At 70.5% G+C, this 57,671-nt stretch carries 47 protein-coding genes, 1 tRNA gene and 1 pseudogene (1 of these 49 running past the window's edge); 35 read left to right on the top strand and 14 right to left on the bottom strand.

Annotated features, from left to right (window positions below):
• The 6 genes and pseudogenes from ACFFIO_RS08395 to ACFFIO_RS08375 all read left to right on the top strand — a co-directional run.
• A protein-coding gene (locus tag ACFFIO_RS08395) for a glycosyltransferase (protein ID WP_378041135.1) crosses the window boundary here: on the top strand, positions 1-848 show its 3' portion. It extends 112 nt beyond the left edge of the window; only the last 848 of its 960 coding nucleotides appear in the window; its start codon lies beyond the left edge, outside the window; its stop codon occupies positions 846-848.
• A gap of 41 nt (positions 849-889) precedes the next feature.
• Positions 890-2,080: pseudogene (locus ACFFIO_RS17360) on the top strand (glycosyltransferase); the annotation flags it as partial.
• A 108-nt stretch (positions 2,081-2,188) separates the two neighbouring features.
• Complete coding sequence (locus ACFFIO_RS17355) at positions 2,189-2,743, top strand: D-sedoheptulose-7-phosphate isomerase (protein WP_446681841.1); 555 nt, start codon at positions 2,189-2,191, stop codon at positions 2,741-2,743.
• Complete coding sequence (locus ACFFIO_RS08385; RefSeq protein WP_378041133.1) at positions 2,740-4,203, top strand: PfkB family carbohydrate kinase; 1,464 nt, start codon at positions 2,740-2,742, stop codon at positions 4,201-4,203. The genes ACFFIO_RS17355 and ACFFIO_RS08385 overlap by 4 nt, the downstream gene beginning before the upstream one ends.
• Positions 4,193-5,317 (top strand): glycosyltransferase family 9 protein, encoded by a 1,125-nt coding sequence (locus ACFFIO_RS08380; RefSeq protein ID WP_378041132.1) that lies wholly within the window; start codon positions 4,193-4,195, stop codon positions 5,315-5,317. Before ACFFIO_RS08385 ends, ACFFIO_RS08380 begins: the two co-directional genes overlap by 11 nt.
• Entirely contained in the window at positions 5,314-6,333 is a 1,020-nt protein-coding gene (locus ACFFIO_RS08375; RefSeq protein ID WP_378041131.1) for a UDP-glucuronic acid decarboxylase family protein, read from the top strand. Before ACFFIO_RS08380 ends, ACFFIO_RS08375 begins: the two co-directional genes overlap by 4 nt.
• Positions 6,334-6,384: 51 nt before the next feature.
• Here ACFFIO_RS08375 and ACFFIO_RS08370 read toward each other — a convergent pair whose 3' ends face one another.
• From ACFFIO_RS08370 to ACFFIO_RS08360, 3 genes are all read right to left on the bottom strand, one after another.
• Entirely contained in the window at positions 6,385-8,199 is a 1,815-nt protein-coding gene (locus tag ACFFIO_RS08370; RefSeq protein WP_378041130.1) for a glycosyltransferase family 2 protein, read from the bottom strand.
• A 117-nt stretch (positions 8,200-8,316) separates the two neighbouring features.
• Positions 8,317-10,488 (bottom strand): acyl-CoA dehydrogenase family protein, encoded by a 2,172-nt coding sequence (locus ACFFIO_RS08365; protein ID WP_378041129.1) that lies wholly within the window; start codon positions 10,486-10,488, stop codon positions 8,317-8,319.
• Positions 10,489-10,538: 50 nt separating this feature from the next.
• Positions 10,539-11,285, bottom strand: coding sequence for a TetR/AcrR family transcriptional regulator (locus ACFFIO_RS08360; RefSeq protein WP_378041128.1), 747 nt, complete (start codon positions 11,283-11,285; stop codon positions 10,539-10,541).
• 86 nt (positions 11,286-11,371) lie between these two features.
• On the opposite strand from ACFFIO_RS08360, the gene ACFFIO_RS08355 reads away from it, so the two are divergent.
• The 3 genes from ACFFIO_RS08355 to ACFFIO_RS08345 are packed head-to-tail and all read left to right on the top strand — an operon-like array spanning position 11,372 to position 15,123.
• Complete coding sequence (locus tag ACFFIO_RS08355; RefSeq protein WP_378041127.1) at positions 11,372-12,751, top strand: acetyl-CoA C-acetyltransferase; 1,380 nt, start codon at positions 11,372-11,374, stop codon at positions 12,749-12,751.
• A gap of 4 nt (positions 12,752-12,755) precedes the next feature.
• A complete protein-coding gene (locus tag ACFFIO_RS08350) occupies positions 12,756-14,132 on the top strand; it encodes a 3-oxoacyl-ACP reductase (RefSeq protein ID WP_378041126.1) in 1,377 nt (458 codons plus the stop codon).
• Between the two features lie 16 nt (positions 14,133-14,148).
• Positions 14,149-15,123, top strand: a complete 975-nt coding sequence (locus ACFFIO_RS08345) for a MaoC/PaaZ C-terminal domain-containing protein (protein WP_378041125.1) — start codon at positions 14,149-14,151, stop codon at positions 15,121-15,123.
• 17 nt (positions 15,124-15,140) lie between these two features.
• Here ACFFIO_RS08345 and ACFFIO_RS08340 read toward each other — a convergent pair whose 3' ends face one another.
• The 5 genes from ACFFIO_RS08340 to ACFFIO_RS08320 all read right to left on the bottom strand — a co-directional run bounded on the left by ACFFIO_RS08340 (position 15,141) and on the right by ACFFIO_RS08320 (position 20,577).
• A complete protein-coding gene (locus ACFFIO_RS08340; RefSeq protein ID WP_378041124.1) occupies positions 15,141-16,382 on the bottom strand; it encodes a glycosyltransferase in 1,242 nt (413 codons plus the stop codon).
• Positions 16,382-18,616, bottom strand: a complete 2,235-nt coding sequence (gene malQ, locus ACFFIO_RS08335; protein WP_378041123.1) for a 4-alpha-glucanotransferase — start codon at positions 18,614-18,616, stop codon at positions 16,382-16,384. The genes ACFFIO_RS08340 and malQ overlap by 1 nt, the downstream gene beginning before the upstream one ends.
• A gap of 90 nt (positions 18,617-18,706) precedes the next feature.
• The gene (locus tag ACFFIO_RS08330) at positions 18,707-19,612 is read right to left on the bottom strand and encodes a phytanoyl-CoA dioxygenase family protein (RefSeq protein ID WP_378041122.1); all 906 of its coding nucleotides are present in this window, start codon (positions 19,610-19,612) and stop codon (positions 18,707-18,709) included.
• Between the two features lie 151 nt (positions 19,613-19,763).
• Entirely contained in the window at positions 19,764-20,300 is a 537-nt protein-coding gene (locus ACFFIO_RS08325; RefSeq protein ID WP_378041121.1) for a GNAT family N-acetyltransferase, read from the bottom strand.
• Between the two features lie 193 nt (positions 20,301-20,493).
• Positions 20,494-20,577 (bottom strand) — tRNA-Leu (locus ACFFIO_RS08320).
• 124 nt (positions 20,578-20,701) lie between these two features.
• Here ACFFIO_RS08320 and ACFFIO_RS08315 point away from each other — a divergent pair.
• Entirely contained in the window at positions 20,702-22,015 is a 1,314-nt protein-coding gene (locus tag ACFFIO_RS08315; RefSeq protein ID WP_378041120.1) for a M20/M25/M40 family metallo-hydrolase, read from the top strand.
• A gap of 89 nt (positions 22,016-22,104) precedes the next feature.
• A complete protein-coding gene (locus ACFFIO_RS08310) occupies positions 22,105-23,289 on the top strand; it encodes an acyl-CoA dehydrogenase family protein (protein WP_378041119.1) in 1,185 nt (394 codons plus the stop codon).
• Between the two features lie 2 nt (positions 23,290-23,291).
• On the opposite strand, the gene ACFFIO_RS08305 is transcribed toward ACFFIO_RS08310, so the two are convergent.
• Complete coding sequence (locus ACFFIO_RS08305; protein WP_159551030.1) at positions 23,292-23,534, bottom strand: DUF5703 family protein; 243 nt, start codon at positions 23,532-23,534, stop codon at positions 23,292-23,294.
• 139 nt (positions 23,535-23,673) lie between these two features.
• Between ACFFIO_RS08305 and ACFFIO_RS08300 the strand changes: the two genes are divergently transcribed.
• The 3 genes from ACFFIO_RS08300 to mshC all read left to right on the top strand — a co-directional run bounded on the left by ACFFIO_RS08300 (position 23,674) and on the right by mshC (position 26,178).
• Entirely contained in the window at positions 23,674-23,913 is a 240-nt protein-coding gene (locus tag ACFFIO_RS08300) for a hypothetical protein (RefSeq protein ID WP_378041118.1), read from the top strand.
• Between the two features lie 145 nt (positions 23,914-24,058).
• Positions 24,059-24,892 carry an undecaprenyl-diphosphate phosphatase gene (locus ACFFIO_RS08295; protein ID WP_378041117.1) on the top strand — a complete coding sequence of 278 codons (834 nt, stop codon included), beginning with the start codon at positions 24,059-24,061 and terminating at the stop codon, positions 24,890-24,892.
• Positions 24,892-26,178 carry a cysteine--1-D-myo-inosityl 2-amino-2-deoxy-alpha-D-glucopyranoside ligase gene (gene mshC / locus ACFFIO_RS08290; RefSeq protein WP_378041116.1) on the top strand — a complete coding sequence of 429 codons (1,287 nt, stop codon included), beginning with the start codon at positions 24,892-24,894 and terminating at the stop codon, positions 26,176-26,178. The genes ACFFIO_RS08295 and mshC overlap by 1 nt, the downstream gene beginning before the upstream one ends.
• A 49-nt stretch (positions 26,179-26,227) precedes the next feature.
• On the opposite strand, the gene ACFFIO_RS08285 is transcribed toward mshC, so the two are convergent.
• On the bottom strand, positions 26,228-27,115 hold the full coding sequence (locus ACFFIO_RS08285; protein ID WP_378041115.1) for a PAC2 family protein: 888 nt from the start codon (positions 27,113-27,115) through the stop codon (positions 26,228-26,230).
• A gap of 133 nt (positions 27,116-27,248) precedes the next feature.
• Here ACFFIO_RS08285 and ACFFIO_RS08280 point away from each other — a divergent pair, with 133 nt between their 5' ends.
• The 15 genes from ACFFIO_RS08280 (at position 27,249) to ACFFIO_RS08210 (ending at position 45,679) form a co-directional block, all read left to right on the top strand.
• Entirely contained in the window at positions 27,249-28,010 is a 762-nt protein-coding gene (locus ACFFIO_RS08280; protein WP_378041114.1) for an HAD family hydrolase, read from the top strand.
• Complete coding sequence (locus ACFFIO_RS08275) at positions 28,007-29,146, top strand: site-2 protease family protein (protein WP_378041113.1); 1,140 nt, start codon at positions 28,007-28,009, stop codon at positions 29,144-29,146. The genes ACFFIO_RS08280 and ACFFIO_RS08275 overlap by 4 nt, the downstream gene beginning before the upstream one ends.
• A 32-nt stretch (positions 29,147-29,178) precedes the next feature.
• Positions 29,179-30,288, top strand: a complete 1,110-nt coding sequence (locus ACFFIO_RS08270) for a tRNA (adenine-N1)-methyltransferase (RefSeq protein WP_378041112.1) — start codon at positions 29,179-29,181, stop codon at positions 30,286-30,288.
• Between the two features lie 169 nt (positions 30,289-30,457).
• A complete protein-coding gene (gene arc / locus ACFFIO_RS08265) occupies positions 30,458-32,134 on the top strand; it encodes a proteasome ATPase (protein ID WP_378041168.1) in 1,677 nt (558 codons plus the stop codon).
• A 131-nt stretch (positions 32,135-32,265) separates the two neighbouring features.
• Positions 32,266-33,837, top strand: a complete 1,572-nt coding sequence (gene dop / locus ACFFIO_RS08260) for a depupylase/deamidase Dop (protein ID WP_378041167.1) — start codon at positions 32,266-32,268, stop codon at positions 33,835-33,837.
• A gap of 76 nt (positions 33,838-33,913) precedes the next feature.
• Positions 33,914-34,117: a ubiquitin-like protein Pup gene (locus ACFFIO_RS08255; RefSeq protein ID WP_159551046.1), complete on the top strand. Its 204-nt coding sequence runs from the start codon at positions 33,914-33,916 to the stop codon at positions 34,115-34,117.
• 5 nt (positions 34,118-34,122) lie between these two features.
• On the top strand, positions 34,123-35,595 hold the full coding sequence (pafA, locus tag ACFFIO_RS08250) for a Pup--protein ligase (protein WP_378041111.1): 1,473 nt from the start codon (positions 34,123-34,125) through the stop codon (positions 35,593-35,595).
• A gap of 101 nt (positions 35,596-35,696) precedes the next feature.
• Positions 35,697-36,731, top strand: coding sequence for an FKBP-type peptidyl-prolyl cis-trans isomerase (locus ACFFIO_RS08245; protein WP_378041110.1), 1,035 nt, complete (start codon positions 35,697-35,699; stop codon positions 36,729-36,731).
• Between the two features lie 65 nt (positions 36,732-36,796).
• The gene (locus ACFFIO_RS08240; protein ID WP_378041109.1) at positions 36,797-37,192 is read left to right on the top strand and encodes an FKBP-type peptidyl-prolyl cis-trans isomerase; all 396 of its coding nucleotides are present in this window, start codon (positions 36,797-36,799) and stop codon (positions 37,190-37,192) included.
• 7 nt (positions 37,193-37,199) lie between these two features.
• Complete coding sequence (locus tag ACFFIO_RS08235; protein ID WP_378041108.1) at positions 37,200-39,284, top strand: helix-turn-helix transcriptional regulator; 2,085 nt, start codon at positions 37,200-37,202, stop codon at positions 39,282-39,284.
• A 38-nt stretch (positions 39,285-39,322) separates the two neighbouring features.
• Positions 39,323-39,619: a Sec-independent protein translocase subunit TatA gene (tatA, locus tag ACFFIO_RS08230; RefSeq protein WP_378041107.1), complete on the top strand. Its 297-nt coding sequence runs from the start codon at positions 39,323-39,325 to the stop codon at positions 39,617-39,619.
• A gap of 18 nt (positions 39,620-39,637) precedes the next feature.
• Entirely contained in the window at positions 39,638-40,495 is an 858-nt protein-coding gene (gene tatC / locus ACFFIO_RS08225; RefSeq protein WP_378041106.1) for a twin-arginine translocase subunit TatC, read from the top strand.
• Positions 40,496-40,594: 99 nt separating this feature from the next.
• Positions 40,595-43,723, top strand: coding sequence for a DEAD/DEAH box helicase (locus tag ACFFIO_RS08220; RefSeq protein ID WP_378041105.1), 3,129 nt, complete (start codon positions 40,595-40,597; stop codon positions 43,721-43,723).
• Positions 43,720-44,862, top strand: a complete 1,143-nt coding sequence (locus ACFFIO_RS08215) for an amidohydrolase family protein (protein WP_378041104.1) — start codon at positions 43,720-43,722, stop codon at positions 44,860-44,862. The genes ACFFIO_RS08220 and ACFFIO_RS08215 overlap by 4 nt, the downstream gene beginning before the upstream one ends.
• 85 nt (positions 44,863-44,947) lie before the next feature.
• Positions 44,948-45,679 (top strand): polyprenol monophosphomannose synthase, encoded by a 732-nt coding sequence (locus ACFFIO_RS08210; protein WP_378041103.1) that lies wholly within the window; start codon positions 44,948-44,950, stop codon positions 45,677-45,679.
• A gap of 73 nt (positions 45,680-45,752) precedes the next feature.
• Here ACFFIO_RS08210 and ACFFIO_RS08205 read toward each other — a convergent pair whose 3' ends face one another.
• The 3 genes from ACFFIO_RS08205 to ACFFIO_RS08195 all read right to left on the bottom strand — a co-directional run bounded on the left by ACFFIO_RS08205 (position 45,753) and on the right by ACFFIO_RS08195 (position 48,059).
• Positions 45,753-46,097 (bottom strand): RNA polymerase-binding protein RbpA, encoded by a 345-nt coding sequence (locus tag ACFFIO_RS08205; RefSeq protein ID WP_344227095.1) that lies wholly within the window; start codon positions 46,095-46,097, stop codon positions 45,753-45,755.
• Between the two features lie 132 nt (positions 46,098-46,229).
• Positions 46,230-47,480 carry an SPFH domain-containing protein gene (locus ACFFIO_RS08200; protein ID WP_378041102.1) on the bottom strand — a complete coding sequence of 417 codons (1,251 nt, stop codon included), beginning with the start codon at positions 47,478-47,480 and terminating at the stop codon, positions 46,230-46,232.
• An 84-nt stretch (positions 47,481-47,564) separates the two neighbouring features.
• Positions 47,565-48,059 carry an NfeD family protein gene (locus tag ACFFIO_RS08195; protein WP_378041101.1) on the bottom strand — a complete coding sequence of 165 codons (495 nt, stop codon included), beginning with the start codon at positions 48,057-48,059 and terminating at the stop codon, positions 47,565-47,567.
• 73 nt (positions 48,060-48,132) lie between these two features.
• Here ACFFIO_RS08195 and ACFFIO_RS08190 point away from each other — a divergent pair, with 73 nt between their 5' ends.
• The 3 genes from ACFFIO_RS08190 to ACFFIO_RS08180 are packed head-to-tail and all read left to right on the top strand — an operon-like array spanning position 48,133 to position 53,189.
• A complete protein-coding gene (locus tag ACFFIO_RS08190) occupies positions 48,133-50,307 on the top strand; it encodes a S9 family peptidase (protein WP_378041100.1) in 2,175 nt (724 codons plus the stop codon).
• 9 nt (positions 50,308-50,316) lie between these two features.
• Complete coding sequence (locus ACFFIO_RS08185; protein WP_378041099.1) at positions 50,317-52,557, top strand: oxidoreductase; 2,241 nt, start codon at positions 50,317-50,319, stop codon at positions 52,555-52,557.
• Between the two features lie 41 nt (positions 52,558-52,598).
• A complete protein-coding gene (locus ACFFIO_RS08180) occupies positions 52,599-53,189 on the top strand; it encodes a CG0192-related protein (protein WP_378041098.1) in 591 nt (196 codons plus the stop codon).
• Positions 53,190-53,220: 31 nt separating this feature from the next.
• Here ACFFIO_RS08180 and ACFFIO_RS08175 read toward each other — a convergent pair whose 3' ends face one another.
• Complete coding sequence (locus ACFFIO_RS08175; RefSeq protein ID WP_378041097.1) at positions 53,221-53,877, bottom strand: maleylpyruvate isomerase N-terminal domain-containing protein; 657 nt, start codon at positions 53,875-53,877, stop codon at positions 53,221-53,223.
• Positions 53,878-54,046: 169 nt separating this feature from the next.
• Here ACFFIO_RS08175 and ACFFIO_RS08170 point away from each other — a divergent pair, with 169 nt between their 5' ends.
• From ACFFIO_RS08170 to ACFFIO_RS08160, 3 genes are all read left to right on the top strand, one after another.
• Positions 54,047-54,568: a helix-turn-helix transcriptional regulator gene (locus ACFFIO_RS08170; protein WP_378041096.1), complete on the top strand. Its 522-nt coding sequence runs from the start codon at positions 54,047-54,049 to the stop codon at positions 54,566-54,568.
• 4 nt (positions 54,569-54,572) lie between these two features.
• Complete coding sequence (locus ACFFIO_RS08165; protein WP_378041095.1) at positions 54,573-54,983, top strand: VOC family protein; 411 nt, start codon at positions 54,573-54,575, stop codon at positions 54,981-54,983.
• An 87-nt stretch (positions 54,984-55,070) separates the two neighbouring features.
• On the top strand, positions 55,071-57,482 hold the full coding sequence (locus ACFFIO_RS08160; protein WP_378041094.1) for an ATP-binding cassette domain-containing protein: 2,412 nt from the start codon (positions 55,071-55,073) through the stop codon (positions 57,480-57,482).
• Positions 57,483-57,671: the final 189 nt, after the last annotated feature.

Raw genomic sequence — 57,671 nt, 5'->3', positions numbered from 1 at the left:
GGGCCCAGACATGGGACTGGCCCGCCTCGGCGCGGGAGCTGACCGCCGCACAGCTGGCCGGTGAACGGCCGGACCTGGTGGTGCTGCAACGGCCGCACGAGGCGGAGTTGCTGGAGAGCTGGACGGGCTTGCGGGCGGGGATCGACGTCCCGGCCGTGTATCTGGAGCACAACGCCCCGACCGGGACCGCGATGGGCTCCGGCCACCCCTATGCCGACCAGGATGCCGTCCCGGTCGTGCACGTCACCCGCTTCAACCGCATCATGTGGGACACCGGTACGGCCCGCACCCAGGTGATCGAGCACGGCGTTCCCGATCCCGGCCACCTGTACACGGGCGAGCAGGCCTCCCTGGCCGTCGTGGTGAACGAGCCCGTGCGCCGCACCCGCGTGGCGGGCACCGACCTGGTGCTGCAGCTGTCCCGGGACCTGCCCGTGGAGGTCTACGGCATGGGCATGGACCCCCTGGCCGAGGTGGCCCCCTGGCTCGCGGGCAGCCTGCATGAGAACTTCCGGCAATCCGAGCTGCACCGGGCCCTGGCCGCACACCGCGTCTACTTCCACCCGTACCGGTGGACCAGCCTGGGGCTGGCCCTGCTCGAGGCCATGACGCTCGGCATGCCCGTGTTGGCCCTGTCCACCACCGAGGCGCCGCGGGCCGTGCCGCCCGCCGCCGGCCTGCTCAGCAACGACCTCGGCGAATTGGCGCACCGTGGCCGGCAGTGGCTTCAGGACCCGGAGCTCGCGGCACGGTCCGGTACCGCGGCGCGTGCCCACGCGCTGGACCGGTACGGACTCGAGAGGTTCCTGGCCGATTGGGACGCACTGATCGGGCGGGTGGTCGCATGAGCGCCGACCGGAGGGACAACGAGCCGCTGGACACCCAGTCCCTGGACATCGCGCTGGTGTCCGAGCACGCCTCACCCCTGGCCGCCCTCGGCGGCGTGGACGCCGGCGGCCAGAACGTCTTCGTGGCTGCCTTGGCCACCGGACTGGGTCGCCGCGGCCACCGGGTCCGGGTCTACACCCGGCTCGACGACGAGTCCCTGCCCGAGCAGGTGGAGGCCGCACCCGGCGTGACCGTGGTGCACGTCCCCGCTGGTCCGGCCGAGCAGCTGCCCAAGGACGAGCTCGCGCCGCACATGGACGAGTTCGCCCGCTGGATGTCCGCCCAGTGGCGCCGGGACGGCGTCCCGGACCTCGTCCACGCACACTTCTGGATGTCCGGGATGGCCGCGACCACGGCCGCGGAGGCCGCCCGCATCCCGGCCGTCCAGACCTTCCATGCCCTGGGCTCGGTCAAGCGCCGGCACCAGGGACTCGCGGACACCAGCCCGGCCGACCGGCTCGGGATCGAGGCCCGCCTCGTGGGGCAGAACGAGCTGGTCCTGGCCACCTGTCGCGACGAGGTGGACGAGCTCATGGGCCTCGGCGCCGACCCGGACCGGATCCGCATCGTGCCCTGCGGCGTGGACGCCGGGGCCTTCGCCCCGCCCGTGGATGCCGGTCCCCGACGCGCGGCCGGCGACCCGGTGCGTCTCGTGGCGCTGGGCCGGATGGTCGAGCGCAAGGGCGTGGACGTCGTCGTGCGCGCCCTCGCCCAGGTTCCCCGAGCGTGCCTGACCGTGGCCGGCGGACCGGACCGCGCCGTGCTCAATGAGGACCCCGAGGCCCGCCGCCTGCTGGCGTTGGCCGAGGAGTACGGAGTCGCGGACCGGCTCACCCTGACCGGCCGGGTCGGCCGCGACGAGGCCGCCCGACTGCTGGCCTCCGCCGACATCGTCACCTGCACCCCGTGGTACGAGCCCTTCGGCATCGTGCCGCTGGAGGCCATGGCCTGTGGCCGTCCCGTGGTCGGCTCGGCCGTGGGGGGCCTGCTGGACAGCATCGACGACGGCACCACCGGGCTGCTCGTCCCGCCCCGGGACGTGGACGCCACGGCCACGGCCATCCGCCGCCTCACCGAGGACCCGGAACTGGCCGCCTGCATGGGCCGGGCCGGACGCGAACGGGTGCAGCGGCTGTTCAGCTGGGAGCGGGTGGCCGAGCTCACCGAGAAGGCATACCGCGAGGCCCTGGCCGGGTACGGGCAGACGCACCCGAGCCGGCCCGAGGCCACCCGCCGGCTGCTGGCCGAGCACCGGGAAGAACTGGACCGGGCGCTGACCACCCTCGAGGATGACGCCGAGTTGCTGGACCGTTGGGGACGCCGCCTGTCCGAGCTCCTGGCCGGCGGGGGACGCGTGCTGGCCGCCGGCAACGGCGGCAGCGCGGCCGAGGCCCAGCACTTCACCGCCGAGCTGGTCGGCCGCTTCCAGGGCGAGCGTCGCCCCCTGGCGGCCGTCTGCCTCTCGGCGGAGACCTCATCCCTCACCGCGATCGTCAACGACTACGGAGCCGACGAGGTGTTCGCCCGTCAGGTCCAGGCACACGGGCGTCCGGGCGACGTGCTGGTGCTGCTCTCCACGAGCGGATCCAGCCCCAACGTGCTGGAGGCGGCGCGCCGTGCCCGGCAGGCCGGGATACTGGTGTGGGCCTTGACCGGTCCGGGGCCCAACCCGCTGGCCGACCTCGCCGACGAGGCCGTCTGCGTGCCGGGCCGGTCCACCTCGGTGGTCCAGGAGGCACACCTGGTCCTGCTGCACGCACTGTGTGCTGTGATGGACGAAGGATTCAACCGTTGCCAACCGGGCCCGGCGACCGTTCCGGGAACCCACAGGACAGACAGGGAGGACACGCCATGAGTGCGCGGATCGTCGTGGTGGGGGATGTGTTGCTGGACCGTGACATCACGGGCAGCTCCGAGCGACTGAGCCCGGACGCCCCGGTCCCCGTGGTGGACGTCCGGCACATCCACGCCAGTCCGGGCGGTGCGGGCCTGGCCGCGCTGTTGTGCGCCGGTCGGGCCGGCGGCCTGCCCGGCCAGCCGCCCACCGTGGTGCTGGTGGCCCCGCTGGCCGAGGACGACGCCGCGACCGAACTGCGCGCGGAACTGGCCGGTATCGACATCCACGCCCTGGGCCATGACGGCGCCACCCGGACCAAGACCCGGGTCCGTAGCGCGGGACAGACCCTCGTGCGCATCGACGACGGCGGGCCGGGCACGCCGCTGGACGTCGACGCCGGTGCCCTCGCCGCCGTGCTGGGCGACGCCGACGTGATCCTGGTCTCCGACTACGGCGGCGGCATCACCCGGGACGAGTCCGTACGCCGGGCCCTCACCGAGACAGCCGCCCGCGTGCCGATGGTCTGGGACCCGCATCCTCGCGGCGGTGACCCGGTGCCGGGGTGCACCGTGGTGACCCCCAACCTGGCCGAGGCTCGCGCGGCGTTGGGCCGGCTGGGCACGGGGCGGGCCACACCGCACGAGACAGCGGCCGAGGTCCCGGACGACAGCCTGGCGGAGGCCCTGCGCGTGGGCTGGGGCGCCCGTTCCGTCGCGGTGACCGCCGGCGCCTGCGGGGCGTTCCTCGCCACCTCCGGCACCGCCGAGCTCCTGCCGACCGTGCCGGTGGACTCCTCCGATCCCTGTGGTGCCGGGGACCGGTTCGCGGCCGCCGTCGCCGTCCAGCTGGCCGCCGGCGGATCGGTGCTCAGCTCGGTCGAGGCAGCCGTCGCGGCCGCCGCCCAATGGGTGGAGGCAGGCGGTGCCGCCGCCTTCCGGGACGGGCGTATCGGTCCGGGCGGTCCCGCGGCCGCCCGGCGCTCTCCGCACCGCCCGCACGCCCAGGACCCGCAGGAGGCGGCCATCCACGCCGTGGCCGCGACCCGGGCCCGTGGTGGCACCGTGGTCGCCACCGGTGGATGCTTCGACGTGCTGCACCCCGGCCACCTGGAGACGCTGCGCCGGGCCCGCGACCTGGGTGACGTGCTGGTGGTCCTGCTCAACTCCGACGACTCGGTCAGCCGCCTCAAGGGTCCGAGCCGGCCGGTGGTGGGCCAGCAGGACCGGGCGGCGCTGCTCATGGGACTGCGTGATGTCGACGGCGTCCTTGTCTTCGACGAGGACGACCCCCGCACCGCCCTGGACCGGCTGCGCCCGGACATCTGGGTCAAGGGCGGGGACTACACCGCGGACCTGCTCCCCGAGGCGCCGCTGGTCCGCAGCTGGGGCGGACGCGTCGAGGTGCTGTCCTACCTGCCCGGCCACTCCACCACCGGCATCGTGGATCGCATCACCGCCGGGAACGTGGATGCCCACTGAGGCCCCCGAGCCCTACACGGCCGCCTGGCTCGCCGCCGGGCACGGCGGGGCGATGCGCCGTCTTCCAGGCCGCGCATCGGGCGCAGAACAGTCGGGACCGGACGGTGCCGCCCCGGTGACGCCGGGCCCGGATGACGTCCTCGTGCTCCGCGCCCTGGGCTTGGGCGACGCCTTGACCGGCGTCGCCGCCCTGCGCGGGGTGCGCCGACGGTTCCCGGACCGAAGGCTCGTGCTGGCGGGCCCCGCCGCGACCGGTCGGTTGCTCCGGGACCTGGGCATCGTGGACGAGGTGCTCCCGCTTCCCGGACTGGTTCCGCTGCCGGAGTGCAGGCCCGGATCGGTGGCCGTGAACCTGCACGGCCGGGGCCCCGCCAGCCACCGACTGCTGCAGCAGGCACAACCCGCGCGGCTCATCGCCTACGGCGCCTCGGAGGCAGGGCACGCCGGGCCGGATTGGCGTGCCGACGAACACGAGGTGGACCGCTGGTGCCGCGTGGTGCGGCAGGCCGGGGGCGAGTGCTCCCGCGAGGACCTGCGGCTGCGGCCTCGGGCGGCCGCTGATGAGCAGCGCCAGGACCGGGCCGCGCCCGGGCCGGTTCTGGTGCACCCGGGGGCGGCCTCGGCCTCTCGGCACTGGCCGGTGGAGCGCTGGCGCCAGGTGACCGCCGCGCTGACCGCCGACGGACACCGGGTCTTGGTCACCGGATCGACCGCCGAGGCCGGCCTGGGCCACGCCGTGGCCACTGGACTGGCCGGCGTCGAGGATCACACGGGTGGCCACGGACTGGGTGAGCTCTCCGCGATGGTGCGTGATGCCGCACTCGTCCTGAGCGCGGACACCGGGGTCGCCCACCTGGCCACGGGGTGGTCCGTTCCCTCCGTGGTGCTGTTCGGCCCGGTACCCCCGGCACGGTGGGGGCCGGCGATCGACCCGGACCTCCACACCGTCCTCTGGCACGGCGACCCCGACGCCGGCTCATGGGGCGACCCGCACGGCGACACCCTCGACCCGCTGCTGGACCAGATCTCCGTCGATGAGGTGTTGGACGCCGCCGGCGTCCTCCTCCACCCCTTACCCGTCTCTGTCCCCGTCCCTCGAAAGGATCCATCGTGAACCCTGAGAACCGCCAGAACGAAACGGGAGCCGGACGCCGCCGCCCGATCCGCCGCGCCGTCGTCACCGGAGGCGCGGGCTTCCTCGGCAGCCACCTGTGCACCGAGTTGCGGCGGCGCGAGGTCGAGGTGGTCTGCCTGGACAACTTCCTCACCGGCAATGCCGTCAACATCGAGCACCTGATCGGCGATCCCGGCTTCCGGCTGGTCCAGTGCGACGTCACGGACTACATCCATGTCCCCGGCGAGGTGGACCTCGTGCTGCACTTCGCCTCACCGGCCTCCCCGATCGACTATTTGAAGCTGCCCATCCACACCCTCAAGGTCGGCTCGATCGGCACCCTGCACGCTCTGGGTCTGGCCAAGGACAAGGGTGCCCGGTTCATCCTCGCCTCCACCTCGGAGGTCTACGGGGATCCGCAGGTGCATCCCCAGTCCGAGGACTACTGGGGACACGTCAACCCGGTGGGGCCACGCGGGGTGTATGACGAGGCCAAGCGCTTCGCCGAGGCCATGACGGTGGCCTACCGGGGGCAGCACGCGGTGGACACGGGCATCGTCCGGATCTTCAACACCTTCGGCCCGCGGATGCGCCCCTACGACGGCCGGGCGATCCCCACCTTCATCCGGCAGGCGCTGGCGGGCGAGCCGTTGACCGTCACGGGTGACGGCGACCAGACGCGCTCGGTCTGCTACGTCTCCGACCTGGTGCGCGGGATCCTGGCCCTGGCATGGAGCAACCATTCCGGGCCGATGAACATCGGCAACCCCCACGAGCTCTCGGTGCTGCAGATCGCCCGAGACGTCGTGGCCGCCACCGGATCCGACTCGCCGATCGAGTTCATCGACCGCCCGGTGGACGATCCCATGGTCCGCCGTCCGGACACGTCCCTGGCCTCCCACGAGCTGGACTGGACCCCGGAGGTGCCCTGGACCGAGGGGCTCGCGCGCACCGTGGAGTGGTTCCGCACGGCGGTCAACGAGGACAGCCTTGAGGCGGCCACCCGCCAGGACTGACCGTGGGCTGAAGGGCGCTGTCGTCCCACAGCCGGGACGACGGCGGCCGGTTCAGCTGACGTACTGACGGGCCTTGCTGTGGCGCTGGGAGTCCTCCAGTGCGAGGAAGCGCTGCTCGACGCGCGGGGGCAGCACCCGGCGTTCGCGCAGCACCCAGCCGGCGCCGGCCAGGGCGTCGGTGACGCCGGCGGCGGTGGTGCGGTCCCGCGGCGCCGTGCTGAGCACGTCACGGGTTCGACGTACTGCGGCGCCCACCGGGCGGCGCAACCAGATGAACCAGAGGGTGTTGCGCAGGCCGTGGCGCCGGCGCAGGTGCGGGTCGCGGACCGTCGACGCCTGGTGGTGCACCAGCACCTCGGGCAGGTGACACAGTTCCCAGCCCGCCGTGGCGAGGTCCGCCGCCATCAGCTCCTCCTCGCCGCCGAGCCAGAGCCGCGGACTGAACCCGCCGACGTCGCGGAAGGCCGCCGTGCGCATCACCGAGGCCCCGGCCAGAAAGCTGCCGAGCGCCGGGCCCGGGAGCCACTCCGGGCCGGACACGGGCGAATGCAGCAGCTCCGCGTTGATGGGATCCTCCCGGCCGCCGGGCTCCACGAGGATCCGGCCGGTGACCACGCCCAGGAGGGGATGGTCGGACAGCGCCGCCACGGCCAGGTCCAGGGCGCCCGGCTCCCACCACGTGTCGTCGTCGCAGAACGCCACGAACTCGGTGGTGACCTGCTCCATGGCCAGGTTGCGTCCCACGGCTCCCAGGTTGTCCGGGCTGGCGACCAGCACGACCTGCGGGTCGCCCGTGTACCGCTCGCGGATGGCCGCGGCCGTGCCGTCCGCGGACCCGTTGTCCACGACGACCACGCGGGGCCGCTCCGGCAGGGACGTCAAGCGTTCCAGCGACTGCAACGCCTCCGCCCGGCGGTTGTAGGTGATCATCACCACGGACAGCCGTGGGTGGAAGGCACCCGGTGCGCCGGGCGGCGGTGCCGGCGTGGCGGACACCATCACCTGGGGGCGCAACCGCGCGAGGTCGGCCTCGACGGTGACGGGGACCGGTTGGCGGCGGCGCACCGCGGCCGGGATCCTCGGGAGGGCGGAGGCCAGCGCGCGTCGCCCCCTGGACCCGGCTGTCGCCGTCGAGCGGAGTTCGTGTCCCACGGCCGCCCAGGGCCGGCGCATCACCGTGGTCAGCAGCCGGCTGCGGAGCAGTTCCCGCTGGCGGGTCTCGTTCGGCTCCCTCAGGCTCGAGGGATGGTGGTGCACCCACAGCTCCGGGGCATGGGCGAGCTCCCAGCCGGCAGCGGACAGGTCCAGGGCCACCCGCTCCTCCTCGCCGGGGAAGCGGACCACGGGGTCGAACCCGCCCACCTGAAGGAACGCCGATCGGCGCACCATGGCGGCACAGGCCACGAAGCCCAGGAGCCGAGGCCCCGATCCGGTCGAGGCCGACCCCAGGGGGGAGTCGGCAAGCACCGCATTGATGGGGTCCGGCACCTCGTCCGGACCCACCGCGATGGAAGCGGCCAGCAGCCCCAATCGCGGGTGGTCCGCGAAGAGCTCCTCGCCGCGCCGCAGGGCACCGGGCGACCACCAGGAGTCGTCATCGGCGAAGGCGACGAATTCCGTCTCCGCCAACCGGGCACCCACGGTTCGGGCCTCCGCACCGCGGTTCCGCGGCAGCCGTACCACCCGCACACTCGGAAAGGCGGACTCGATGGCCTCCGGCGAACCGTCCGTGGAGGCGTTGTCCACCACGATCACGGGCGCCTCATGGTGGCCGAGGTAGGCCAGGAGCTCGTCACGGCGGTTGCGGGTGGCCACCACCACGGTGGTGCGTTCAGGTCTCCGGGATGCGGCCCCTGGTCCGGTCACGACTGTCTCCCTTGGCTTGTCCTGCAGATGCCTCCGAGCCTAGGGGGTACTCCGTGTACCGGGCCACCGATGGGCCGGCCGGACGACCTTCCGCTCTGGCCTACCTGTTGCTCCCACCTATTTCCGGTCCTGGTTTCTGCCGTTTCTGCCCTTGGCCGCGTTCTTCTCCCGCTGGTGCAGGACCTTCTCGTGGATGGGGGCGTCCGCCGAGGCACGCAGCTTGCGGTAGTGCTCAGCGGCCTCGTCCTGGCGCCGCGCCTCGTCCCCGGTGGCGATGTCCATCCGCAGATGCTCCTGCTCGTAGCCGAAGGCATCGACCAGGGTCTGCGCGTGCGGACGCAGGCGGGCCGCCAGACGGTTGATGTAGGTGCGCAGGGTGCGTGCACGTTGCGGGGAGATCCGGCCGGTCTCCAGGAACCAGCCCAGGTCGTCCTCGATCACGCGCAAGGCGAAGAGGTTGCGCATCCAGGTCATGACCTGGCGGGTGTGATCGTCCTCGATCTGCTCGATCGCCCGCGTGAACGCCTCCCATTCGAGCAACTCGCCGTGATTGCGGGCGGCATCGATCAGGTCTGCCTGGTGCAGGTTGAAGGTGGCGGCCTGTTCGGCCTGGGACTTCCGGGCCACCGGCATCAGGGCCTGGGCGACGGCCCCGGTCTTGGTCCGCACCCGGTCCTCGAGCAGGGCCCTCTGGACCTCGGCATCCTTGAACCAGCTGGCACTCTTGCGCTCCGAGCCCGCGTCCTGCACGGACTGCACCACGCGGCGCAGGCCGGACCGATACACGACGGCCTCGGTGGCCTGGCCCCGGACGTAGCGGGACAGGGCTCCGATGGAGAGGTTGGTCAGGTCCTTGGAGTAGTCGGACAGCAGTCGCTTGCCGACCAGCTGGAGCAACACGTTGTTGTCTCCCTCGAAGGTCACGAAGATGTCCAGGTCGTGGCGCAGCGAGGCGAAGCGGTTCTTGGCCATGTATCCCGCACCACCACAGGCCTCGCGGGCCTCTTGCAGCGTGTCCAGTGCGTTCCACGTCGCCAGTGGCTTGATGGCCGCGGCCAGGGTCTCGAGTTCCTGCCGGTCCTCGTCGGTGTCCGACTCCCCGGAGAACACGGCGTCGAACTTCTCCAGCAACTCGTTGGCGGCGAAGGTGTCGGCATAGGTCCGGGCGAGGCGATCGATCAGGCGGCGCTGGTGGAGCTGGTAGTCCATCAGCACCTCCTCATGCGTGTCCGAGGTCGCGTTGAACTGCCGGCGCTGATTGCCGTAGGTGATGGCACCGGTCAGTGCCAGGGCGGAGGCGGAGGCACCGGACAGGGCGAGGGAGACCCTGCCCTGGACCAGGGTGCCGATCATGGTGAAGAACCGGCGGCCGGGGGAGGCGATGTCCGAGGAGTAGCCGCCCTTCTCGTCCACGGAACCGTAGCGGTTCAGCAGGTTGGTGCGAGGGATGCGTACGTGGTCGAAGTGCAGCCGGCCGTTGTCGATGCCGTTGAGCCCGCCCTTGTACCCGTCGTCCTCGCCGCCGACACCCGGCAGGAAGTCGCCGGACTCATCACGGAGCGGGACGTAGAAGGCGTGCACCCCGTGGTTGACGCCGCGGGTGATCAGCTGGGCGAAGACCACCGCGGCCTTGCCGTGGAGGGCTGCGTTGCCCAGGAACTCCTTCCAGGCCGCCTTGAAGGGCGTGTGGATCTCGAACTCGTCGGTATCCGGGACGTACGTCGCGGTGGTCGCCAGCGAGGAGACGTCCGAACCGTGGCCGATCTCCGTCATGGCGAAGGCTCCCGGCACCTCCAGGCTCATGACGGCGGGCAGGAGGCGCTCGTGGTGCTCCTCCGTGCCCAGGTGCAGGATGGCGGAGCCGAACAGGCCCCACTGCACCCCGGCCTTGATCTGGAGCGACGGGTCGGCACTGACCAGTTCCGCGAACGTGGCGATGTTCCCGCCGTGGTTGTCGCTGCCGCCGAGGCGCCGGGGGAACGCCTTGTTCACCTGGCCACGGTCTGCGAGGATGCGCAGCTGACCGAGCACCCGTTCACGGTGGTCTTCCATGGTGAGGTTCTCGATCTTGTGCAGGTCCGGGTCCTTGACGTTCTCCCGCCCCTCCAGCCGGTCCGCGGCCCACCGTCCGAGCAGCAGCTGCTGGACGGCGTCCAGGTCCAGTCCGCCGGGCTCCGCCGCGGAGATGGCGCTGAAGGCGCCCTGCGGCCCGGTGTCCGGATCCGCCTGGGTGGGTGGCACGGCTCCGGCCGGTACCGCGGTGGTGCTGGAATCAGAGGTGGTGGTCATGACTGCTCCTGTTCGGGAGTGGACGTTTCGGGGGACGTGGGTCGTACGGGTCATACACGGTGATCAGGCAGATCGACAGCGGCATAGGTGCCGGACAGGCCGACCGTGAGCCACGCGGTGATCTTGCGGGCCAGCCGGCCTGCATCCGGCCGATCGGCGCCGGACGGGGTGGACAACCAGGATTCGCCGGCCGAGCGGACCATGCCGATGGCGGCCCGCGGCCAGTACCAGGTGGCGGAGGCCGCGGAGGGCTGGCGGCCCTGCTGACGCAGGTACTCGCGGAAGTGCACATCCATCACGGCGGCGATCCGCTCGAAGAAGTCCGCCATGGCGGCCGGCTGCCCACCAGAGGCGCTGGGGCCGCCGGGGCTACCGGACGGGCCGGAAGAGGTGGACCCCTCAGTGGCCTCGGAAGCCTCCGGCGGCAGTCGCGTCGAGAAGGCATAGACATGGGGCGAGGACTCGGCCAGCCTGAGGTACACGGAGACCATCGCGTACAACCCCTCCAGGGCGTTGTCCGAGGTCTCCGCGGCGGCCAGCAGCTCACGTTCCATGAAATCGATGGCGCGTTCGCCCACGGCGGCCTGCAAACCGTTCTTGTCCCCGAAGTACCGGTAGAAGACGCTCTTGGAGGTTCCGGCATGCGTGGCGATGTCGCCCATGGACGCCTGGGGTCCGAGATCGTGGACGGCGTGGCGGGCCGCTCGGATCAGTTCTGCGCGCCGCTGCAGGCGGTGCTCGTCCCAACGGGTGGCGCGGCCGTCCGGCGTATCGGCGTCCTTGACTGCGGTATTCACGATACCGAGCGTATCAGGTACTCTGGGTATCAGTAAGCCCCGTCACGTTGTATCCACGGCCCGCCGTGAAACCCGAAGGGATCACCATGACCGAGAAGACCTCCCCGACCTCCGCGAACATCTCAGCTGCTCCGCAGGACTCACCGCGGATCGCGTCCGGCCAGCCCGCCATCGCCGGTGGCGAGGTGCGGCAGGCCGTCATCATCGGTGGAAACCGCACCCCGTTCGCGCGGTCCCATGGCGCCTATGCCCAGGCGACCAACAAGGACCTGCTGACCTCCGCCCTGAACGGCCTCATTGCCCGGTTCGGGCTGCAGGGGGAGCGGATCGGGGAGGTCGCGGCCGGCGCGGTCATCAAGCACAGCAAGGACTTCAACCTGACCCGGGAATCCGTCCTCGGCACCTCGCTGGACCCGGCCACCCCGGCCCACGAGGTCCAGATCGCCTGCGCCACGGGCATGGAGGCCATCGGGGGACTCGCCAACAAGATCCGATTGGGGCAACTCGACTCCGCCATCGGCGGTGGCGTGGACAGCATCTCCGACGCCCCCATCGTCTTCAACGACGCCGCGCGCGCCGTGCTGATGGAGCTCAACCGCGCCCGCACCACGCAGGACCGGATCAAGGCCGTCCTGAAGTTCCGTCCCGGCCACCTGGCACCGGAGGCCCCGGGCACCGAGGAGCCCCGCACGGGGCTGTCCATGGGGGAACACCAGGCCCGGACCACACACCAGTGGGGGATCACCCGGCAGGCTCAGGACGAGCTGGCCCTGGCCAGCCACCACCACCTCGCGGCCGCCTATGACCGTGGGTTCTTCGACGATCTCGTGACGCCCTTCGGCACGCTGACCCGGGACAACAACCTGCGTGCGGACACCACGCTCGAGAAGCTCGGCAAGCTCAAGCCCGCCTTCGGCCGCGACCTCGGGGACGAGGCCACCATGACCGCCGGAAACTCCACCCCGCTGACGGACGGGGCCTCGACGGTCCTCCTCGGTTCCGAGGAATGGGCCGCCGAGAGGGGCCTGCCCGTGCTCGCCGACTTCGTGGACTTCGAGACCGGCGCTGTGGACTTCGTGGACGGCAAGGAGGGCCTGCTCATGGCGCCGGCCTACGCCCTGTCCCGGCTCCTGCAGCGCCAGGGACTGTCCTTGCAGGACTTCGACTACTACGAGATCCATGAGGCCTTCGCCGGAACAGTCCTGTCCACCCTGAAGGCCTGGGAGGATGAGGACTTCTGCCGAGACCAGCTGGGTTTGGACGCGCCACTGGGTGCCATCGACCGGTCCAAACTCAATGTCAACGGCTCCTCGCTGGCAGCCGGTCACCCGTTCGCCGCCACCGGCGGGCGGATCACCGCCACCCTTGCCACGATGCTCCACGAGAAGGGGCCGGGTTCCCTCGGCCTGATCTCGGTCTGCGCAGCCGGCGGCCAGGGCATCGTCGCGATCGTCCGGGGGCGCTGAACACATGGCCAAGGCACCGCAGACCGATACCTACACCGCCCTCGTCAACCAGCCGCTCGGCCAGAAGCTCGCCGGGGCCCTCGGGCTGCCCCGGCCGGCGGTCCTCCGTCGCTATGAGCCCGGCCAGACCCTCGTGGAGGGCTCCGTGCTCGTCCTCGGCGGCGGCCATGCCGCCGACGAGGCCGCAGCCGTCCTGCTGGACTGGGGACTGGACGTCCGCCGGCAGTCGGCTCCGGCCGACCGCTACGGCGCCGTCATCGCCTGTTATGACGACGCCGGCACGCCGGCCGACCTGTCCGCCACCACCCTGCAGCTCGGGGCCGTGCAGCGGAAATTGGGCCCGTCCGCCCGCGTGATCACCATCTACCGTGATCCGCTCGGTTCGGACCGGCCCGCCGTGCGGGCGGCCCGCCGGGGCGTCGAAGGCCTGACCCGTTCGCTCGCCCACGAGATGCGCCGCGGGGCCACCGCCAACGGGATCGTGCTGGGCGAGCACACGGCGCTGTCCGCCCCGGGGGCCACGGGGGCCCTGCGCTTCCTGCTCTCGGCCAAGAGTGCCTTCGTCTCCGGCCAGTTCATCCCCGTCTCCTCCGAAGCCGGTGCCCTGCCCCGGGACTGGGAGAAGCCCCTGGCGGGCAAGGTGGCCGTGGTGACCGGTGCCGCCCGCGGCATCGGTGCCGCGATCGCCGCGACCCTGCACCGTGATGGGGCGACCATCGTGGGGGTCGACGTGCCGGCCGCAGGGGAGGCCCTGGCCGGCGTCGTGAACTCGCTCGCCGGCACCGCACTGCAACTGGACATCACCGCGGCGGATGCCGGGGAACGGATCCTCGCGCACTGCGCTGAGCGCCATGGGCGGCTGGACATCGTGGTGCACAACGCCGGGATCACCCGGGACAAGAAGCTCGCCAACATGGACGCTGCCCGGTGGGATTCCGTGCTCGCGGTGAACATCGAGTCCCAGCTGGCGATGAACCAGGTCTTCCTGGCAGCGACCGGCCAGGGTGTCGTGGCGGACGAGCTGCGGATCTCCTCTCTCGCCTCGACGTCCGGGATCGCGGGCAACGCCGGCCAGACGAACTACGCCGCGTCCAAGGCGGGCGTCATGGGAATGGTCTCCGCCACGGCGGAGCTGATGGGCCCTGCCGGGACGGCCGGCGGAGGCAGCATCAACGCGGTGGCCCCCGGCTTCATCGAGACCGAGATGACCGCCCGGATGCCGATGGCCACCCGTGAGGTCGCGCGCCGGTTGAACTCCCTCCAACAGGGGGGCCGGCCCGTCGACGTGGCGGAGGCCATCGCCTACCTGGTCTCCGATGCGGCCGGGGGGACGTCCGGCGCCACGCTGCGTGTCTGCGGCCAGGGCATGATGGGGGCCTGAGATGGAACGAGAGACCATGACCCCCCTGAGCTCGAGCTACCGGGCTGCCCTGTCCACGGCAGCCAAGGACGCGCTGGTCAGACGGCGCCGCCCACAGCAGCTGCCGGGACGGACCGTGGTGGTCCACGACCACGAGATCGGCGCCGAGCTCGCCGCCCGGTACGCCCGGATGTTCCACCGGAACGGTCCGGTGCTGGATCCAGCCGACCTGCCCTCGGTGCTCGTGCACGTCGCCTCGTTCCCGGCGGCCATGGAACTCATGGCCGATCCGGATTTCCCGCTGCCGCTGCTCGGCATGGTCCACCTCCACAACCGCGTGGTCCACCATGCCCCGGTGCCGGCCTGCACCCCGGTGGAGGTGGCCGCCTCCGCCACCCGCCTGAGCCCCCATCCGTCTGGGACCACCGTGGACCTGGTCGTCACCGTCCACGGGCCGGCACGCGTTGACCGCCCCGCCGACGGCACCGTCAGCAACCCGGGCGACGGGACCGGGGAACTGGAGCTGTTGTGGGAGGGCACGTCCACGTACCTGGCCGCCGGAGTCCATCTGCCGGCCCACGAGCGCCCGGCCAAGGCCGTCCACCCTCCGTTCACTGCTCCTCAGTTGACCGCACAGTGGCGCCTTCCCGCGTCCACCGGCCGGGAGTATGCCGCCGTGTCCGGGGATTTCAATCCGATCCACCTGAATCCGGTGACCGCCAAGCTCCTGGGACAGAAGGGCATGATCGCCCACGGGATGTACCTGGCCGGGCGGATGCTCGCGGGCCGGGAACCGGCGGGTGCCGGCCACGAGTGGGAGATCTCCTTCGCCACCCCGGTGCTGTTGCCCGGGACGGTGTCGGTAAGCGTCGTCCACGCGGGTCGCCGCAACGCTGACGAAACGACCGAGGTCACGGCGTGGAACGGCCGCACCGGAAGGCCGCACTTCACCGGCTCCATCACGATCCCGGGCTCGCGTCCGGGACAGAGATCGGGGCCGGGGCAGGCGTAGAGGACAGGAGCGCGGCCCTACCGTTCGGCGGAGAGCACCTCGTACGCCTCTGACATCTGGGCCGCCATCGCTTCCCAGCCGAAGGTCCGGGCCCGGCGTGCCGCCGCCTGGCCCATCCTCCGCCACGCGGGCAGGTCTGCCACGATGCGCTCCAGCTCCTGTGCCCAGGTCTCCGGGTCCAGGCCGTCCACCAGCCGGCCGGTCTCACCGTCCGCCACGGCGTAGGCGAGCCCGCCCACCCGGTGCGCCAGCACCGGGGTCCCGCAGGCCTGGGCCTCGAGGGCGACCAGGCCGAAGGACTCCGAGAAGCTCGGCACGACCACCACGTCCGCAGCCCGGTAGACCTCAGCCAACTCCTGCGCGGACACGGGACCGGAGTCCGTGCACTGGCCCCCCAATCCGGCGGCAGAGACCAGGGCGGGGAGGTCGAGCTCATCCGCGCCCGAGTGGGCACCGGTCAGGTGGAGCTGAACCGGCGGAACACCGGAGGCCCGCCGGTTCACCAGGCCTGCGGCCCGAATGGCCACCTGCGGTCCCTTGTGCCCCTGGATACGCCCGGCGAACAGGACCTTGAGCCCTGCTGAACGGCCGGGCCAGTGGGCGCCGCCGTCGGGATGGAAGACGGACGTGTCGACGCCCGGCGGGACCACCCTGATCCGGGCTGGATCGGCTCCGTAGTGGCCCCTCAGCTCGTCCCGCTCGGCCGGGGTGTTGGCCACCAGCAGATCGGCCGCCGCGGCGATCTGCTGCTCGGCGGTCTCCCGTTCCTCCGACTCGCTGGACCGCGCATCCCGGGCGTTCTTGACGGCCGCCATGGTGTGCATGGTATGCACGATCGGGGCGTTCAAGTCTGCTGCCACTGTCAATCCGGCCAGGCCGGAGAGCCAGTAGTGGGAATGCACCACCCAGCGGCAGTCGTCCCCGTGGCATCCGCCCGCGGCAGTCAGGGCACCGGGGGCCGCGGCGGCGAAGTCATCCACCCACCGCGGCAACTCCTCCTTGGGGACGTCTGTGGCCGGGCCGGCGGGGACCGGGACCACCCGGGCCCGGACCGCTCCCGGAACGCCGGGCACCGGCAGGTCCTCGACGCGCTGGCCGGTCCGGTCGCGGCGCGTCAGGACCCAGACCGGATGTCCAGCCGCGGCCAGGGTGATGGCCAGCTGGCGGACGTAGACGTTCATGCCACCGGCATCACCCTGGCCCGGCTGTGCCAACGGTGAGGTGTGCAGGGACACCATCACCACGCCGAACGGCCGCATCACGGTGAGGGAATCCCGTGGTCGGACTGCCGGTCCGAGGTCGCGCGGAAGTTCAGCTCGTGGTGCACCGCGTCCAGCAGTCGGGCGAAACCGGGGACGGAGTCCAGGTCGTCGATGAGCACGGCCCGCCCGGCTGCGTCCGCGAGAGGGATCTCCCAGTTCGGGTATTCGTGCTGCTGGGTGCCCGGCTGATTCTGGATGCGCCGTTCGCCCAGGGCGTCCACCAGCGCGACGCCGTGCAGCAGGGAGGGCGCCTGGGCCAGGTACCGGTGCAGGGCCACCACGATGTCAGCCACCACGGCCGGATCGGCCGGGTCAGCCGAGCCAGCCGAGCCAGTCGAGGTGAGGGGTGCGGCGGCATCGGCGGACAGAAATCCCGCCTCCACGACGGCCTGGAGGAACGCCCGGCGCTCGGCACCGGCCCGGCCCCGCTCGGCGTGGGGATCGCCGGCCACCAGATCGAGGCGTTCGCGCAGGTCCAGGTGCGTGCCGGCCAGGTACCCGGCGGTCGGGGGCAGGTCATGGGTGTTGACGGAGGACAGGCACTGGACCCGGTAGTCCTGGGGCGGCCGGGGCCGGCCGTCCTCCTGCTCGAACCACAGGATCGAGGTGCCCAGCAACCCGCGGTGCGCCAGGTAGTCCTGGACCCACGGTTCGAAGGTGCCCAGGTCCTCGCCCACGACGACGGCCCCCGCGCGTTCCGCCTCGAGGACCAGGATGCCGATCATCGCCTCGTGATCATAGGTGACGTACGCACCCTCGGTGGGGGGCTGGCCCACCGGGATCCACCACAGCCGGAACAGCCCCAGGATGTGGTCAACCCGGATGCCGCCCGCGTGGCGCAACACCGAGCGGAGCATGTCGCGGTACGCGCGGTAACCGGTCTCGGCCAGCCGTTCGGGGTGCCACGGTGACTGGGACCAGTCCTGACCGCGCTGGTTGTACATGTCCGGTGGGGCGCCGACGGACATGGACGCGACGAGTTGGTCCTGCAGCATCCAGGCGTCCGCGTTGTTGCGGTCCGCCCCGACGGCCAGGTCCTGCATCAGTCCCAATCGCATGCCCGACTCCCGGGCCGCCCGCTGCGCCGTGGCCAACTGCGTGTCACACAACCACTGCATCCAGCGGTGGAAGTCGACGTCCTCGACCAGCTCCTGGCGATACCGCTCGGCCAGCCGACCCCCCGGCGTGAACTCGAGGTCCTGCCAGACCGGATCGGTGGCGTCGAAGACACTGCGCAGGGCACACCACAGCGCGAAGTCCTCCAGACCCTGGCCCTCCTGCTCCCGGTAGGCGCGGTAGGCGCGCGCCCGTTCCGGCGGGGGAGTGACCTGATGGAGCCGGCGCAGGGCCGTCAGCTTGGCGGCGGTGGTGGCATTGCGGTCCAGGGAGTCGGCGGTCGCGTTGTCCGCCTGGCGGGCGGCAGCCAGGCCGTCCACCTCTCGGCGATCACGAGGGTCAAGAGCGGCGTACTCGGCGAGGTCCTCGATTCGCAGGTACATCGGGTTGGTGAACCGGCGGGTCGAGGGGGAGTACGGCGAGGAGACCACCGGCGGTTCCGGCACGGTGGCATGCAGGGGGTTGGACAGGACGTAGTCGCCACCGTGCGCGGCCGTCTGGACCGCCAGTGCAGTCAGGTCCCCGAAGTCGCCCAGGCCCCAGGAGGACGAGGACCGGGCCGAGTACAGCTGGACGGACAGCCCCCAGCCGCGCTGATGGTAGTAGGGGTCTGCGGTCGTCAGGCGTTCCGGCGTCACGACGAGGGTGGCCTCGACCGCATTGCCGTTTTCCACCCTGGCATCCAACCGGTGCCATCCCACGGGCAGGTCCCGGGGGAGGCGGAAGGTGGCCTGCCCGATCAGCTCGCCGTCGATGACCTGGGGTTCTGTGAAGTCTTCGAGTTGTTCGAGGGGACGGGTCTCTCCGGTCTCCAGCAACGCCTCGACCGTGACGGCGTTACCGTGGGGGACGTGGACCTGGACGGAGGATCCCGATCCCGCATGGGAGACCGTGGTGTGCGGCAGCATGCGGCGCCACGGGGCCAGCCGCCGTCGCTCCAGCGCCGCCTCGAGCCCGGCTGTGCCGTCCGGTTCGACGGCGCAGCCCAGGGCCGCCAGCACCCTGGTCAGCGTGAGGTCGGTGACCGGGTGTTCGTGTCCGTCGTGACCCCGGTAGGAGGTCTGGATGCCATAGGCGTGGGCCAGCCGCTGGAGCAGGTCGCGGGCTTCGGTCATGGCTGGTGGGCCTCTTTCACGTGCGGGTGCGGCCGGGCCACCGGATCCGGTGTCCCGGTCCGATTATGGCAGGCCGCCGCCAGGGCCGGCTCAGCCGCAGGCCAGGGCCGGAGGCAGACAGGCCAGCTGGCGCCCGGACAGTCCCGTCCGGATGCGCCGGGCCTGGTCCGGGGTGTAGTCAGGGGCCGCCTCCGTCTTCATCGGTGTGCGCGAGGACCACGTGAAGGTCACCGAGAAACGGTCCCGGGCGATCGGCGGCGTGGCCCGGTGGAGCAGACGGCAGTTGTCTGCCACCACGGCCGTCCACTTCGGCCCGGTCGCCGCAGTCACGGCGCCCGCGGGGACCATGTCCGCCACCCGGGCATCGTCCACGAATCCAGCCACGTAGTGCAGCCTCTCCACGGCGTACAGCGTCTCGGCCAGCGGGATGTAGGCGTACGGCCCGCCCTGGTCGTCGACGTCGTTGAGCCACACCAGGATCTTCACGGTGCGCCGGTCCTCGGCGTCACGGTGCCATCGGCGCACCCCCACCATCTGGTTGTTGCCGACCTCGCGGCGCACGTCCGCCCCGTAGTAGCGGGCCGGCACGCCCAGGTAGTTCTCGACGATGTCCAGCATGCGGTCCTGCAGGCCCCACTGCCAGATGGTCAGGTCCGCCAACAGGTCCTCCGTGGAGGGACGCAGCGTACTGGCACCGCCCGTGGGCAGGTCCGCCAAGGGGGCCATAAGGCGGTCCAGGGCCGGCTTGAGCGCGTCCGTGGTGGGGATCGCGAGATCGTCCAGGGGCCCGATGCGGACACCCTGCCGCTGCAGGGTGGAGACCAGCCCGGCCTGGGCCAGGTCGAGCGGCGGCAGATGCGGCGCCCACTTGCGGCGGCGCTCCTCGTGCATGCCGTCGGCGGCCCAGCGGACCGGCGTGACATTGGTCAGGATCTCTCGCTTGAGGCGATTCGCGAACCGTCCCAAGGGGCCCGCCACTGTCTCGGATGTGATCATGGGACTGAGATTACAAGCGCGGATCGGCGGTGACGACGGCCGTGGTGGCCGACGAGTAGTGGTGGGGTACCAGAGCGTCCGGTGATGTCCCCTATCACGTAGGGACAGCAGGTGCCCAGGCCCTTGGGCCTGGAAATACCTCAGAAGACCGTCAGAGCCGGTCGAAGGGCGCCGCGTACCGAAAGCGGCCGGTGTGATCGTCGAATGCGGTGAGGGTTCTGACCTGGAAGTAGTCGCCCCACGAAGGATCCGGCCCGATCACTCCGGTCGACGCCGCCGGGACGAAACCGAAACGGGAGTAGTAGGCGGGTTCGCCCAGCAGTCCCACCAGGGCCTCGCCTCTCGCCTCGGCCGCACCGAGGACCGCATGCATCAAGGCCGAACCGATGCCGGAACCCTGCCGGTCGGGATGAACACTCAGCGGCCCGAGGCCGAGCACGGGCAGCTCACCCACAGAGGCACGGGTCGCGACGACATGGCCCACCACCAGACCATCTTCGACGGCGACGAGCGACAGACCGGGGATCCACCCGACGTCTTCGCGCAGCCAACCGACCAGTACGGCCTCGCCCGGGTCTCCGCCGGGCTCCGCGGACGGCGCATGTCGATCGGCGCCACGGAAGGCAGCAGCCGTGACGGAGCGGATCGCCTCACGGTCCTCGGCGCGCTCCGTTCGAATGTTCACCATGGACGCCTCCTTGAGTTCGACCTGAGTCCGATCTGGGTTCGTCGCCGAGGTCCTGAAGAACGACAGGACTCCTCTGCGGACTCTGCGGACGCGTGGTCGGGGGCATGTTCCCAGAAACACGTCCCACGATGACAAAAACGGGGCTGGTTGTCACCAGCCCCGTTCCTGTTCGCCCTGAGGTGGGCGTTCGATGTGCGCGGAGGGGGACTTGAACCCCCACGCCCTTGCGGGCACAGCGACCTCAACGCTGCGCGTCTGCCAATTCCGCCACCCGCGCGCACAATCCGGTTCGCACCGGATTCCGCTGCCTCGAAAGGCAGCGCTGACCATCCTAACACCCTTTTCGCATGCCTCCGTACACGGTCCGGACACGGGCCGACCCACCTCGCTAGGGTGGCACCATGAGCGCCACCTCCAGCCACGACTTCACGGACGACGTCGTCCGCATCTGCCGAGACCTGATCCGGATCGACACCTCGAACTACGGCGGCAACGATTCCCGGGGTGAACGCGAGGCCGCCGAGTACTGTGCGGCCCTGATGCGGGACGCGGGAATGGAGCCGACGGTCTACGAGTCGTCCCCCGGCCGGGCCAGCGTGGTGGGTCGCGTCGCAGGGTGGGACACCCAGGCTCCCGCCCTGATCCTGCACGGCCACCTCGACGTGGTCCCCGCGGACGCCAGCGAGTGGACGGTGGACCCGTTCTCGGCCGAGCTGAGGGACGGGATGATCTGGGGTCGGGGGGCCGTGGACATGAAGGGCATGGATGCCATGATCCTCGCTGTCCTGGGCCATCTGCACCGCACCGGACAGCAGCCGCGCCGGGACCTCATCGTCGCCTTCTTCGCGGACGAGGAGGCCGGCGGCGTCTACGGTGCCCGCTGGATGGTGGACCACCATCCCGAGGTCTTCGCCGGGGCGACGGAGGCCATCAGCGAGGTCGGCGGTTTCTCCACGGACATCCGCGGGCAACGCGCCTACCTGCTGCAGACCGCCGAGAAGGGCCTGGCCTGGCTCAACCTGACCGCCACGGGAGCACCGGGCCACGGATCGTCCGTGCATCCCGACAATGCCGTGACCCGGCTGTCCGGGGCCATCGAACGGATCGGCAACCACGCCTGGCCCCTGGACTACACGAAGACCACGCGCGCCCTGCTGGAGCAGGTCGCCGAGATCTGCGGGGTGGATTTCGACGAGGCGGATCCCACACCCCAGCTCGAAGCCCTCGGCACGGCGTCCCGGTTCGTGGGCTCCACGCTGCGCAACAGCACCAACCCCACGGGGCTGACCGCCGGCTACAAGCACAACGTGATCCCGGGGAAGGCGCAGGCCACCGTGGACGTCCGTTTCCTGCCGGGGCAGGAGGAGGAGGTCATGACCACCCTGCGTGAACTCGCCGGCGAGGGGGTGGACTTCAGTCATGAGCATCGGGACATCTCCCTGGAGGTCCCCTTCTCCGGCGACCTCGTGGACCTCATGGTCGACTCCATCCAGGCCGAGGATCCCGGCGCCCCGGTACTGCCGTTCATGATGTCCGGCGGCACGGACAACAAATCCCTGTCCCGGCTCGGGATCGCGGGCTACGGCTTCGCCCCCCTGCAGCTCCCCGCCGACCTCGACTTCACCGGCCTGTTCCACGGCATCGACGAGCGCGTCCCCGTCGAGGCCCTCGACTTCGGCTGCCGCGTGCTGCACCGGATGCTCGAACCCCGCTGAGACGCCGCTGAGACCCGGCCGACACCCCGCCATGGCGGAACCGTCACCACCGAGCCGACCGGCCGCCCGAACCCCAGGAGGATCCCCTCATGCCCACCCCGCAGAATCCCCAGCTGGCCGCCGTCGGGACCATCCTGACGGACGACCTCCTCGCCGGGATCCGCGACCGCGCCCCCGGTTTCGACGAGGCGAACGCCTTCCCGCAGCAGGACCTGGAGGTCCTGCGGGAGGCGGGCTACCTCGGGGCCCTGGCCCCCACGGCGGCGGGCGGACTGGGCTGGGACATCTCGACCGTCGTCGCCGCCCAGAGGGTGCTGGCCATGCATGCACCAGCGACCGCGCTGGCCGTGAACATGCACCAGATCTGGAACGCCGTGGCCTTCATCCTGGGACGCCAGGGAGATGACTCCCTCGACTTCATCCACCGCGAGTCGGCAGCGGGGGAGGTCTTCGCCTTCGGCATCTCCGAGGCGGGCAACGACGCGGTCCTGTTCGACTCGGACACCGTGGCCGAGCCCCAGGGTGACGGCTCCTACCGGTTCATCGGGACCAAGATCTTCACCACCCTGTCCCCGGTGTGGACCCGGCTCGGAATCTTCGGCAAGACGCCCGACGGCGGCCAGCTGGTCTTCGGCTTCCTCGACCGGTCAGCGGACGGCTGGGAGGCCGACGCCTCCTCCTGGGACATGTTGGGCATGCGGGCCACCCACTCTCACACCACCCGGCTGCAGGGTGCCCTCGTCCCCGCCGACCGGATCGTGCGTTACATCCCCACCGGGCCGAACGCCGACCCGCTCACGTTCGGGATCTTCGCGTCCTTCCTGACACTGGTCGCGGCCGTCTACACGGGGGTGGGGGACCGGGCCGTGGAACTGGCCACGCAGAGCCTGGCCCGGAGGACGTCCAAGGTCTCCGGGCAGGCACTGTCCCAGGATCCGGTGCTGCGGTACAAGACCGGCGAGGCTGCCCTGCGGCAGCTGGCCGTGGACACCCAATTGCGGGCGGTCGCCGCGGACATCGACGCCGGTGCAGACCTGGGTGCCGAGTGGTTCCCGCGACTGGTGGCGAACAAGACCACGGCCGTCCGCACGGCCAAGGCCCAGGCGGACTTCGCACTCGAGGCCTCCGGGGGCGCCTCCTACCACCGTGGCAACGAGCTGTCCCGCATCTACCGCGATGTCATGGCCGGGGTGTTCCACCCCTCGGATGACGAGTCGGCGCACCAGACCCTGGCGAACCACCTGCTGGGGCCGGTCCAGGGTCCGGAGGCCTAGGCTCAGGCCCGCACGGCCAGGGTCGAGCGGACGCGGATGATCCGGCGGCGCAGCCAGTAGCGCCGGGCACCGCCGCGATAGAGGACCGTGCGCTGCAATTCCCACTTGCCGTACTCCGCATGCTCCACCACCCGACGCCGGGCCTCGGCCACCGAGTCCCGTGGGGCGACGGTCATCACCAGGTACTCCCAGTGGTCCCGCTGCTCCAGCGACTCCAGGCCGCTGGTGATCTCCTGTTCGCGCATCCTTCTCCTTGGGGAACTGGCGGGACGACGGACCCGGTCTCCGTGGATCGTGGCCGGTCCTCGACCAGTATCCGGCACGAGCGGGCCCGCTTCCGTGAAACCCTATGCCAGGCCGGGAAAAAACGGCTACCGTGGTGCCATGAGCATCGACCCGCGCGTGGCCCTGGAGGCCCTGGTTTCCGCATTCGAAGAACATCTGGCGGCCGCCACCGGCAAGCGTGACGATGACGATCCCGCTGTCGAGTCGGCCTTCTTCAACGTGGCCGACTCCTTCGAGGCCTACGAGGACGCCCTGTATGCCGCCACCGGTGAGTTCACCCCGCTGGACGTCTACGACGACGAGGACGACGACGAGGACGATCAGGACTCCGGCAGCTGACCGGTCTGCCGGCCGGACGACGAGCACACCCGCGAGCGGGTCTAGGAGCGGATCTACGACCACGGGATGATCTTCGTCGCGATCTTCCGGCGCGGGTGCGTCGCGGGGACGGGGTCCTCGAGCCTGTGACGTAGGGTTCTCTGATGTGAACTGGTTAGAAGCGATCATCCTGGGCCTGGTCCAGGGCTTGACGGAATTCCTTCCCATCTCGTCCTCGGCGCACCTGCGCATCGTCGGCGAATTCCTGCCCGGAGCCTCCGATCCGGGGGCGGCGTTCACCGCCATCACCCAGATCGGCACGGAGCTCGCGGTCCTGATCTTCTTCTGGAAGGACATCGTCCGGATCATCTCGCGCTGGTTCGGCTCCCTGTTCGGCAAGGTGGAACGCAACGACCCGGACGCCCGCATGGGCTGGCTGATCATCATCGGCTCCATCCCCATCGGCGTGGCCGGGCTGCTCTTCGAGGACTACATCGACACCTCGTTCCGGTCACTGTGGATCATCGCCACGACGCTGATCGTCTTCGGCCTGCTGCTGGCGGTCGCCGACTCACTCGGGCGGCAGACCAAGCCCCTGGAGAAGCTCACGCTCAAGGACGGCATCCTGTTCGGCCTGGCCCAGATGATGGCCCTGATCCCCGGTGTCTCCCGTTCCGGCGGCACCATCACGATGGGCCTCGCCCTGGGCTTCACCCGCGAGGCCGCCGCCCGGTACGCCTTCCTGCTGGCCGTTCCGGCCGTCTTCGCGTCCGGCTTCTACAAGCTGTTCCAGGCCCTGGGGGAGCCCGGCGCCTCTGCCGCCTATGGCATGGGCGAGACCCTGGTCGCCACCCTCGTCGCCTTCGCGGTCGGCTATGTCGTCATCGGCTGGCTCATGAAGTTCATCTCAACCCACTCGTTCAGGCCCTTCGTCTGGTACCGCATCGGACTCGGCCTGCTCCTCTACATCCTGCTCGGCTTCGGAGTGATCAACGCCTGATGGAATCCTGGAACACCCCCCTCCCGGCTCGCCTGCCCGTCCAACCGGACCGGCTCAAGATCCATGACACCTCCTCCCAGGCGGAACGCCATCCGGGCAACCTGGCCGAGGCGTCCCTGTACGTCTGCGGGATCACGCCCTACGACGCGACCCACCTCGGCCACGCGAACACGTACGTGACCTTCGACCTGCTCAACCGCTACTGGCGCGCCTGTGGCCTGCCGGTCACCTACGTGCAGAACGTCACCGACGTGGACGATCCGCTGCTGGAACGGGCCACCGCCACCGGTGTGGACTGGCGGGACCTGGCGGCAGACCAGACCGAGTTGTTCCGCTCGGACATGGAGGCCCTCAACGTCCTGGCGCCGGACCACTACGTCGGCGCCACCGAGACCGTGGACTGGGTGGTCCAGTCCGTCGAGGCCCTCGTGGACAACGGGACCGCCTACTCCGTGCCAGGTGTGGACGGAGGGCCCGACGGCGACGTCTACTTCTCGATCGACGCCGCCGAGGAGGCCACGGACTGGACCCTCGGCAGCATCGGCCGGCTCGGCTCCGAGGAGATGTCCACGGTCTTCCCGGACCGCGGCGGTGACCCGGAGCGCCCGGGCAAACAGCACCCGCTGGATCCATTGCTGTGGCGGGTGGCCCGCCCCGGCGAACCGACCTGGGACGGCCGCTCCCTGGGCGCCGGCCGGCCGGGCTGGCACATCGAGTGCTCCGCCATTGCCCGGCGGCTTCTGCCGGCCCCCTTCACCGTGCAGGGCGGGGGCTCGGACCTGCGCTTCCCGCACCACGAGTTCAGTGCGGCCCACGCCACCGCCGCGGACGGGAAACCCCTGGCCGGTACCTTCGTCCATGCCGGGATGGTCGGCTACGAGGGCGAGAAGATGTCCAAGTCCCTGGGCAACCTCGTCCTGGTCTCCCGGCTGCGCCAGCAGGGCGTGGAGGCGGTGGCCATCCGCGCGGCGCTGCTCTCCCACCACTACCGTGCCGATTGGGAGTGGACCCCAGAGCTGTTGCGGCAGTCGATGGACCGGGTTGCCCGGTGGCGCCAGGCCCTCGGCCTCGAGACGGCCGAGGATGGTACCGCCGTGCTGGCCGCTGCCCACCGCGCGCTGTCCCACGACCTGGATGCCCCGGCCGCACTGACCGAGCTGGACCGCTGGGCGGACCAGGCCCTGGCCCGGGATGCCGTGGACCCGGACGACGCGGCGCACTCCTCGGACCACTCGGCACCGGACGTCCGGACGGTGGCCAGCGGCCTCCTCGGCCTGATGCTCTGAGCCGACGTGGTGCCCTGACGGGATCCGCCGGTGACAGGTCCGGGTCCGGCTAGTCCCGACCGCGCCGGCGCAGGTACCGCTCGAACTCCTGGGCGATGGCCTCACCAGAGGCCTCGGGCAGTTCCTCGGTGTCCCTCGCGCGTTCCAGCTGTTCCACGTAGGCGGCCACGTCTGGGTCCTCTCCGGCGAGTTCGTTCACGCCGCGCTCCCAGGCCTCGGCGTCCTCGACCAGCGGCGTGAGGTCCAGGCCCACCTGGACGAGGTCCTCGATCCGGCGCAGCAGAGCCAGTTCCGCCTTGGGGGAGGGAGCCTGGGAGACATAGTGGGGGACCGTGGCCCACACGGACACCGTCGGCAGACCCGCCCGTGCGGCCGTGTCCGTCACCACTCCCACGATCCCGGTCGGGCCCTCGTACGTCGGCCGTTGGGCGCTCAGGGCCTCCCGGAGCTCGGGATCGGCGCTGGTGGGCCTGGCCGGCAGTGGCCGGGTGTGCGGGACGTCGGCCAGCAGCGCCCCCAGCATGATCACGGCGTCCACGTTCTGTTCGGCGGCATGCGTCAGCAGTTCGGCCGTGAAGGCCTGCCATCGGTAACTGGGTTCGGCCCCGGACACCAGGATGACGTCGAGGCCCTCCACGTCGGTCGCCCGGAACATGCGCGTCTGCGGCCAGGACAACGTGCCGAGCCCGTCGGCGTCGCGCACCACCGTGGGACGGGTGAACTGGTAGTCGTAGTAGTCGCCGTCCGTCAGGGAGCCGGCCGCGGCCGCACCCCACTGGCGGCGCAGCAGGTCGATCGCGCTGGTGGCCGCCTCGCCGGCGTCGTTCCAGCCCTCGAAGGCCGCGACCATGACCACTGGCCGGCGTCCGGAGACCATTCCGGCCAGATGGTCGCGCAGTCCCGGCTGCCGGGCTGGTGTTCCGTCCATCTCTGCCATGATGGCCACCCTAGACCCGTGTGAACGTGAGGTGCCAGACGTGTGCCGGACGTAGGCCTAACCAGAACCGGACCCGGCCTCTCCGGCTCGGCTCTCGTCAGGAGCGCGTCCGTCCGCCACTAGACTGGCAGGCATGCCCATCCGATCCTCCGCAGGCGCTCCGCGCCCCCAGGACCGCCCGACGACCCCGTTGCCCGAGCACGGCCCCGGCGGGGAGGCTGTGCCCGCAGCGGTCCTCTGGGACATGGACGGCACCCTCGTGGACACCGAACCGCTGTGGAACGAGAGCCAGCGTGCCCTCGTGGAGGCCGCCGGTGGACGGTGGACCACAGAGCTGGCACACGGGCTGGTGGGCCAGGCGCTGGACCACGGCGCCCGCCTGCTCCAGGAAGCCGGGGTCACGCTCAGCGTGGGGGAGATCATCGAGCACACCATGTCGGACGTGGTCAACGGCGTGCGCCGAACGGTGCCGTGGCGCCCCGGTGCCCGGGAACTGCTCACCTCGCTGCGGGATGCCGCCGTGCCCTGTGCCCTCGTCACCATGTCCCACGCCCCGCTGGCCGCCGTGGTCGCCGAGTCCGTCCCCACCGGTTCACTCGAGTTCCTCGTCACGGGGGACATGGTCCTGCGGGGCAAGCCGGACCCAGAGCCCTATGTGACGGCACTGGATGTCATGGCGCGCCGCCACGAGGGCCTGGACCGGAGCGCCTGCGTCGCGGTCGAGGACTCGATGCCCGGATTGCTGTCCGCAGCCGGTGCGGGCCTGGCCGTCGTGGCGGTCCCGCACGTCCTCGCGCTACCCGATGACCCACGGTGGGAGAAGTGGACCACCCTCGCCGGCCGCACCCCCCGTGACCTCGCCACGGTGGCGGCGCGGATGTCGGCGGCCTCGTGAGCGGCGACGCCCTTGAGCCCGTTTCCGACCGCCGCGGGAAGTTTCGCCTCGGCTCACTGATCGGGGTTCCGGTCTACCTGTCCTGGAGCTGGTCGCTCATCGCCCTGTTCGTGGTGGTGCTGTTCGGGCCTCAGGTCCAACGGCTGTTCCCCGAGCTGGGGATCGGTGCGTATGGGATCGCCTTCCTCTACGCCGTGCTCCTGTTGCTCTCCGTCCTCGTCCACGAGTTGGCCCATGCCGCCAGCGCGCGGGCGTTCGGCTGGCCCACCACGGAGATCGTCCTCAACCTGTGGGGCGGCCACACCCAGTTCGGCAGTTTCCAGGCCACGCCGGGCCGCTCCCTCGTCACGGCGCTGGCGGGACCCGCCGCCAACGTGCTGCTGGCCCTCGGCGGCCAACTGCTCATGGTCACGTGGGCCCCCGACGGCGTCGGGAGCCTGCTGCTCGGCATCTTCACCTACGCGAACTGGCTGGTGGCGGTCTTCAACGCTCTCCCGGGTCTTCCCCTGGACGGTGGCCGGATCGTCGAATCAGCCGTGTGGGCGGCCACGGGGGACCAGGACAAGGGGACCATCGCCGCGGGCTGGGCCGGACGCCTCATCGTGCTGGCCCTGGTGGTCGGGGTGGTGGTGGTGCCCCTGGCGCAGGGGCGGCCGGCCGACATCCCGCTGATCGTCATCCTGGTGATGGTCGGCTACTTCCTCTGGACCGGTGCCACCGAGTCCATCCGCGGTGCCCAGCTCCGGCTGCGGGTCCCAGGCCTGACCGCCGCCCAACTCATGCATCCGGCCATCGGCCTGCTCAACACCGCCACCGTGGCGGATGTCCGGGGCCGGCCCTCGGGCACGCTCGCGGTGCTCGTGGCCCCCACCGGCCAGCCGGAGGCCATCGTGGACGAGACCGCTCTGGCCCGCGTCCAGGACCGCGACGCCTCGTCCGTCCTGGCTGCGGCCACCGCCCGGGCCCTGACCCACGGCGCCGTGGTCCGCGCCACCGACGCCGGCCGCCCCCTGGTGGACCGGCTCGCCGCAGTGGACGGCGCGGAATACGCTGTACTGGCGCCGGACGGCACCGTCTGCGGCGTGCTCCGCCAACCCGATGTGGTCCAGTGGCTCACCACGGGCCGCCGTCGCTGACCCTCACCACCCACCAGAAGGACCACCGCCGCATGACCGACATCCCCAGCCCCACCGGCGTCAACGAACGCCGTGGCCCCCTGCGCCCCGGCCAGCGGGTCCAGCTCAAGGACGCCAAGGGACGCCTGAACACCATCACCCTCACGGAGGGCGGGCAGTTCCACAGCTATCAGGGCGTCCTGCACCATGACGACCTGATCGGCGGCCCGGACGGCGTGGTGGCGAGGAACTCGGCTGGTCACGAATATCAGGTCCTGCGCCCGCTGATCAGCGACTTCGTTTTGTCCATGCCGCGCGGGGCCACCGTCGTCTACCCCAAGGACTCCGGTCAGATCGTGCAGATGGCGGACATCTTCCCCGGCGCGCGGGTGGTGGAGGCCGGCGTCGGCTCCGGCGGCCTGTCCATCTCCCTGCTGCGCGCGGTGGGGGACGCGGGGGAACTGCACTCCTACGAACGCCGCGAGGAGTTCGCGGACGTGGCCCGCGCCAACGTCCAGACCTTCTTCGGCGGGGAGCACCCGGCCTGGCAGATCCACCTCGGCGACGCACAGGAGGAGATGACCACGGTCCATGAACCCGGTTCCGTCGACCGCGTGGTGCTGGACATGCTGGCCCCGTGGGAGTGCCTGGACGCGGTCGCGACGGTGCTGGCGCCGGGCGGCGTGTGGATCAACTACGTCGCCACCGCCACCCAGCTCTCCCGCGTGGCGGAGGCGATCCGTGAGGACGGACGATTCACCCAGACCGAGGCCTCAGAGACCATGGTCCGCGGCTGGCACCTCGACGGCCTGGCCGTGCGGCCCGATCACCGCATGGTCGCCCACACCGGTTTCCTGCTGGTCTGCCGCCGCCTGGCCACCGGCCAGGAGGCCCTGGCGCTGAAGAAGCGCTCCAAGGTCTCCGAGTTCAAGGCCGTGGACGTGGAGGCCTGGCAACCGGCAGACGAGTCGCGTTGGACCCCGCAGGCCCTGGGCGAACGCCCCGTGACGGACAAGAAGGCGCGCAAGGCGGCCCGCGAGGCGGCGTCCATGGAGCAGAAGGGCGCGCGACGCCACCTCGCGGACACGGATCCCGGTGAGGGCCCGGCCGCCGCTGCGGATCCGATGGCGCCGGTGGAACCGGTCGACCCGGCAGACCTCTGACCGGCAGACCATCCACCGGCCGGGACCCTGGTTACGCCACCAGCCAAGCGCACCGCAGCGTTCGCGGACAGGCCTAGGATGGATAGGTAAGGCTGACCTCAGGCATTCCCCGATCCGGTTGGCCGGAAAGGTATCCGTGAGCGATCCCACCACCGCCGGAACCACGCCGATGGAGTCCGGCCAGACGCACCAGCTGGATGCGGCGAAGCGTCGCGCCGCCACCCTCGTGGAGAAGAACCGGACGCTCGAGTACCAGTTGCAGACCGCCGCCCGGAACAACCGCCGCATGGTCGACCTGCTGGAGGAGACCCGGGACGAGATCACCACGCTCAAGGCCGCGCTGGAGCTGGACGGGGAGGCCCCCTTCGCCTTCGCCACGGTCCTGGAGGTCCACCCGGCCCGCGAGCCCGTCGAGGGTGTCGAGATCGCGGCGACCGTGCAGGGTGGCGTGGACGTCATCCACAACGGCCGCCGGATGCGCGTCACCGTGTCCCCCCTGTTGGAGCCCGCCCGGATCACCCCCGGCTCGGACGTGCTGCTGAACGAGTCCCTGACCATCGTGTCCGTGCTCGAGGCCGAACGGGCCGGGGAGCTGGTCCGGGTGAAGGAGACCTTGGACGACGGCCTGCTGGTCGTCGTCGGGCGCGGGGACGAGGAACGCGTGGTGCGCCGGTCACACCGCCTCTCGGGTCAGCGCATCCGTGTGGGGGACGCCGTCACCTATGACTCGCGCACCGGCCAGGCCCTGGACGTCGTCCCGCTGAACGAGGTCCAGGACGTGGTCCTCGAGGAACTCCCGGATGTCAGCTACGAGGACATCGGAGGCCTGCGGGACCAGATCGAACAGATCCGCGACTCCATCGAGATGCCCTTCCTGCACCCGGGCCTGTACCGCGAGCACGGGCTCAAGGCCCCCAAGGGCATCCTGCTCTACGGGCCTCCCGGTACCGGCAAGACCCTGATCGCCAAGGCCGTGGCCTCCTCCCTGGCCGCCCGCTCCACGGAGGAGCGCCGCTCCTACTTCCTCAACATCAAAGGCCCCGAGCTGTTGAACAAGTATGTGGGGGAGACGGAACGGCACATCCGCACCATCTTCGCCCGCGCCCGCGAGAAGGCCTCCGACGGGTACCCGGTCGTGGTGTTCTTCGACGAGATGGAGTCGTTGTTCCGCACCCGCGGCTCCGGCGTCTCCTCGGACGTGGAGACCACGATCGTTCCGCAGCTGCTGGCCGAGATCGATGGCGTGGAACGGCTGGACAACGTCATCGTCATCGGCGCCTCGAACCGCGAGGACATGATCGACCCGGCGATCCTCCGCCCCGGCCGCCTGGACGTGAAGATCCGTGTCTCCCGGCCGGATGCCGAGGGCGCCGCGGACATCTTCGGCAAGTACCTCACCACCGCCCTGCCCCTGCACGCCGCCGAACTGGAGCGTCACGGCAGCCGGGCGGACACCGTCGCGGCGATGATCGCCGCCGTCACCGACCACCTGTTCGCCCGCGGCCCGGAGACCGAGTACCTCGAGGTCACCTACGTGGACGGCACCACCCGGACGCTGTACTTCGCCGATTTCACCTCCGGTGCCGTCATCGCGAACATCGTGGACCGGGCCAAGAAACAGGCCATCAAGGACTACCTGACGGCCGGCTCCGCCGAGGAGGCCAAGGGACTGCGCACCGAGCACCTGCTGCAGGCTGTCCGGGAGGAGTTCACCGAGCAGGAGGACCTCCCGAACAACACCTCACCCGAGGAGTGGGCTCGGGTCTCCGGTCACCGCGGCGGACGCGTCGCCGGGATCCGCATGCTGGTCCGTCACGGCTCGGCCGACCAGCAGGAGTCACGGTGACGCCCGTGCCCACACCCCCGGACAGATCGGCCGGCGTCGGGCCCGTGGTGGCAGACCGGCACGGGCTGGTCCCGGCCGATGCCGTGCTTCCGGCCGGACGCGACACCGCAGGATGGGGAGTCCACCGGGTGATGGGGCTGGAGACCGAGTACGGCGTCCATGCCCCCGCCAACCCCGGCGCCGGCCACTCTGTGCTCTCCGTGGAGGTGGTGAACGCCTATGCGGACCTCGTGACGTCCCGGGGCGGGACCGTGGCGGGCACGGAATGGGACTACGGGGAGGAATCCCCGCTCGTGGACGCCCGCGGCTGGCAGCTGCCCCGCTCGGCGGCCCATCCCACGCAGTTGACGGATCAGCCGCTGATGGACGAGGACGGCAGTCCCGTGCACCTGCTGACGAACCTGGTGCTGGCCAACGGGGCCCGACTCTATGTGGACCATGCCCATCCCGAGTACTCCTCACCCGAGACCACGAACCCGTTGGACGCCATGGTGTGGGACCAGGCAGGTGACCTGGTGGCGTTGGCCGCCTCGCAGCGCATCGCCGCGGCGCCGGGGGAGCCCCAGGTGCTGCTGTACAAGAACAACACGGACAACAAATCGGTGTCCTACGGCGCCCACGAGAACTATCTGGTGACCCGCAGCCTGGACTTCGACGAGCTGGCACAGCGCCTGGTGCCGTTCTTCACGGCCCGGCAGGTGATCTGCGGGTCCGGTCGAGTCGGGCTCGGTGTCACCGGGTCGAGCCCCGGGTTCCAGATCAGCCAGCGGGCGGACTTCTTCGAGGAGCAGGTCGGCCTGGAGACCACGGTGCGGCGGCCCATCGTGAACACGAGGGACGAGCCGCATGCCGACGCCGACCGGTACCGCCGGCTGCATGTGATCATCGGGGACGCCAATCTCTCCCAGTACGCGACCTGGCTGCGCTGCGGCATGACCGCCCTCGTGCTCTCCATGATCGAGCTCGGTACCGCGCCGGAGGTGGAACTCATGGACCCCGTGGCGGCCCTGCAACGGATCAGCCACGATCCCACCCTGCAGGCGACCGTCCCCCTGGTGCGTCCCCTGGAGGGTGCGGGCCCGGGCGGCCGCCGTGAGGCCACCGGGCTGGAGATCCTGCGGGTCTATCTCGAGGCCGCCGAGCGGCATGTCCACCATTTCGGTATGGGCGACGAGGCCACGCTGGACGTGCTGAACGCCTGGCGGGAGTCCGTCGAGACCCTCGGGACCGATCCGGCCGCCATGGCCGACCGGCTGGACTGGGTGGCCAAGTACCAACTCCTGTCCGGGTACCGGCAGCGCCACGGCCTGGACTGGGGCGATCCCCGCCTCGGCATGATGGACCTGCAGTATGCGGATCTGCGCCCGGACAAGGGGCTCTACCAGGCGATGCTGCGCCGTGGATCGCTCCGCCGGCTGGTGCCGGACGAGAGGATCCGCGACGCCGTCGGCTCACCTCCGCGGGACACCCGGGCCTGGGCACGCGGCCGGACGGTGGGCGTGTTCGGACGTCACGTGGTCGGGGCCAGCTGGGACACCCTCCTCGTGCGCGAGGACGGCGAGGGTCCCCTCTACCGGTTCCATCAGCGGGAGCCGCTGGCCGGCTCGGCAGAACAACTGTCCGGGGTGTTCGACGAGCCGGCGGCGGAGGGCTCCTACGGACGGCTGCTCGAGGCCCTGGCCCGGGTGCAGGCCGGCCCGTAACGGCATCACGGACACCCCTGACTCCGCTGAGTCCCCTCACCGACAGACACAACCATCACCACCATCAGGAGCGACCATGTCACAGCAGTACGGCTCATCCTTCGAGCGCGAGGAAGACTCCGCCAACGGTCCTGACGCGGATCCCACGCCCGCACCCACGGGCGCTGCGGGCCAGACCAGCACCGCTGACCTGGACAGTCTGCTCGACGAGATCGACTCGGTGCTCGAGACGAACGCCGAGGAGTTCGTCAAGGGCTTCGTCCAGAAGGGCGGCCAGTAGCCCGCATGGATCGCAGGATCATGGGCATCGAGACCGAATTCGGCGTGCACTACTCCCATCCGGGATCACGGCCGCTGACGCCCGAGGAGGTCGCCCGGTACCTGTTCCGCCCCGTGGTCGAGTGGGGGCGCTCCTCCAACGTGTTCGTCAGCAACGGCTCCCGGCTGTATCTGGACGTGGGCTCCCACCCGGAGTACGCCACGGCGGAGTGTTCCACCCTGGATGAGCTCGTGGCAGTGGACAAGGCCGGAGAACGGGTCATGCAGGAGTTGATCGACGAGGCCACCGGGCACATGAGGGCGGACGGCTTCACCGGGACCATCTACCTGTACAAGAACAACGCCGACTCCGCGGGCAACTCCTACGGTTCCCACGAGAACTATCTGCTGAACCGCCGGACCGAGTTCCGCCGGCTGTCCGAGGCGCTGATCCCCTTCCTGATCACCCGACAACTGGTCTCCGGGGCGGGCAAGGCCATCGGAGTCCGCACCGGGACCACCCACGGCGGACTGCACGGGGCCGGTGGGACGGAGGCGCTCATTCCCGGCCCTCCGGAACCCCACTTCGCCTTCTCCCAACGGGCCGACCACGTGATGGAGGGCATCTCCTCCGCCACCACCCGTTCCCGGCCCATCATCAACACGCGGGACGAGCCCCACGCGGACGCCGCCGAGTACCGCCGCCTCCACGTGATCGTGGGGGACTCGAACATGTCCGAGACGACCCAATTGGTCCGGTTCGGGGCCACCGACCTGCTGCTGCGCATGATCGAGGCCGGGCGGCCCCTGGGTGACCACCAGTTGGCCAACCCCATCCGGGCCATCCGGCAGGTGTCCCACGACCTCACCGGTACCGCCGAGCTCGAACTGCGCAACGGCGGCCACCGTTCGGCCCTTCAGCTGCAGCGGCACTACCTGGAGCAGGCCACCGCGTTCGTGCGGGAGAACGGATCCCACCATGACCGGGTTCCGGCCGTGCTCGATCTGTGGGAGCGCACTCTGGATGCCGTGGAGAGCGGAGACTACTCCCAGATCGACACCGAGATCGACTGGGCCATCAAGCACCGCTTCCTGTCCCGATACGCCGCGAAGAACTCCCTGGACTGGGATGCGCCACGGATCGCCCAACTCGACCTCTCCTACCACGACATCACGCCCCAGCGGGGCCTGTTCTCGCTGTTACAGTCACGCGGAGCCGCCGCCCGGTTCCTGGACGATGCCGCCATCGAGGACGCAGTGGACAACCCGCCGCCGTCCACCCGGGCCACCCTGCGGGGCCGGTTCATCCGGGCTGCACGGGATGCTGACCAGACCTATTCGGTCGACTGGACCCACCTGAAGCTCAACGACCGACCGCTCCAGGCCATCAGCATCAAGGACCCGTTCCAGACCGAGTCCGATCGACTCGATGCGCTCATCGGTCACCTGCGCCACGCGTCTGGCGGGGAGTCCGACTCATCCAGCGTCCATCCAGTCTGACGTGACAGACTGAAAAGGCCGGGCGAAGGCCCGGCCTGGGTGTCGCCCCGCCGCCCTCCTCGGCCGGGAGCTGGCCCCGTCCCGTACTACCGAAGGATCCCATGTCCCGCACCGTGTCCCGATCGCGCCGGTCCCGCGCCGCCGCGCCCCTGTCCCTCTCCCTCGTCGGCGCCCTGCTGCTGGCCGGTTGTGCCGCCCCGGAGCCGCGTGGCGCCGGTGACATCGAGGCCCTGGAGCCCGTGTCCATGGAGGTCAACGAGGAGGGCGTCCCCGAGGTCACCGTGGACGGGGAGATCCAGGCCGAGGAGGTCTCCTCCCGCGTGCTGAAGGACGGCGACGGCGCGGACGTCAACGAAGGCGACATCGCCCTGGTGCAGACCGCCATCGTGGATCCGGCCTCCGGCGAGGTCACCGCCGAGAATTTCACCCAGGGCTCCGAGGCCGTGTTCCTCAATGACGCGCTGAAGGAGGGCAATGACGTCCTCTACAACATGCTCGACCAGAACAAGGTCGGCGCCCAGATCTCCTTCTTCATGCCCGGAGCCCAGCTGGGCCAGGGGGCCCCGGACCAGCTGATGGTCTTCCAGATCGCCGACGTCCGCCCGGCCCGCGCCGAGGGCGAGCCCGTGGAGGTCACGGACGACTCTCTGCCAGCCGTCACCCTCAACGAGGACTCCGGCGAGCCGACCATCGCCGCGCCCGAGGGCGACGCCCCGACCGATCTCGTCGTGCAGCCGCTCATCGAGGGCTCCGGCGAGGAGGTCGGCGAGGGCGACTACGTCACGATCCACTACAAGGGCGTGAAGTGGTCCGACGGCGAGGAATTCGATTCCTCGTGGTCCACCGGCGCACCGGCGGGCTTCCAGCTCGACCAGCTCATCGCCGGCTGGAACGAGGGCCTGCAGGGCCAGAAGGTCGGCTCCCAGGTGCTTCTCGTCGTGCCGCCGGAGTTGGGCTACGGCGGCACCGAGGGCAACGAGCTCCAGGAGGAGACCCTGGTGTTCGTGGTGGACATCCTGCACACCATGCCACCGGCCCAGCCCGCCGAGGCACCGGAGTCGACCGAGCCGGCACCCTCAGAATCGGCACCGGCAGAGTCAGCCCCCGCGGCATCAGCGTCCCCCGAGTCTGAGTAGGCTGGGACGGACCGCAGAACTGACCCGAACTGATCTGAGCCCCACCTTCTGGAAGGAAGAAACCCATGTCCTTCGGACAGCGCAATTACGACCGCACCCGCCCGGAGATCGAGTTCCCCGGTGACAATCCGCCGGCGGAGCTGGTCATCGAGGACATCGCCGAGGGCTCCGGCCAGGCCGTCGAAGCCGGCGACCGGGTCTCCTGCCACTACCTCGGGGTGGCCTGGTCCACCGGTGCCGAGTTCGACGCCTCGTGGAACCGCGGCCAGCCGCTGGACTTCCAGGTCGGCGTCGGCCAGGTCATCAAGGGCTGGGACGACGGCCTGCTGGGCATGAAGCTCGGCGGCCGGCGCCGCCTCGAGATCCCGCCGCACCTGGCCTACGGGGACGCCGGTGCCGGCGGCGAGATCGGCCCGGGCGAGACCTTGATCTTCGTGGTGGACCTCGTCGGGATCAACTGAACCCACCGTGTCCGCCGCATCGCCAGCGCGCTCCACGGAGCGCATCGTCTCGCTGCTGTGGGTGCTCTTGGCCAGCGGCCGCCGCGGGGTCACCCGCGAGTACCTGGTCGCCTCCGTGGACGCCTACTCGCTGTCCCCGTCCGCGGCGGCGTTCGAGAAGATGTTCACCCGTGACAAGGAGGTCCTGAAGGGCATCGGCGTACCGTTGGAGTCCTTCACGGTCCAGGACGAGTCCGGCTTCGAGTCCTCGGAACCGGGCGGGGAGACCCGCTACCGGATCGACGAGGACCGGATGTACCTGCCGGCCGTCCCCTTCACCAACGGGGAGCGCCTGGCCCTGATGCGGGCGGAATCCGCCTGGGCCGGCTCGGAGATCGGCCATGCCGTGGTCCGGGCCCTCGGCCGGGTGGACGCGGGGGAGGACTGGCTCGAGGCCAGGTCCGGCTCTGACCACGAGGCCTTCGGAGTGCGCCTGGCGGGAGCGGACCGCTACCTGACAGAACTCGGGGACATGGTCCGCGACCAGTCGGTGGTGCGCTTCAGCTACCGGACGGTGAATGCCGAGCGCGCCGAGGACAGGACCGTCCGGGCCTGGGCGCTGACCAACCCGACGGGCGTCTGGTACCTCGTCGGATGGGACCTCGACCGGCAGCAACAACGCACCTTCCGGCTGACCCGCATCGAGTCCGAGCCCCGGGTGGCTGCGGCCGGCCCCGGCCATGACCGTGCCCCGCGCCGGCCCGCCGACTTCGACGTCCAGGCGGTCCACGACGTGGTTTCCGGGCAGCGGCAGCCGGCGTCCACCGTGCTGCACCTGGCCACCGGCCGGGCTGTCCACCTGCGGATCGGTGCCGAGCCCACCGGGAATCCCGCCACGGTGCCGACGGGCTGGGACGAGGTCCGGGTGACCTACACCCGCCCGGCGGAACTGGCCGGGAGCATCGCCGCGGCGGGACCCCTGGCCAGGGTTCCGGACGTCGGGGACCCGCTGCGGGCCGCCGTCGTGACGTTGCTCGAGGGCGCCCTGGCCTCCCATGCGGCCCCGCAGCCGGACTACACGCTCAGCACGCCGAAGCGGCGTCGCAATCGCCGGACCGACCGGGACAAGGTCGCCGCCGTGGTGGACGCCATCGGGCTGGCGAACCAGCGGGACGGGATCAGTCGCGCCGAACTGGCCGAGCGGCTCCAGGTCGGCGACCGCGAGCTCACCGCCATCCTCGACGAGCTCTGGTTCTGCGGCATGCCCGAACGGCAGTTCGCCGGGCAGCAGTTCGAGGTCCTGGAGCAGGACGGCCGCATCCGCATCACCCAGGCCGAACGACTCTCCGGACCGCTTCGCCTCAGCGTTCCGGAGGCCGCCGCCCTGGCCATCGGCCTCCGCGCGGCAGCGGGCATCCCGGGACTCACGGACACCGAACGGCAGGACACGGCGTCGGCGCTGGACAAGATCCTGGCCGTGTCCGGTCCCGAGGTGGAGCAGGCGGGCACCGGCATCGTCGCCGGATTCGACTTCGGTCCCTTCACCGAGCTGGCCGGCCGGCTGCACGCCGCCGTCCGCGAACAGACCCTGCTCTCGATCGACTACCACTCCGCGACCAGGGACGAGACCTCCACCCGCACCGTGGAGCCGCTGCGCATCACCAGCGAGGGCGGCCACGGATACCTGCAGGCCTGGTGCCGCTCGAGCGACGGCCGGCGGAACTTCCGTCTCGACCGGATCGCCGCCGTCCGCGAGACAGGGGAGACCTTCGAACCCCGTCACCTGCCTGTGGACGACCGCCTGTTCACCCAGCACGGTGACGAGACCGCCGTGACGATCCACTTCGCCCACCGCATCCGTGACCTGGCCGCCGGATTCGATCCGGAGAGGACCGCCGTCCTCGAGGACGGCTCGGTGGTCGCGGAGGTCAGGCTCGCCCACCCCGACTATGCCCACGCCCAGGCGGCCCGCTTCGGAGGGGAGTTCAGGGTGCTGGCCCCCCAGGACCTCGTCGAATCGACCGTCGACTGGCTCCGGCGCGCCCGGACCGGATACGTCACCGGGAATTCACCGTCACCGGGTGTCTCCACGGGCTCCGGCCCAGCGGCGTGACGTAAACTCGACAACGTTCAATCGAAAGGACGCCCCCCATGGCTGGACTTCAGGGATGGCAGCTCGTCATCATCATCGCCATCGTGCTGTTGCTGTTCGCGGCCCCCAAGCTGCCCGCGATGGCCCGCAACCTCGGCCAGTCGATGCGGATCTTCAAGTCCGAGGTCAAGCAGATGAAGGACGACGGCCCCGACAAGAAGGCCACCCAGGACACCTCTGACTCTGCGGACGGCAAGGACCCCGAGGGCTCGGACGCCGTCGAGGGCCGCATCGTCAACGGTGACACCGACGGCACGCGGAACGGTCGGAAGACCGGCACCAACGACCAGCAGTAGCAGCAGGTCACCGCCTCCATGACGTCTGCTCCCAAGGCGGCCCGCACCAAGGTCACCCGGGCCTCCCGCAAGAACAACCCCGCGGGGGAGATGGCCCTCAAGGACCACCTCAAGGAACTGCGCAACCGCCTCATCGTCGCCGGCATCGGCCTGACCCTGGGCGCGGTCGTCGGGTTCATCATCTACCAGCCGTTCTTCTCGGCCCTGATCGACCCGGTGCACCGGCTCTCCGACGAGGGCCGCATCGTCACGGTGTCCTTCAGCGCCGTGGGGCAGCCCTTCGACATCATGCTCCAGGTCGCCCTGTTCGTGGGGCTCGTCATCTCGAGCCCCGTCTGGCTGTACCAGGTCTGGGCCTTCGTGGTGCCGGGGCTGAAGAAGAAGGAGAAGCGCTACGCCCTGGGGTTCATCGGGGCTGCTGTCCCGCTGTTCATCCTGGGTGTCGCACTGGGCTGGCTGGTCCTCCCGGAGGCGGTCCAATTCTTCGTGGGACTGTCCCCGGAGGGCACCGCCAACGTGATCTCGGCGGACGTCTACATCCCCTTCGTGCTCCGGCTGTTCCTGGCCTTCGGGTTCGCCCTCGTGCTGCCCGTGGTGTTGGTCGGCCTGAACATGATCGGTGTCCTTCCCGGTCGGCAGATCATCAAGCACTGGCGCATCACCGTCTTCCTGATCGCTCTCATCGCCGCCTTGGCCGCACCGGGCTCGGACGCCATCACGATGTTCTACCTCGCGATGCCCCTGATCCTGCTCTTCGGCGTTGCCATCATCATCTGCCTGGTCAACGACAAGCGGCGGGCCAAGCGTGCCGCGAAGGCCGAGCAGGACAACGAGGAATACCTCACCACGGGTCCGGCGTCTCTCGACGAACTGTAGGCAACGGCCACCCGCCAGTCACCGCCCGTCAGCCACCGCCCGGCTCTGCCGGCCCGGCCCGGTCGGCGGCAGGGGCCGGCCATGTCCTAGGCTGGCCCCATGGCACCTTCCGCGGACAACACCACCGGCCAGCCGAGCCCCGCGGAGCGCTACGCAGCCGCCAAACGCCGGGCCGCAGACGCCCGGACCGAACTGGGACGGTTCACCACCACCCTGGGCTTCGAGTTGGACCCGTTCCAGGCCGAGGCCTGCCGTGAACTCGAGGCCGGCAACGGCGTCCTGGTGGCTGCCCCGACCGGCGCGGGCAAGACGGTCGTCGGCGAGTTCGCCATCCACCTCGCCCTGACCCACGGCCAGAAGGCCTTCTACACCACCCCGATCAAGGCCCTGAGCAACCAGAAGTTCCAGGAGCTCGTCGCGACCTACGGACCCGACCGAGTGGGCCTGCTGACGGGCGACACCGCCATCAACTCCGAGGCCGAGGTGGTGGTGATGACCACCGAGGTGCTGCGGAACATGCTCTACGCCGATTCCGACACGCTGACGAACCTGGCCTATGTGGTCATGGACGAGGTCCACTACCTGGCCGACCGGTTCCGCGGGGCCGTGTGGGAGGAGGTCATCATCCACCTCCCCGAGCACGTGCAGCTCGTGTCCCTCTCCGCGACCGTCTCCAACGCGGAGGAGTTCGGCGCCTGGCTGGACACGGTGCGCGGCTCCACCTCGGTGGTGGTCTCCGAGCACCGCCCCGTCCCGCTGTGGCAGTACGTCATGGCCGGCAACCAGCTCTACGACCTCTTCGCCACCGAGGTGGCCTTCGACGAGGTCGCCCCCGTCAGCGACGACCCGGCCTCGGATGCGCAGCCCGCCCCAGAGCCCAAGGACACCTCCGGGGGCCGCCTGGTGCTCAATCCCGAGCTGGCGCGCCTGGCCGAGGACCAGCGACGCCGCGAGGAACGCAGTGACTGGGGGCGTCCTGGCCGCAGCACCTACCGCGGCGGACGCGGCGGCCCCCGGGGCCGCGGCGGCGGCAAGACCGGCGGGGGCAGGAGCGGCGGCCGGGACGGCGGCGGTTCCGGCCGCCAGCCGCGGGACCGCCGGCGGTCCGGCCCGGCCCCCTATGGCCGGGACGAGCGCACCGCCACCACCCGGTACGACGGCGGCGCGGCCGGGTCCTCGCAGGCCCCCTCGGGCGGTGGACGGCAGGCGGAGCCCCAGCGTCACCCCGGGCAGCTGCGCATCTCCCGCCCCGGGATGGTCCGGGTGCTCGAACGGGAGGGACTGCTACCCTGCATCACGTTCATCTTCTCCCGCGCGGGGTGTGACGGCGCCGTGGAGCAGTGCCTGGCCGTCGGGCTGGACCTGACGACGCCGGGGGAGAAACAGCAGATCCAGGCGGTGGTGGACGAGGCCGGTCAGTCCCTGCCGGCTGAGGACCTGGATGTCCTGGGCTTCTGGGGCTGGCGTGACGGGTTGTCCCGGGGGTTCGCGGCCCACCACGCCGGGATGCTCCCGCCCTTCAAGGAAGTGGTGGAGAAGCTCTTCGGCCTCGGGCTCGTCAAGGTCGTCTTCGCCACGGAGACCCTCGCGCTGGGGGTCAACATGCCCGCCCGGACCGTGGTGCTGGAGAAGCTCGAGAAGTACAACGGTGAGGCGCACGTGAACATCACGGCGGGGGAGTACACCCAGCTCACGGGGCGTGCCGGGCGCCGCGGCATCGACGTGGAGGGCCATGGGGTGGTCCTCTGGCGTCCGGGACTGGATCCGGCGGCCGTGGCAGGGCTGGCCTCCCGCCGTACCTATCCGCTGAACTCCTCCTTCCGCCCCACCTACAACATGTCCGTCAACCTCATCGCCCAGTTCGGCCTCGAGCGCTCCCGGGCCATCCTGGAGTCCTCCTTCGCCCAGTTCCAGGCGGACCGCTCGGTGGTCGGACTGGCCCGGGAGGTCCGGAGCCGGGAACAGTCCCTGGCCGGCTATGAACAGTCCATGACCTGCCACCTCGGCGACTTCACGGAATACGCCCGGTTGCGCAAGGAGCTCTCGGAGGCGGAGAAGGACTCGTCGAAGGGCCGCAGCCGGGCTCGGCAACGGGCCGTCAAGGACTCCCTGGCCAATCTGCTGCCCGGGGACATCATCGAGGTGCCGGGCCCGCGCCGGCTGGGCACCGCCGTCGTCGTGTTCCCTGCAGGGAACCCGGCCAACCCCAGGGTGGGCATCATCACGCAGGAGGCGCAATTGCGCCGGATCGGCACGGATGACGTGACGGAGCCCGTGGACCCGGTCGGCGGGGCTCGATTGCCGCAGAACATCCAGGTCAAGACCCCCACGCAGCGCAAGGACATCGCCGCCGCCATGCGCACGGCCCTGCGCGAGCACCGTCCGGCGCCGGGTCAGCGCACCGCGGCCGGGTTCAGGTTCCAGGACGATGGCAGCACCGGCCGCGTCGAGGACCTGCGGCGCCAGCTCGAACGCCACCCCTGCCACGGCTGCAAGGACCGTGAGGACCACGCCCGTTGGGCCGAACGCTGGTGGAAGCTGCGCCGCGAGATCGACCAGCTGACCTCCCGGATCCAGGGCCGGACCAACACCATCGCCAAGGCGTTCGACCGGCTCGTGGGCCTGCTGACCGCCTACGGCTACGTGGCCGTCGGGGACGGCACCCGGACCGTGCCCGGAGCCGTGGCCGGCACCGAGGACTCACCCGGCGTCACCACCGCCGGGCAGACCCTGCGGCGCATCTACGGTGAACGGGACCTGCTGACCTCACTGGTGCTGGAGGACGGGCTGGCGGACGGACTCGACCCGGAGGAGCTGGCCGGCCTCGCCGCCCTGCTGGTGTACCAGGCCAAGGGGGCCGAGAACGTCGGGATCCCGCAGATGCCCACCGCCGCCCTCCAGCACGTTCTGGAGGGTACCGCCGAGCACTGGTATGAGCTGCAGCTGGCCGAACGGGGGGCCCAACTCGAGCCGACCGCGGAGCCGGATCCCGGACTGGTGTGGCCCATCCACCGCTGGGCCCGCGGCCGGAACCTGAGGGACACCCTCAAGGGCACCGACCTCGCGGCAGGCGACTTCGTCCGGTGGGCCCGCCAGGTGATCGACCTGCTGGACCAGCTGGCCAAGGTGCCCGGCCGCCCGGAGCTCTCCGGCCAGTGCCGACGTGCTACGGATCTCGTCCGTCGCGGCGTCGTGGCCTACTCGGGAGTGGATAGTCTGGAGGGATGAGCACGCTCTTCGTCAACGGGACCCTCCACTCCACCGCCGATCCGTATGCCACCGCCATGCTGGTGGACTCCGGTTCCGTGGCCTGGGTGGGAGCCGAGGACACGGCGGCCTCGATGCGCGCGCGTTCCGGAGCCGACTGGCAGGTCGTGGATCTGGACGGGGCCCTCGTGGTGCCCGCCTTCGTGGACTCCCTCGTCCTGCCCCCGGACCCCACCCACCATCCCGCCCACGACGCCGGCCCGCTCGCGCAAGCTGACACCGCCGGCTCCGCCGGTGTCTTCCTGTCCGTCATCGGCGGCACCGCCGCCGGGGCCTCCGGAGCGAGCGGAACCCGGGCCATCCACTACCGCGCCGTCGCCCCTGACGAGGCGATCGGTACGGCCGATGATCTCGCGGCACTGGTCTCCGCCGACTCGGTCGCCGGGCTGTCGGCCGTCGTCGGGCCCGGGGGACTCGACGCCGCGGCCGTGACCCGCTTGACCGCCAGCGCCACCGCCGCCGGCGTCCAGCTGTACCTGCTGCCCCAGGACCCGGATGCTTTGGCCGCGGTCATCTCCGCCCTCCGGTCCACGGCGGAGGCCCAGGGCACTCCCGCCCTCGGCATGGTCCGCCACCGCCTGTCCTGGAACGGACCGGTGGAGCAGGACGCCATCCAGACCCTGGCGGAGAACAGCCTGTCCTTCACGGCCGTCCCGGATGCCGACGGCACCCTGACCGCTCCGATCGCCTCCCTGTTGTCCAACGCCGTCCCGGTGTCCTTCGGCAGCGGCACCCGGGCCCCGGATCCGTGGTCCGCCATCCGCGCGAGCCTCGAACATGCCGATCCGGATCAGCGGATCTCCGCCCGCTCCGGGTTCACGGCCGCCACCAAGGCCGGACTGCGTGCCCTCCCGATGTCCATCGGCGCCGGCTTCACGATGGCGGGCCGGATCGCCCCCTCGTCCCCGGCCACGTTCGGCATCTGGGCGGCTGACGCCCTCAGTGTCCAGGCGCCGGACGGACGGGTCGCCGCGTGGAGCACCGACACCCGAGCGGGCACACCCCTGCTGCCCGTCCTGGAGGAGGGCACCGCCGCACCGGAATGCCTGGCCACCCTGGTGGACGGCACCGAGGTCTACCGCTCCCCGGCGTGGACCTGACCGGCGCCGCCCAGACGGTGCACGGCCGACCGGCCTATACTTGACCCCCGATGCCCTCGGACACTCCCAAAGGATTTCTTCGCCTATGCGCCTGCTGACGATCATTCCCACCTACAACGAGATCGAATCGCTGCCCCGCACGCTCGACCGACTGCGTGTCGCCGTGCCGGAATCCGACGTGCTCGTGGTGGACGATGCCTCACCGGACGGGACCGGTGACTGGGCCGACCGCGCCGCCGTGGCCGATCCTCAGATCCACGTGCTGCACCGCACCCAGAAGAACGGTCTGGGCGGAGCCTATATCGCCGGCTTCCACTGGGGCCTGGACCAGGGTTACGACGTCCTGGTCGAGATGGACGCGGACGGCTCGCATCAGCCCGAGCAGCTGCCCCGCCTGATCGAGGCCATCGACCGTGCCGACCTGGTGATCGGCTCACGCCGTGTGCCGGGGGGCAAGATGGTCAACTGGCCTGCCCACCGCAAGCTGATCTCGATCTGCGGCTCCCTGTACCCACGGATCATGCTGGGCCTGAACCTGACCGACGTCACCGCAGGCTACCGGGCCTACCGTGCGGACACCCTGCGGGCCATCGACCTGGACGACGTGCAGTCCAAGGGCTACGGCTTCCAGGTGGACATGACCTTCCGCACGGCGCTGCTGGGCAAGAAGATCGTCGAAGTGCCGATCACCTTCGTGGAGCGCGAGTACGGCGAGTCCAAGATGAGCGGCAACATCGTCACCGAGGCCGTCACGTCCGTGACCCAGTGGGGACTCGCGGCCCGCTGGAACGTCCTGAAGGGCAAGCTCGGCCTCTGACCGGCCGCCACCAATGCAAGAACCCCCGACCATCCGGTCGGGGGTTCTTGCGTTCACGCGGGTGGTGGGAGGGTCAGGAGACCTTCTCGCCTCGGCGTTCGCGCAACTTGTCCAGTTGTCCCTTGAGGGTGTCCTCCAGCTCCTCGATGCTGCGGCGCTCGAGCAGCATGTCCCAGTGGGTGCGCACGGGCTTGGCATCGGACTCGTCCGGCTTGTCGCCGTTGACGAGGAAGGCCACCTTGCCGGTCTTGGAGGTCCAGGTCGGGGGAATATCCGCATCGGTGGCGAAGGTCACGAGGACCTTCTCCCCGTCCTCACAGCGGTATTCGACCCGCTGGCGCGGTGCGGGCTCGACTCCGGCCTCGGACTCCATGGACTGGGCACCAAGGCGCATGCCGCGCAGGCTACGGTCGCTCATTCGATCTCCTTCCGGCCCCATCGGCGGGGCGGTACAACGTCGACCACCCAGTCTAGTGGGTGTGGGGGTGCTCTCCGGGCCAACGCCCCGGCGGCGGGTTTTGTTCCCGCCGCCGGGGCCCCTGGCAGAGGGTCAGGCCGGGTTGCCGCCCTGGCCCGGTTCCCGCTCCGGTTCCTGTCCGGTGTCCTGACCCGGGGTCCGCGCCGGCCGGGAGGGCAGGTCGGCAGGATCGGACTTCGCCCGGAGCGCCCGTTCCGCCGTCTCCGAGTGCTCATCCTCAAGGATGGCGGGCGGTGCCAGCGCCTCCTCCAGCGGGGTGTCGACGATCTTGGCCACACTCTGGCTCGACTCGTTCAGCTCCGCGGCCGTGGTCGGACGGGGTTCCCGACGCCGGCGCCCGGCACCGGCGGTCACCTCACCCGGGCGGTCCGCGTCGTCCGCCTCGTCCGAGCCGTCGGCGGTGCCGGACCCGGAGGTCCGGGACAACAGATCGGAGACCCCCGCGCCGCCGGCGGCGCCGGAGCCGCCGAAGGCGTCACCCAGGCGGCCGAGGGCATCGGTGAGTTCGGCCGGGATGACCCACATCGTGTTGGCGTCGCCCTCGGCGATCTTCGGCAGGGTCTCCAGGTACTTGTAGGCCAGCAGGTCCGGGTCCGGACGGCCCTCATGGATGGCCTCGAAGACCACGTGGATCGCCTCGGCCTCCGCGTTGGCCCGCAGGATGCGGGACTGGGCGTCACCCTCCGCCTCGAGGATGGCGGACTGGCGCTGGCCCTCGGCGGTGAGGATCTCGGCCTGCTTGGTACCCTCCGCGGTCAGGATGGCGGCACGGCGATCACGCTCGGCCCGCATCTGCTTCTCCATGGAGTCCTGGATGGACAGGGGCGGGTCGATCGCCTTGAGCTCCACGCGGGAAACACGCAGGCCCCACTTGCCGGTGGCCTCGTCCAGCACCCCGCGCAGCTGGTTGTTGATCGAGTCACGGCTGGTGAGGGCCTGTTCCAGGTTCATGCCGCCCACCACGTTGCGCAACGTGGTGGTGGTCAACTGCTCCACGGCATGGATGTAGTTGTTGATCTCGTAGGTCGCGGCCTTGGCGTCGTTGACCTGGAAATACACCACGGTATCGATGGACACCACGAGGTTGTCCTCCGTGATCACCGGCTGCGGCGGGAAGGACACCACCTGTTCACGCATGTCGATGAGGGGACGCATGCGGTCGATGAAGGGAATCATCAGCGTCAGGCCGGCGCCCTTGGTCGACTGGTACTTGCCTAGGCGTTCCACGATGCCGGTCCGCGCCTGGGGCACGATGCGCACCGCTCGGATCAGGATGATGGCCACGAGGACCGCGACGACTATGAGCACGATGAGGACTTCCACGCCGATGCTCCCTCCTGCGGCCCCGTTCGGGCCACGTTGTGAGTCTGCTGGTGGTGCAGACGTTGTGCCGCGGCGGTCGCGGCGTCAGGTTCCTTCAGGGAGTCCGGCGGTGCCGGAATCCCAGTCGATGGCGGCCTTCGGGTGGATGATCAGCGTGGCGCCGTCCACCTCGTCGATCTCCGCTTCGTTGCCCGCAGGGATGGTCACGCCCGTGGCCGAGCGTGCCGTCCAGGTCTCACCGTCGATCTTCGCCAGGCCGGCGGTGGACCCGGTGTCCTCCAGGACCACCACGGTGCGGCCGGGCATCGAGTCCACGTTGGTCAGTTGGTCCGTTGACCCCTTCTTCAGGTGCCTCAGCGCCGTGGGCCGGACGGCCGCGAGCATCAACAGCGAGACCCCGGCGAACATTACGATCTGCAACCAGGCCTCGCCGCCCACGAGGGCGGTGGCCAGCGCGGCGGCGGAACCCGCGGCCAGCATGAGGAAGACCAGATCCAGCACCATGGTCTCGACGACGGCGAACACCACGGCGAGGCTCAGCCACAGTACCCACAGGTTGTCACCCACCCATTCGATCACTGCGGCCTCCTCGATTAGCCTTCTCCCCCCATCCTGCCTGCTCAACGGGCGGGGGACAACGTAGGTTATGGACATGCGACCTGATCAACTGGATCTCCTCACCACCGTGGACGCGCCGACGCTGACCCCGGACGGCGGCCGGCTGGTCGTCGGCACGTCCCGCCCGGACTTCACGACGGACGGCTACACCGGCCAGTTGTGGGTCATGCCCACGGACGGTTCCTCCCCGCCACGGCGCCTTACCCAGGGCTACCGGGACTGTGGAGCGCAGCTGTCCCCGGACGGCACCACCGTGGCGTTCCTGCGGTCTCCGGCGCCCGATGCCGACTCGGCGGCGTCATCCTCCCCGCAATTGGCCCTGATTCCGCTGGACGGCGGCGAGGGCAGGATCGTTACCGATCGTCGGCTAGGAGTCACGGGGTTCACCTGGTCTCCGGACTCCCGCTGGATCACGTTCTCCTCGCCCGAACCGGAACCGGGCCGCTATGGGACCGTGGCCGGCGTCGGGCCAGGGCAGGAGGATCCGCGTCTGGTGACGGGCCCGGATCACCGGTTGAACGGGGAGGGGTACACGGCGGACAAGCGTCCCCGGCTGTTCGAGATCGAGGTGCCCGATGCGGCTGGCGAACCGGTCTTCGCGGCCCGGGGCCGGATGGCAGAGCCTCAGGGCTCTCAGGCCGTCCCGCCGGCGTTGCCCACCGCGCGTCCGCTGACCGGGGGAGAGCGGGCAGCCTCCGACCCCGTCTATGCCGCGGACAGCCGCCACGTCTTCTTCGCGACCACCCCGGAGGCAGGGTTCGGCCAGAGCCTGCGCACCGCCGTCGCCGTGGTGGAGGCGCGCCGCGGTCCTGCCGGAGTACCTCGACCGGCGGGCTCCGGTCCTTCAGCAGATCCCGACGCCGGCCCCGTGCGCCTCGTGGCCGGCGGTACCGACGTGCGCGTCGGGTTCGGGTCCCCGTGCGTCTCCCGGAACGGGGAGTGGCTCTACGTGCTGGGCCAGGACCTCGGGGAGTCCGGCCTGGAGTTCGTGGCGTCCAACGGTGCCGTGTATGCCCTCCCGGCGGCCGGCGCCGTACGGGAGGCCAGCACCGGATGGGACCGCCCCGTGGCCGGCCTGCAACCCCGGTTGTTGACGGATCCCGCGGCCATGGGTTTTGCCGGCCCCTTGCGGCCCACCGGCCAGGACCAGGTGCTGGCCCTGGGGGCGAGCCGCGGCAGAACCATACTGGTGCGGGTGTCCCACCATGGCCAGCCCGAGGTGATCGTGGACCAGCAGGGTGAGGTGATGGGGGCCTGCGAGGCGGGCGGCACGCTCGCCGTCACCTCCACGAGTGCGGCCTCTCCGGGCGCGGTGTCCATCCAGCACCGGGGCAGCGGCCTCCAGGAGCTCTTCGACCCGAACGCCGCCTGGCGTGCGGACCTCCCACCGGCCGCCGGACTGGAGCGCGAGTACGGTGCTACCGGTGATCCACGTGGTCACCGTCCGGACCAGCCTGCTGTCCACGGCTGGGTGTTCCTGCCGGAGGGTTCGGGGCCCCACCCGGTCATCCTCAACATCCACGGCGGACCGTACGCCCAGTACACGTGGTCCTGGTTCGACGAGACCCAGGTGCTCGTGGCCGCAGGATATGCCGTGGTGATGTGCAATCCCCGCGGATCCGACGGCTACGGCGCGGATCATGGGGCCTCCATCCAGGGGCGCATGGGGACGGTCGACCACCAGGACATCATCGCCTTCCTGGACGGGGCGCTCGAGGAGTTCGGGCCTGCGGGCAGCGGCCAGCTGGACGCCGGCCGGATCGGCATCCAGGGCGGATCCTATGGCGGCTACATGACCGCGTGGATCACCGCCCATGACCACCGGTTCACCGCTGCCATCGTGGAACGTGGCTACCTGGACCCCGTCTCGGCGCTGGGTTCCAGCGACATCGGCTGGTTCTTCAGCGAGCAGTACATGGGCTCGGATCCCGAACGCCTGCGGCAGCAGAGTCCGCTGCATCACGTCGACCAGGTCCGCACACCCACCCTGGTGATCCACTCGGAGGAGGACCTGCGCTGCCCGATCGAGCATGCGCAGCGCTACTACAGGGCCCTCTGGGCCCGGGGAGTGGAGGCGGAACTACTGATCTTCCCGGGGGAGGACCACGAGCTGTCCCGGTCCGGCACACCCTGGCACCGGCGGGTGCGCTTCGAGCACCTCCTCCGGTGGTGGGACCGGCATCTCGCCACACAAGTTACCGATGAGTAGTATTAGTGCATGACCCTCCCCACCCAGACCTCCCCGGGCAGCCCGTCCCCGCCGTACCCGCACCTGTTCCGCCCCCTCGAGGTCCTCGGGGGCACCCTGCCGAACCGGATCATCATGGGCTCCATGCACCTGGGCCTCGAGGACCGGCGTGCGGATGCGGCCAAGCTGGCCGCGTTCTACGCCGAGCGGGCCCGCGGGGGAGTGGGGCTGATCGTCACCGGGGGCTACGCACCCAACCTCACGGGGCGTCTGACGCCCTTCGCCGGGACCATGCGCTCGGGGCGGGATGCCACCACCCATCGGGTCATCACCGACGCGGTGCATGCCGAGGGCGGGCGGATCGTCCTCCAGATCCTGCACGCCGGCCGTTATGCCTACCACCCCTTCTCGGCCGCCCCCGGGACATCTCCGTCCCCCATCACCCCGTTCTCGCCGCGGGCCCTCTCCACCCGGGCCGTGGAGCGTACCGTCGAGGCCTTTGTCCGGTCTGCCGGGTACGCCCGCCAGGCCGGCTATGACGGCGTGGAGATCATGGGCTCCGAGGGGTACCTGATCAACCAGTTCCTCTCACCCCGGACCAACTCCCGCACCGATGCGTGGGGTGGCTCGGCCGCAGGGCGCCGCCGCTTCGCCACGGAGATCGTCCGCCGCATCCGCGACGCCGCCGGAGAGGACTTCATCATCACGTTCCGGATGTCCATGGTGGATCTGGTCCCGGACGGTCAGACCCTCGATGAGACCCTGGAGCTGGCACGGGAACTCGAGCGGGCTGGCGTGAGCCTGCTGAACACCGGGATCGGCTGGCATGAGGCGCGGGTGCCCACCATCGTCACATCGGTGCCCCGCGCCGCGTTCGCGGACTTCACGGGCCGCATCCGGGAGGCGGTCTCAGTTCCCGTCGCCGCATCGAACCGCATCAACATGCCCCACACGGCGGAGCAGATCCTCGCCGAGGGCCGGGCCGACCTCGTCACCATGGCCCGGCCGTTCCTCGCCGATCCGGACTGGGTGCTGAAAGCGGATGCCGGGACACCGGAACGGATCAACTCCTGCATCGGCTGCAACCAGGCCTGCCTGGACCACACGTTCCAGAACAAGCCGGCCTCCTGCCTGGTCAACCCGCGCGCCGGACGGGAGACCGATCCCGCGTTCCCCCCGCTGCCGGACCGGGCCCTCCTGCCACTGACCCCGGTGGCCACGGGTCATCCGACCCCTGCCCGACACCGTGACTCAGCCCGCGCAGACGCCGTCCGCGCCCGGACAACGGCACTGCGCGTGGCCGTCGTCGGCGCCGGGCCGGCAGGGCTGGCCGCCTCAACCCAGGCCGCTGCCCGGGGCCACGAGGTGGACCTGTTCGAAGCCTCGGACACCATCGGCGGACAGTTCCGACTCGCCCGGCAGATCCCCGGCAAGGAGGAGTTCGCCGAGACCCTGCGCTACTACGAGCACCGGCTGATGGAGACCGGGGTGAATCTGCGCCTGGCCCACCGAGTCACCGCCACCGAGCTGCTCGACGGCGGATACGACCGCATCCTGCTGGCCACCGGGGTGGCGCCCCGCACCGTGGACCTCCCCGGCGCGAACCGACCCAACGTGCACGCCTATCCGGATGTGGTGGACGGCCGGGTGCAGTGCGGTCCGCGCGTGGCGGTCATCGGTGCCGGCGGCATCGGCTTCGACGTGTCCGAACTGCTGACCGAGCCGCACCGCGAGGGCCGGGAGGACCGAGACGGTCACGAGAACCGCGAGGACCGCCAGTACCCCGAGAGCGGGACGCAGAGAGGTGGGCCAATGCCCGGCACCCCACCGCTCGAGGACTGGCAGCGGCAATGGGGCGTGGACCCAGAGTTCTCCGGACGCGGCGGCCTGGCACCGGCCAGGCCGGAGGCACCGGCCCGGACCGTCCACCTCATCCAGCGCAAGGCCACCAAGATGGGAGCGGGTCTCGGCAAGACCACGGGCTGGGTCCACCGCGCCACCCTGAAGGCCCGCGGTGTCGACTTCATCACCGGTGCCAGCTACGTCAGGATCGACGACGACGGCCTCCACCTGGACGTCGACGGCGCCCGCCGCATACTGGCGGTGGACGATGTCGTGGTGTGCGCCGGCCAGGTCTCCCAGCGCGAGTTGTACGGGACGCTGGAGGCCGCCGGGGCCGACGTCGTGCTCCTCGGCGGAGCCGATGTGGCCGCAGAGCTGGACGCCAAGCGGGCCATTGAGCAGGCGACGCGGGTGGCCGCGGCGCTCTGACGGCCTACGGTCCCTCTCGGCCTCCCCGTACACTGGGGCCCATGGCTACCGTCTACCAAGCAACCCTGGTGCCCTCGAAGCAGGAGCTCCTGGAGTCCTGGCTGGCCCAGCAACCGTGGTCCGGTGAGGGCGAGCTGGTCAGGGTCGGCGCCTACCGCTATGACGATCCGGACGGCGAGGTGGGAGTCGAGGGACATCTGGTCCATCGGGAGGGCAGCGACCAGGTCCTGCACGTGCCCATGTCCTACCGTGGTGCCCCGCTCGAGGGCGCGGAACCCTACCTGATCGGCACCGTGGACCACTCCGTGCTCGGACAGCGTTGGGTCTACGATGCCATGGCGGACCCGGTGGCCACCGCCTGCTTCCAGCGGGCCCTCGACGGGCTGCAGCAGCAGGCCGAGGTGCACCTCTACGAGGAGGACGGCCAGTACATCGGTCACGAGGCTGACGAGGTCAGCGTGACCGTGCTCGGCCCCCTGGCCGACCAGCCGGGACGGGTCCAGGTCCACCGGGTGGTCTCCGACCCGGAGACGGCCGGCTCCGAGCACCTCGCCGAATCCCGCCGGCTGTGGGCCACCTGGCCCGGTGGTGGCGGCATCATCTTCAGCCTCAACACGGACGAGCCCGCCTGAGCCGTTGCCCGGCACGGTCGAGGAGCGCCGGTCAGAGGACGGTGAATCCGTCCGAGAGTGGGCCGCGGCCCGTCAGGGCCTCCGTGACCACCACGCCCGCGCCCCGGGCGACCGCGAGATCGGCGGCCAGCCGCACCTCTCGCGGCACCACGGGATCCAGTGCTGCGGGCATCGTCTGCCCGGTGGCGCGCGCCACGTCCACGGTGTGCACCGCCAGCTCGAAGATCCGCGTGGCCAGGTAGCCCGCCAGGGTCATGGTGCCCGCCGGCGTGCGCAGTTCAACGTCCAGTGCCGTGGATTCGAGGAGGGCCAGCACCTCTGCGCGATCCCGTTCGATGACGGACAGCGGCTCCTGGCCGAGGGCCTCGCCTGCGCGCCGGCCACGCTCAGCGACCTCTTCGTCGTCACGGGCGTTCCGCCCCGGCTGGGGCGCCCAGAACGCGGCGAAGTACCCAACGGGCCCGTCCACCGGGACTGCACCGGGCTCCGGTCCAGCCGTGACGTAGCGGGTCACATTGGTGTGGGAGCGATTGGTGTGGCCAGCCAGGGACCGAACCGACCACACGCCCAGTCCGGGCGCCTCCCAGTCGGTGACGCCGCGGCAGGCTTCCAGGAAGGCCGCCGAGGCCGCGCGGTAGTGCTCGATCGTCTCGCTGTCCGGTCCGTCCTGTTGCGGGGTGGTCACCATGGCCCACAGTGTGGCATCGACGCCACGTATGTCACCAGAGCCGGTCACGGGGCTTTCTTGTCGGTCATGCAGAAATCCGGGTGTCGCGCTGGAACTGCCGGGAGACACCCGGATACATGCATGAAGAATGCCGGGATGCTGGGGGCCATCACCTGACAGAATGGTGACGGTGACCCCCCGCCCCGCTCCGAGTACCGCGAGTCCTGGCAGCCACCAGATCCCGGTGGAGGACCTGGTGCGCCTCCGGAGGGTGCGGGATCGGATCGACCGGGAGTACCGCGAGCCACTCGACGTGGAAGCCCTGGCCCGCGGTGAGGCCATGTCCGCAGGCCACCTGAGCCGGCTGTTCAAGAGGGCCTACGGCGAATCCCCCTACTCCTACCTGATGACTCGGCGGATCGAGCGGGCGATGTCCCTGCTGCGCCGGGGTCGTCTGAGCGTGACGGAGGTCTGCTTCGAGGTGGGCAGTTCCTCCCTGGGCACGTTCAGCACCCGGTTCTCCGAGCTGGTGGGCATGCCACCGAGCGAGTACCGTGACCGGGCTTCCCGCGACCCGGACGGGCTGCCCACCTGCGTGGTGCGGCACGCCACCCGGCCGCTGCGGAAGCCTCCGGGGGATCCGGCGGAAAATCCCGTGGACCATCCGGTCAGGAATCAAGAAGCGCCCGTCTCCGGCGGCGTCCTACGCTGAACCCATGACCATCACCATTCACTCCAGCTTCCTGCCCCACACTGACCCGGAGGCCTCCCTGGCCTTCTACCGTGACCTGCTCGGATTCGAGGTGCGCCTCGACGTCGGTGAGGGCACCATGCGGTGGATCACGGTCGGTCCGGCCGGCCAACCGGATACGGCCATCGTGCTCACCCCGCCGAAAGTGGATCCGGGACTCAGCGAGGCTGAGCGGCAGGCCATCACCGAGATGATGGCGAAGGGCACCTACGCCGGCATCAACCTCGCCACCGACGATCTGGACGGCTTCTTCGAGCGGGTCCAGGCCGGCGGAGCGGACGTGGTCCAGGAGCCCATCGAACAGCCGTACGGCCTGCGTGATTGCGCCTTCCGTGATCCATCCGGGAATATGGTTCGCGTCCAGCAGTCCAGCTGAACCCACCGCACCACAGTCCCACAGTGGCGGGCGCCTCGTCCCGGCACCACGTTCCCGTCCGCCCACACATCCCGCATCGGAGCCCGCATGAGCACATCCACCGGCCAGTCCATCGAAGCTGCACCAGACCACGTGGCCGATGCGCATGACACGATCCGCGTGGTCGGGGCACGGCAGAACAACCTGAAGGACATCAGCGTCGATTTGCCCAAGCGACGGCTGACCGTCTTCACCGGGGTGTCCGGGTCCGGCAAGAGCTCCCTCGTCTTCGGCACCATCGCGGCCGAGTCGCAGCGGCTCATCAACGAGACCTATTCGGCCTTCGTCCAGGGGTTCATGCCGTCCATGGACCGCCCCGAGGTGGATGTCCTCGAGGGTTTGACCACCGCGATCATCGTGGACCAGGAGCGGATGGGCGCCAACCCACGGTCCACCCTGGGCACCGCCACAGACGTCAATGCGATCCTGCGCGTCCTGTTCAGCCGTGTGGGCCAGCCGTACGTGGGCCCGCCCAACGCCTTCTCGTTCAACGTGCCCTCAGTCTCGGCTTCCGGGGCCATCACGGTGGAGCGCGGCGGCAAGACCATCGCCGAGAAGGCCAGCTACAACATGCTCGGCGGCATGTGCCCGCGCTGCGAAGGCCGCGGCTCGGTCACGGACTTCGACCTGACCGCCCTCTTCGACGAGGACAAGTCGCTCCGCGAGGGGGCCCTGACCATCCCCGGCTACTCCATGGACGGCTGGTACGGCCGGATCTTCGAGGGCTCCGGCTACTTCGACATGGACAAGCCGATCAAGAAGTTCACCAAGAAGCAGATGCACGACCTGCTCTACCGTGAGGCCACCAAGATCAAGGTCGAGGGCATCAACCTGACCTACCTCGGCCTGATCCCGCAGATCCAGAAGTCCATGCTGGTCAAGGACCGGGACGCCATGCAGCCCCACATCCGCCGCTTCGTGGACCAGGCCGTCACCTTCACCACCTGCCCCGACTGCGAGGGCACCCGGCTGGCCCCGGAGGCCCGATCCTCGAAGATCAACGGCAAGAACATCGCCGAGGTGTGCGCGATGCAGATCTCGGATCTCGCCGCCTGGGTGGGGAAGCTGGACCTGCCCGAGGCCGCGCCCTTGTTGAGGAACCTCTCGGAGACCCTGGAATCCTTCGTGGACATCGGCCTGGGTTACCTCAGCCTCGACCGCCCCGCCGGCACGCTGTCCGGGGGCGAGGCCCAGCACACCAAGATGATCCGCCACCTGGGATCCTCGCTGACCGATGTCACCTATGTCTTCGACGAGCCCACGATCGGTCTGCATCCGCACGACATCGAGAAGATGAACCAGCTGCTGCTCGAACTGCGGGACAAGGGCAACACCGTCCTGGTGGTCGAGCACAAGCCGGAGACCATCCGGATCGCCGACCATGTGGTGGACCTCGGCCCGCGCGCCGGGACCGACGGCGGCCAGATCACCTTCCAGGGCGACCTGGACGGCCTCCGCGCCTCGGACACCCTCACCGGACGGCACCTGGACGACCGTGCCCGCCTCAAGGAGTCGGTGCGGTCCGCGTCCGGTCACCTCGAGGTCCGTGGGGCGGACGCCAACAACCTGCAGGACGTCGACGTCGACCTGCCCACGGGCGTGCTGGTTGCCGTCACCGGGGTGGCCGGCTCCGGCAAGAGCTCGCTGATCCACGGTTCGGTGGCCGGCCGCGAGGGGGTCGTGGTGGTGGACCAGTCCGCCATCAAGGGCTCCCGCCGTTCCAACCCGGCCACCTACACCGGCCTGCTGGAGCCGATCCGCAAGGCCTTCGCCAAGGCCAACGGGGTCAAGCCGGCCCTGTTCAGCGCCAACTCCGAGGGTGCCTGCCCCACCTGCAAGGGCGCGGGCGTGATCTACACCGAACTGGGGTTCATGTCCACGGTGGCCTCCACCTGCCAGGACTGCGACGGACAGCGTTACCAGGCCGCGGTCCTGGAGTACCGCTTCGGGCCCGACGGCGGCCAGAACATCGCCGAGGTCCTCGGCATGTCCGTGGCCCAGGCCGAGGAGTTCTTTGCCGAAGGCGAGGCCCGCCTTCCCGCAGCCCACAAGATCCTGGTGCGCCTGGCCGACGTCGGGCTCGGATACCTGAAGCTGGGCCAGCCCCTCACCACACTGTCCGGTGGCGAGCGGCAGCGGCTCAAGCTGGCGAACGAGATGGGGGAGAAGGGCGAGGTCTACATCCTCGACGAGCCGACCACCGGCCTGCACCTGGCCGACGTCGAGAACCTCCTGGGCCTGCTGGACCGCCTCGTGGACTCGGGCAAGACCGTGATCGTCATTGAGCATCACCAGGCGGTGATGGCCCATGCCGACTGGATCGTCGACCTGGGTCCGGGTGCCGGGCACGACGGCGGCCGGATCGTCTTCGAGGGCACGCCGGCCGACTTGGTGGCCGGGGCAGGAACCCAGCGCGAGACCCTGACCGGGCGACACCTGGCCGAGTACGTCGGGTCATAGCCGACAGGTGGTCGGCTGACGACTACCAGTACCGCCGTTGCACTCCTGACCGGTCATTGCGTTCCGGAGGAGTGGCCAAAGTTGCCCCGGGGGTTTGCGGCGTCATCCGTCGGCGTGCTGATGTTGTGGATATCTGTGACGTGGTTCATGGGGGTCTGTTTAGACTGTTCGGGAACCTGGCAGGCGGGA

The organism is Citricoccus parietis (assembly GCF_042433045.1).
In the GTDB taxonomy this organism is placed as follows: domain Bacteria; phylum Actinomycetota; class Actinomycetes; order Actinomycetales; family Micrococcaceae; genus Citricoccus; species Citricoccus parietis.
This window is presented reverse-complemented; position numbering and strand designations above follow the sequence as displayed.

Bases quoted from the DNA above. Each gene is read 5' to 3' on its own strand.
- ACFFIO_RS08210 (WP_378041103.1), top strand. From the start codon at position 44,948: ATGCGCCTGCTGACGATCATTCCCACCTACAACGAGATCGAATCGCTG.
- ACFFIO_RS08310 (WP_378041119.1), top strand. From the start codon at position 22,105: ATGCCCACCCCGCAGAATCCCCAGCTGGCCGCCGTCGGGACCATCCTG.
- ACFFIO_RS08245 (WP_378041110.1), top strand. From the start codon at position 35,697: ATGTCCCGCACCGTGTCCCGATCGCGCCGGTCCCGCGCCGCCGCGCCC.
- ACFFIO_RS08300 (WP_378041118.1), top strand. From the start codon at position 23,674: ATGAGCATCGACCCGCGCGTGGCCCTGGAGGCCCTGGTTTCCGCATTC.
- ACFFIO_RS08215 (WP_378041104.1), top strand. From the start codon at position 43,720: ATGAGCACGCTCTTCGTCAACGGGACCCTCCACTCCACCGCCGATCCG.
- ACFFIO_RS08350 (WP_378041126.1), top strand. From the start codon at position 12,756: ATGGCCAAGGCACCGCAGACCGATACCTACACCGCCCTCGTCAACCAG.
- ACFFIO_RS08175 (WP_378041097.1), bottom strand. From the start codon at position 53,877: ATGGTGACCACCCCGCAACAGGACGGACCGGACAGCGAGACGATCGAG.
- ACFFIO_RS08280 (WP_378041114.1), top strand. From the start codon at position 27,249: ATGCCCATCCGATCCTCCGCAGGCGCTCCGCGCCCCCAGGACCGCCCG.
- ACFFIO_RS08255 (WP_159551046.1), top strand. From the start codon at position 33,914: ATGTCACAGCAGTACGGCTCATCCTTCGAGCGCGAGGAAGACTCCGCC.
- ACFFIO_RS08240 (WP_378041109.1), top strand. From the start codon at position 36,797: ATGTCCTTCGGACAGCGCAATTACGACCGCACCCGCCCGGAGATCGAG.
- pafA (WP_378041111.1), top strand. From the start codon at position 34,123: ATGGATCGCAGGATCATGGGCATCGAGACCGAATTCGGCGTGCACTAC.
- ACFFIO_RS08220 (WP_378041105.1), top strand. From the start codon at position 40,595: ATGGCACCTTCCGCGGACAACACCACCGGCCAGCCGAGCCCCGCGGAG.
- ACFFIO_RS08365 (WP_378041129.1), bottom strand. From the start codon at position 10,488: ATGACCACCACCTCTGATTCCAGCACCACCGCGGTACCGGCCGGAGCC.
- ACFFIO_RS08285 (WP_378041115.1), bottom strand. From the start codon at position 27,115: ATGGCAGAGATGGACGGAACACCAGCCCGGCAGCCGGGACTGCGCGAC.
- tatC (WP_378041106.1), top strand. From the start codon at position 39,638: ATGACGTCTGCTCCCAAGGCGGCCCGCACCAAGGTCACCCGGGCCTCC.
- ACFFIO_RS08325 (WP_378041121.1), bottom strand. From the start codon at position 20,300: ATGGTGAACATTCGAACGGAGCGCGCCGAGGACCGTGAGGCGATCCGC.
- ACFFIO_RS08270 (WP_378041112.1), top strand. From the start codon at position 29,179: ATGACCGACATCCCCAGCCCCACCGGCGTCAACGAACGCCGTGGCCCC.
- malQ (WP_378041123.1), bottom strand. From the start codon at position 18,616: ATGACCGAAGCCCGCGACCTGCTCCAGCGGCTGGCCCACGCCTATGGC.
- ACFFIO_RS08340 (WP_378041124.1), bottom strand. From the start codon at position 16,382: ATGCGGCCGTTCGGCGTGGTGATGGTGTCCCTGCACACCTCACCGTTG.
- dop (WP_378041167.1), top strand. From the start codon at position 32,266: ATGGGGCTGGAGACCGAGTACGGCGTCCATGCCCCCGCCAACCCCGGC.
- arc (WP_378041168.1), top strand. From the start codon at position 30,458: ATGGAGTCCGGCCAGACGCACCAGCTGGATGCGGCGAAGCGTCGCGCC.
- ACFFIO_RS08180 (WP_378041098.1), top strand. From the start codon at position 52,599: ATGGCTACCGTCTACCAAGCAACCCTGGTGCCCTCGAAGCAGGAGCTC.
- ACFFIO_RS08205 (WP_344227095.1), bottom strand. From the start codon at position 46,097: ATGAGCGACCGTAGCCTGCGCGGCATGCGCCTTGGTGCCCAGTCCATG.
- ACFFIO_RS08160 (WP_378041094.1), top strand. From the start codon at position 55,071: ATGAGCACATCCACCGGCCAGTCCATCGAAGCTGCACCAGACCACGTG.
- ACFFIO_RS08385 (WP_378041133.1), top strand. From the start codon at position 2,740: ATGAGTGCGCGGATCGTCGTGGTGGGGGATGTGTTGCTGGACCGTGAC.
- ACFFIO_RS08315 (WP_378041120.1), top strand. From the start codon at position 20,702: ATGAGCGCCACCTCCAGCCACGACTTCACGGACGACGTCGTCCGCATC.
- ACFFIO_RS08305 (WP_159551030.1), bottom strand. From the start codon at position 23,534: ATGCGCGAACAGGAGATCACCAGCGGCCTGGAGTCGCTGGAGCAGCGG.
- ACFFIO_RS08190 (WP_378041100.1), top strand. From the start codon at position 48,133: ATGCGACCTGATCAACTGGATCTCCTCACCACCGTGGACGCGCCGACG.
- ACFFIO_RS08165 (WP_378041095.1), top strand. From the start codon at position 54,573: ATGACCATCACCATTCACTCCAGCTTCCTGCCCCACACTGACCCGGAG.
- ACFFIO_RS08355 (WP_378041127.1), top strand. From the start codon at position 11,372: ATGACCGAGAAGACCTCCCCGACCTCCGCGAACATCTCAGCTGCTCCG.
- ACFFIO_RS08345 (WP_378041125.1), top strand. From the start codon at position 14,149: ATGACCCCCCTGAGCTCGAGCTACCGGGCTGCCCTGTCCACGGCAGCC.
- mshC (WP_378041116.1), top strand. From the start codon at position 24,892: ATGGAATCCTGGAACACCCCCCTCCCGGCTCGCCTGCCCGTCCAACCG.
- ACFFIO_RS08380 (WP_378041132.1), top strand. From the start codon at position 4,193: ATGCCCACTGAGGCCCCCGAGCCCTACACGGCCGCCTGGCTCGCCGCC.
- ACFFIO_RS08330 (WP_378041122.1), bottom strand. From the start codon at position 19,612: ATGATCACATCCGAGACAGTGGCGGGCCCCTTGGGACGGTTCGCGAAT.
- tatA (WP_378041107.1), top strand. From the start codon at position 39,323: ATGGCTGGACTTCAGGGATGGCAGCTCGTCATCATCATCGCCATCGTG.
- ACFFIO_RS08185 (WP_378041099.1), top strand. From the start codon at position 50,317: ATGACCCTCCCCACCCAGACCTCCCCGGGCAGCCCGTCCCCGCCGTAC.